This is a genomic window from Bradyrhizobium ottawaense, assembly GCF_900099825.1.
Lineage (GTDB): Bacteria > Pseudomonadota > Alphaproteobacteria > Rhizobiales > Xanthobacteraceae > Bradyrhizobium > Bradyrhizobium ottawaense_A.
On the sequence record NZ_LT629693.1, the window covers coordinates 2,846,814 to 2,904,484 of the forward strand.

Sequence of the window (57,671 nt, forward strand, 5' to 3'; positions counted from 1 at the left end):
ATTTTTTGAACGGAACCCCGTCGCTGGGCCGTTTGGGAGAGTGCTATGACCGAACGTATTCAGGAATTCCTGCGCAACCGCCGCAGCGAGGGCCAGGACACCGAGCCGTGCCTCGTGGTCGACCTCGAAGTCGTGCGCGACAACTACCAGACCTTCTCGAAGGCCCTGCCGGACAGCCGCGTGTTCTACGCGGTGAAGGCAAATCCGTCGCCCGAAGTGCTGTCGCTCCTGGCCTCGATGGGCTCGTGCTTCGACACCGCAACCGTGGCCGAAATCGAAATGGCGCTGGCTGCCGGTGCGACGGCGGACCGCATCTCCTATGGCAATACGATCAAGAAGGAGCGCGACATCGCGCGCGCCTTCGCGCTCGGCATTCGCCTGTTTGCGGTCGACTGCGCCGCCGAAGTCGAAAAGATCGCCCGGGCTGCCCCCGGCTCAAAAGTGTTCTGCCGCATTCTCTATGATTGCGCAGGCGCCGAATGGCCGCTGTCGCGCAAGTTCGGTTGCGATCCGGAGATGGCGGTCGATGTGCTCGACCTCGCCAAGCGTCTGGGCCTGGAACCGTGCGGGATCTCGTTCCACGTCGGCTCGCAGCAGCGCAAGGTGAAGGCGTGGGACCGTGCGCTGTCGATGGCCTCGACGGTGTTCCGTGACTGCGCGGAGCGCGGGATCAACCTGTCCATGGTCAACATGGGCGGCGGATTCCCGACCAAGTACCTCAAGGACGTTCCTCCGGTCGTGCAATACGGCCGGTCGATCTTCCGTGCGCTGCGCAAGCACTTCGGCAACCAGATCCCGGAAACCATCATCGAGCCGGGCCGCGGCATGGTCGGCAATGCCGGCATCATCGAGACCGAAGTCGTCCTGATCTCCAGGAAGAGCGACGAGGACGAGGTGCGCTGGGTGTATCTCGACATCGGCAAGTTCGGCGGTCTCGCCGAGACGATGGACGAGTCGATCCGTTACGCCATCCGCACCCCGCATGACGGCGCGGAGATGACGCCGTGCGTGCTCGCAGGTCCAACCTGCGATTCCGCCGACGTGCTGTACGAGAAGATGCCGTATCCGCTCCCGGTAACGCTCGAGATCGGCGACAAGCTGCTGATCGAAGGCACCGGGGCCTATACGTCGACCTACTCGTCGGTCGCGTTCAATGGCATCCCGCCGCTGCGGACCTACCACATCTGAGCGTTCTTACCTCTCCCGCTTGCGGGGGTCGAGACGAGCGAAGCTCGCTCTTAGGTCGGCGCGAAGCGCCGGGTGGGGGAAACTCTCTCCACACGAGCGGTCGGAATCGTGGTGACACCCCCACCCCAGCCCTCCCCCGCAAGCGGGAGAGGGAGCAAGAAAACGAGGAGCCGCTGCGCCGGCTCCCACCCCCGCTTTTGCGAATTTTCGAAACAACGCTCCGCGTCCTGACTGGCCGTTGGAGTGGAGACTGACGTGCCATGACTGCTTTGCGGAAGACCACCATCGCCCTCACCTCCGATGCCGCTCCGTTCGCGATCCGTGCGGAGCGTTCCTCGGACGTTGTTGCGCGCGAAGCGCTGCTGGATGCCTGCTTTGGCGACAATCGCCTTAATCGCACCTGCCAGCGCCTGCGTGACGAACGTGCGCCCGCCGAAGGCCTTGCCTTGTCGGCCACGGCGCGAGGCCGCCTGGTGGGCACCGTGCGGTTGTGGCACGTCAGCGTCGGCGGCAAGCCGGCGCTCATGCTCGGCCCGCTCGCGGTAGAGGCATCCTCCCGCAAGTTCGGTGCTGGGGCTGCGCTGATGGACCACGCGCTCGCGGCGGCGAAGGCGCGTGGCCATCGCGCGGTCATTCTGCTCGGCGACGCACCCTACTACATCAGGTTCGGCTTCTCGGGCGCCAAGACCGGAGAGCTCTTGCTGCCCGGTCCGTTCGAGCGCGACCGGCTGCTCGGCCTCGAACTCTCCGAAGGCGCGCTCGACGGCGCCTGGGGCATGATCACAGCGACCGGCGCGCCGGAGCTGAAATCCCGGACCGTTCGCGCCCGCAAGGCGCTGCAGCCGGTGCCGCACGCCGCCTGACGCGGGGTTGCGCGATCAGGGAAAAAACCCTTAAACCGCACCATCTCAGCTTTTTTTTGGATCATTCACCGGATCGAGGTCCCGATGCCCCGACACCTGATTTCCACCGGCTCGCCGCTTGAGAAGACCGTCGGCTACAGCCGCGCCGTGATCGACGGCGATTTCGCCTTCGTCGCCGGCACCACCGGCTACGACTACACCAGCATGACGATGCCGGCCGACGTCGCAAGCCAGTCACGGAATTGCTTCAAGACCATCGGGGCCGCCCTCAAGGAAGGCGGCTTCGCGATGGCCGACATCGTCCGCGCGACCTACTACGTCACCGACGCTGAGTATATCGATGCCCACTTCGCGGTCTGCGGCGAAGTGCTCGGCGACATCCGCCCCGCCGCGACGCTGCTGGTGGTCACCGCCCTCGCCAAACCCGAGATGAAGGTCGAGATCGAAGTGACCGCCAAGCGCCGCACCTGAAACCCGCCGGCCGCGGCTGCCGGCCTGTTACGCGACCGAATACCACATCGTCCCGCCGGTTGACTTTGCCGGCAACGCACCTAGGTTCAAGGCATCATGATGAGCCTGCATAGCAAACGATTGTTGCTGCGCGCCGGTCACCTTCTCGCAGGAAGGTAGCCCGGACGGAGAGCCTTGCCCCGTCCGGGTTCGATTGCCTGCGATTTAAACTCCCCGCAACGTCACATTTGTCCAGTATTGATCGCTTCATGCCGCCGGCATGGCGCGTCCGAATAACCGTGAAAAACCATGACCCATTTGCCTCGCACACAGCTTCCTCCCATCAAGATCCGACAGGCGGACCGCGAACGGCTCGGCCATCTCGCCGACGCTTCCGCCGAGACCTTTCCGGCCACGGCCGAATTCCTGGCCCGCGAAATCGAACGCGCGACGGTCGTTCCCGATACGGCGCCGCTGGTCGGAATCGTCGGAATGGAATCCGAAGTGACTTTCAGGGACGACGCGACCGGCTTGCAGAAGCAGGTCAGGCTGGTCTATCCGAACGCGGCTGACATCGACGCCGGCCGCGTCTCGGTTCTGACCCCGATCGGCGCCGCGCTGATCGGGCTGTCGGCCGGACAGGCCATCAGCTTCGAAACGCCGTCGGGCGAACAGAGATCGCTCACCGTCCTGGACGTTCGCGGACCCAATTGACCGCCTGACACCGATCGGCAACGATCACCCCAGCCACTGCAACCCAGCATTCCCTGAACGCGCGTTTTGCGCGTTCGCATTCTCTCCCGGAGTCCAATGCCAATGTCCGCTTCCCCCGCATCGCAGATCTACGCGAAGATTACCGGCCCCATTGTCATGATCGGGTTCGGCTCGATCGGCAAAGGCACATTGCCGATGATCGAGCGGCATCTCGATTACGACAAGTCGCGCATCACCGTGATCGATCCCAAGGACGAGGGCCGCAAGGCACATTGCGAGAAGCACAATGTAAGATTCATCCAGCAGGGCGTGACCAGGGACAATTATCGCGACTTGCTTGCCCCGCTGCTCACTGAAGGCGGCGGCCAGGGTTTTTGCGTCAATCTCTCGGTCGATACCGGCTCTACCGACATCATGGAACTCTGCAACGAACTCGGCGCTCTTTATATCGACACTGTCAACGAGCCCTGGCTCGGCTTCTATTTCGATTCTTCGAAGGGCCCGGAAGCACGCTCCAACTACGCGCTTCGCGAAGTGACGCTGGCCGCCAAGAAGGCGCGCCCCGCGGGCTCGACGACGGCCGTCTCCTGCTGTGGCGCCAATCCCGGCATGGTCTCCTTTTTCGTCAAGCAGGCGCTACTCAATGTCGCCGCTGATCTGAAGCTCAATGCCCCCAAGCCGAAGACCAAAGCCGAATGGGCGGACTTGATGCGGCAGGCTGGCGTCAAGGGCATCCACATCGCCGAACGCGACACCCAGCGCTCCAAGTCGCCGAAAGAGCCGGACGTATTCGTCAACACCTGGTCGGTGGAAGGTTTCCTGTCGGAAGGCGTGCAGCCGTCCGAACTCGGTTGGGGCACCCATGAAAAATGGATGCCCGAGAATGCGCATACCCACGAAGCTGGCTGCGGCGCCGCCATCTATCTCATGCAGCCCGGCGCCAACACGCGCGTGCGCACCTGGTGCCCGACCCGCGGCGCGCAGTATGGCTTCCTCGTCACCCACAACGAGTCGATCTCGATCTCCGACTACTTCACGGTGCGTGACGCATCGGGCACGGCGATCTATCGGCCGACCTGCCACTATGCCTATCATCCGGCTGACGATGCCGTGCTGTCGCTGCATGAAATGTTCGGCCGCGCAGCGAAGATGCAGGAAAAGCACCACATCCTCGATGAGAACGAAATCGTCGACGGCATCGACGAACTCGGCGTGCTGCTGTTCGGCCATGACAACAATGCCTACTGGTACGGCTCGCAGCTCTCCATCGAAGAGACCCGCAAACTCGCGCCCTATCAGAACGCCACCGGCCTGCAAGTGACCTCCGCCGTGCTCGGCGGCATGGTGTGGGCGCTGGAAAACCCGAACGAAGGCATCGTCGAAGCCGACGAGATGGATTTCGATCGTCTGCTGGAAATCCAGATGCCGTATCTCGGCCCGGTGAAGGGCTATTACACCGACTGGACGCCGCTCAAAGACCGGCCCGGCCTGTTCCCGGAAGACATCGACACCTCGGACCCCTGGCAGTTCCGCAACGTGCTGGTGCGCTGAGCAAGCGGCACCGTCCCGGCTCTGCACCACAGGGTGCAGAGCCCGAAACGGTAGAACTACTACCCATCCGGGTATGCAACCCGTCGTAACGTTCGCTTAATCCAATCGCGCGATCCTGAGGCGTAAATTTTCGCGAAGGCCCGGGCGATCGCCGCAGCTTTTTTCAGCGACGGTTCCCCAGGCGGAACCGCCCGCATGCGCTCCATCGTCTTCATTGTCCTGTCCGCGGCAGCACTGGCTTCATGCAAGCCCGAGAACAGCAGCGATTTCACGGGTTCGATCGACAGCTGCACGCGGCAGCTTTACAGCGCCTACAATCCCAAGGACATGAAGCAGTGCGTCGCGGTGTGCATCGCCTGCGAGCGCGGCGTGACCACGACCTGCTCGACCTCGTGCACGCTGAAGGGCGCGCACTGAAGAGGGGTTGTCATTCCGGGGCGCGTCGAAGACGCGAACCCGGAATCTCGAGATTCCGGGTCTGGTGCTAACGCACCATCCCGGAATGACGTTCGTCACTTCGCCAGATAATCGAAATCGACCGTCCCGAGGCCGAGCGTCAGGTCGGCCTTGAAATGCGTCGCTGAAACCACTTCGCGCACCGGCAGCCGGGCGACGTCGGCCAGCGCATGCGGAAACAGGCCGAGCGCGCCCGGCCCGGTCCACGCCTCCTTCAGCGTGATGTCCTCGAGATAATAGCGCACCAGTTCACAGATCCGCGGACTGCCGTCGACATGCGGGATGATCTTCAGCATGAAGTTCGGCGCCTTCATCGACTTCAGCACCGCGTCGTGGTCGATCTCGCGGTGCTTGTAGCCCATGGTGGCCGAGGCGCAGAGCACCGAGCCGTAATGCAGCGTGCCGACCAGCACGTCGCTCTCGACCGCGATCTTCGGCGACGCCAGTTTCTTCGGAAAGCCCCAGAGCTCGCGGCCGCCGGCAATCGGTGCTTCGTCGTCCAGATACATCGAATGGACGTAGCCACCGTCCTCGCCCTTGTAACGCACAGGGATCACCTGCCCGGTTTCGGTGTAGTCGCCGAAGCCGGTCGAGTCGGGCATGCGGATGAACTCGTACTTGACCAGCGGCTCGGCGATTTCGAGCGGTTCCGGCACCACGGCGGCCAGCGCCTCCGGATCGGTGCGATAGGTGATGATGAAATATTCGCGGTTGAAGAAGCGATAGGGCGCCGGCGGAAACGCCGGGTTGGTCAGCGGCATCGAATAAGCGTTTCGCCTGACGTCGTCGATCTTCATTGCTGCCTCGTTGGTCGCCTGCGCTGCGCGCGATGAGGCGATTATGGAGCAACTGATGGCGGCAGGCGAGGCTGTAAAACCGGCAGACGATCAAATCATCGCCAGCCATTCATGACGCTGTCACACCGGTCAGGCGACGCCGCCGAGATAGAGCCGCTTGACGATGTCGTTGGCCTTCAACTCGTCGACCGAACGGGCCGCCACCGCGATCTCGCCATGGACGATGATGTAGCCACGGTCGGCGATCCGGATGGCCTGATTGAAATTCTGCTCCGCCATCAGCACCGTCAGGCCGACCCGCGCCTTGAGTTCGCCGATCTTGGCGATGGTCTGCGACACCAGAAGCGGCGACAGCCCGACCGACGGTTCGTCGATCAGCAACAGCCGCGGCGACGACATCAGCGCGCGTGCGATCGCCAGCATCTGCTGCTGGCCGCCGGACATGGTGCCGGCGAGCTGGTTGGCGCGCTCCTTCAGCACCGGAAAGGTCTCGAAGGCGAGCGCGAGGTTGCGGTCGATGGCGCTGCGGGCGAGCTTGCGGAAGGCGCCGAGCATCAGATTTTCCGTGACCGTCAGTTTTGGAAACAGCCGCCGCCCCTCGGGCACCAGCGCCACGCCGAGATCGACGATCTCTTCGGTGGAGAGTTTGGTCAGGTCATGCGCCGCGCCGTCGATGGTCAGCGTAATAGTGCCGTGCTCCGGGCGAACCAGGCCCATGACGCACTTCATCAGCGTGCTCTTGCCGTTGCCGTTGGTGCCGAGCAGCGCCACGGTCTCGCCGGCCTCGACACCGAGCGTGACACCGCGCAGCGCCTTGACGGCGCCGTAGCCGGCATGGAGGCCGTCGATGGCGAGGCTAAGTGCCAAGGTAGGCCTCCTGCACCCGCTTGTTCGCCATCACCTCGTCCGGCGCGCCGAGGGCGATGATCCGGCCGGCATCGAGGCACATCATCCGCTTCGAAAACCGCATCACCGCCTGCATGATGTGCTCGATCATGATGATGGTGATGTCCTCGTCGCCGAGGCTGATCAGGAGGTCGAGCACCTCGTCGACCTCGGAATGGGACAGCCCGGCCATCGCTTCGTCGGAAATCAGGAGTTTCGGGCGCATCGCCATGGCGCGCGCCAACTCCATCTTGCGCAACTCCACCTGGCTCAGCGTATCGGTCGGCGCGCCGGCCTTGGCCGCCAGCCCCATCCGCGCGAGAATCGACATTGCGACTTCTTCCTCCGGCAACGCGGCGGCGGCAGCGCCGGGCACGGAAGCAAAGTCGAGGCCAACCATGAGATTTTCCAGCACCGTCATGCTCTTGAACGGCCGCGGAATCTGGAAAGAGCGGGCGATGCCGCGGCGCGCGCGCAAGTGCGGCGGCAGTTGCGTGATGTCCTCGCCGCAGAACATCACGCTCCCGGCATTTTGACGCAACGCGCCGGAAATGCAGTTGATCAGCGTGGTCTTGCCCGAGCCGTTGGGGCCGATCAGACCGAAGCGTTCGCCTTTTTTGATATCGACGCTGATATTGTCGAGCGCGGTGAAGCCGCCAAAGGTCTTGGTCAGGCCATCGATCTGCAGCAGGGGTGCGTCGACTGACGTAATATCTTGCGTCATGTCTTGCCTCCCGCGCGCAAGCGGTAGCGCGGCCGCAGTAGTCCGATGATGCCCTTGGGCGCCGCCACCACGAACACGACCAGCATGATGCCGAGCACCAGCACGTTGACTTCCGACGAGATGGTGACGGCCAGAAGCTGCTGGGTGGTGCCGAGCAGGATCGCCCCGAGCACCGGACCGATCCAGTGCGCGGTGCCCCCGATCAGCGCCATCGCCAGCACCGAGACCGAGTAGCTGAGATTGAAAGCCGAAGAAGGATCGGCATATTGCAGGTACATCGCCGCCGGCGCGCCGGCCGCGGAGATCAACGCGCCCGAGATCATGCAGGCGACCAATTTGAGCTTGAGGGTCGGCACGCCGGTGCATTCGGCGGCGAGTTCGTCGTCCCGCAGCGCCTGCAGGCCGCGGCCGATCCGGGAGTTCTGGATATAGCGCGCGATTGCCACCGCAATCACCACCAACACGCCCTGCACGAAGAACAGCATCTTCACGTAGCTGTCGAACGGCGCCATGACGGGCGGCCGCTGCAACTGGATGCCGGCCGCGCCGCCGACGAACCGCCAGTTCATGACTGACGTCTCGATGATGATCGCGAGCGCGATCGTCGCAATCGAAAAAAAGATGCCCCGCATGCGCAGGGTCAGCAGGCCGACCGCGAGCCCGAGCAGCATGCCGACAACCGCGGCCGCTGATATCTGCACCACAAGCGGCGCCCCCGACACCTTGAACAAGGCGACCGCGGTGTAGACCCCGACGCCGAAGAAGGCGTTGGTGCCGAAATTGACGTAACCGGCGTAGCCGCCGAGGATGCTCCAGGCGACCGACAACACGACGAACTGCAGGATCACATAGCCGGCAAAGAACGGATACTCGTTGCGGACGATCTGCGTCATCGCCATGACCGCGACGAGAAAGACGGCGATGCCGGCCCAGAAGGCGATACTGTTGCGTCGTGTACTCATCGGCCGAGCAGACCTTGCGGCCGGATAGCCAGCACCGCGAGCAGCATCGCGAACGAGATCGCCGGCGCCCAGGAGGCCCCGAACAGCGTGAGCACGATGGTCTCGGCGACGCCGAGGATAATGGCGGCAACCAGCGTGCCGGTCATGCTGCCGAGCCCGGCCATCACGACGACGCAGAACGTCCGCCCGATATAGGCGCGGTCGAGCGTCGGCTCGACCGGTGCCACGATAATCAGGAGCGCACCGGCCATCCCGAGCACTGCGGTCGCAATGCCGAAGGCAAATTGCTTGATCCGGACCGGGTTGGCGCCCATCAGCCGCAGCGCCTCCTCGTCCTGCGCCACGGCGCGGATCGCGCGGCCCATGAAGGTTTTCGACAGATACAGCGCCAGCGAGACCGTCAGCCCCAACGCGACGGCAAACGCGACCAGTTGCCGGATCGGGATCCGGAACTCACCGAACCGCCACGACTGTCCGATATAGCTCGCCGAGACCGATTGCTGGTCGACGCCGAACTGCAGGATGATCAGCACCTCGATGATGAAGGCGATGCCGAAGAAGAATGCGATGCCGCGGACGGCGGCATCGCTGCCGCGTTTCTCGAAGATTTCGTAATAGATGCGATAGGCGACCAGGCCGAACACGAAGAACAACGGCGTGATGATCAGCCCCGCAACCAGCGGGTCGATGTCATAGCGGTCGTTGAGCAGGAATACGCCGTAGGACGCCAGCACCAGAAATGCCGGATGCGCGACATGGGGCACGTCGAGCAGTCCGAACGAAACGGACAGCCCGACGCTGACGGCTGCATAGAAGCAGCCGAGCAGCACCCCCAGCACCACCGCACCGAGCAGCAGGTCCATTGAAAACACGCTAGAAATCCCCCTTGGAGCCTTATCGGTTCTGATGGCATCAGAACCGGGCTCCAATCCTTTGCTTGTAACCCGCTTTCTTCCGCTTCGCTCGAAAACGCGATGGGCTTTTCCCGGCCTGGAAAAAGCCTTGTGGTCCAAAAAGCCTTGCGGTCTATTTGCGCGCAGCCTCGAACGGGCTGACGAGCGTTCCGGTTTTCAGTCTATCGGGGAACAGGATCACCTGCTTGCCGGAAGACCGGAACTGTTCGACGTCCTTGTCCTTGACGCCGCGGAATTGCGCCTGCAGCGTCGCGGTTTCCTTGCGCTCGCCATCCACCGAAAACGCGATCGGCCCGACGATGGTCTTGTGCTCGTTTTCGCGCAGGTATTTTGCCAGCGCCTTCTGGTCGAGCGATTTGGTGGCATTGACCGCCGCCTCGATCATCTGGCCCTGGGCATAACCGAACGGTGCCAGGTAATAGCCGAGCGGATCGATCTTCGCATCCACCGCACGCTTGGTGTAGGTCTCGAAGAAGGTTTTGGTGCCGTCGAAATACATGCTCGGCTCCGGCAGCCAGGTATTGTAGTTGACGACGCCGTTGAGCAGCGATCCCAGATTGGCCATCACGGCTGCGAACTGCAGACCGACCATGCCGCCGCCGAAGATCTTGACGTCGTCGCCGATCCCGATCTCGTTGACGGCGCGCAGAATGCCGGCCGAATCCGGCGGATAGGACGCGACATAGACCATGTCGGGCTTGGCGGCCCTGAGCGAGCGGATGATCGAGGAGAATTCCACCGTGTTCGGCGGATAGTTCTGGTCGAAGACGACGGGAATGTTGCGCTGCTTGGCGACATCCCGCGCGGTCAGCGCGAGGTTCTGGGCGAACTCCTGGTCCGCCGAGAGCAACGCCAGGGTCTTGCCGCTGGCCTTCTGGCCGATATCGAGGAACGAGGATGCCCAACTGTCGGCCGGGCCCCATGGCGCATTGTTGAACCACATATCGTGGCCGACCTTGCTGTTCACCTGGAACGAGAAATTCCCCATCAGCAGCAGGCCGCGCTGCTTGACGAACGGCATAATCGGCGCGGTCGGCACCGTTGCATAAGGCGCGAACAGGATATCGACCTTGTCGACGTCGACCAGTTTGGCGTAGATCGCGGGCGTCTCGGACGCGCTGGACTTGTCGTCATAGACGATGAGTTCGACCTTGCGGCCGAGCAGGCCGCCTTTGGCATTGATGTCGTCGCGCCAGATCTCGGTACCGAGCTGTGAGGCCTTGCCGCCGCCCGCAAGGCCACCGGTCTGCGCCATCGACATGCCGATCTTGATCGGCGGCTGCTGCGCCGAGGCAATCGAGCCCTTGCCGAGCGCTGCGACAGCTACTGCGCCGCCGAGAAAGGTCCTGCGTTTCATTGATCTCCCCTTATTCCCATTGTCTGTTTCGTTGCACCGGATCTTGGTCCGGCTGTTGTGAGTAGGATCGTGTCAGGCCGTCGCCTTCTCGCCGCTGCGGGCCTGCTTCATGATCGCCGCCGGATCGGCGCCGACCCGCCCGCTGGTCTTGTCGGCCTCGCTTTCGCGCGAAAGCCGCATGTCGAAGCGGATGCTGGGCATGCCCTTGATCGGGCAGTCCGGATCGCCCTGCACGACATCGACCGCGAGATCGCCCGACGAGCCGAATACGACGTCATCGGCCAGATGCGGGTCGTCGCGCAGATAGAGTGCCGTGACCAGTTCGCGATAGCCCGGCGCGCCGACCAGGAAATGAATATGCGCCGGCCGCATGCCATGCCGCGCCTGCGCCTTGACCATGGCGCCGACCGGCCCGTCCATCGGTATGGAATAGCCGAGCGGCTTGACGGTGCGCAGCACGTAGACGCTGTCCGAATCTGTCGTGAATACGCCGCGATAGTCGACCGAGGTCGCGCTCGACTGGATGTCGTAGAGGCCGTCGGCGCCGGTCTGCCAGATCGAGACCGTGGCGTTGGCGACCGGCTTGCCGCCGGCATCGGTGACGTGGCCGTACAGCACGCATTCGCTGCCGGGCTTCGGATTTTGAGCGATCGAGCTCCCGGCCTTCAGCGTCGGCGTCGCCTCGCGGTAGAACGGGCCGAGCAGGCTGGTATGGGTGCCTTCCTCGATCGCGGTCTTGTCATGCAGGCCGTTGACCAGCGCCGACAGGCCGAGCGTATCGGAAAGCAGGATGAATTCCTGGCGTTCCGGCGAGCACATCTTGCCCGCCAAAGTCATGAATTCGATGCCCTTGATCCATTCGCCGGGGGTCAGATTGACCTCGCGGGCGAAGGCATGCAGGTGCTTCACCGCCGACGCCATGATCGCCTTCAGGCGCGGATCCGGCGTTGTCGCCATCTGGTCCAGAACGGCGTCCGTGATCGTTTCCGGCGTTAGCTCGCGCATACGCTCTCCCCTGACCTCCCGGCTGTTGGCCGGCTGTTATTACCGGCAAGCCTAACCGCTGTTTGGGGATCAACACAAGGCTTCGGGGGCTGCGGCGAGAGGCCCTTGGACCAATTGCTAAACACCGGCCGCCATCGCGTCGCGGCGAAGCGGCACGCGCGGAAAATCCGTGGCGCCATGCCCACAGATTTTGCACACCTGAAATCTTGCGCGCGGCGGGAAAGCCGGAAGCCGGATTATTTTTGCTGGATCGGCGGCGCGGTCTTCTCGGCGGGCGCCGGCGGCAGCACCGGCTGGGCGCCGGCCTTCTGCGCCTCGGCATCGGGCCGGGCCGGTTCCGGCGATACACCGGACGGACGGGTGCCTGTCGTCACCGGCTCGGATGGCGCCGACGGCTTGCTCTCCGCGCCCGGCGTCGATTGCAGCGGTGGCGTCGCCTGCGCCAGGTGTTGCCGGTCGGTGGCCCTGATCTGGTTCAGCGAAAGCGCCGATATCACCAGCCCTCCCGCGATCAGCGCGGCGGCGAACATCAGTCTTTCCCGGTACTCGCGCTTACGGTAATCGGCAGACATGTCGTTCGCCTCGCAAAATTGTTCGCGAGATCAACGGCCGCGGGAACGAATAGTTCCAATGCAGGAAGCCTAGTCTTTGGTACTGGATTCCCACGTGGCATGGTGCACGCCGGGCGTCCGCTGCAGGTCGGCGGCCACCAGATCGAGTTCTTTGGCCTGGACCGCGGTGCTGACGAGGGTAGCGACAATCTCCTGCAGATCGCCGCGCGGGAAGGCTTCGATCTCGGCTACCGGATATTGAGCCGCTTCAAGCCGCTCCACCACCTGATCGCGGAGTCCGGCCGACGCGCCGGCATCGACCAGCAGCTTGACGAAATAGGTCGCCTCCGACGCCTGTTCGTCGATCGGCGCGCGGTTGATGGCATTGACCAGCGGCCGCAGCAGGGTGTTGCCGGCGAGCACGAACACGGTCAGCGCGGCGGCCTGCGCCAGCATGTCGGCCCCGGCGCAGCTTCCGACCGCGGCAGAGGCCCATAATGTCGCAGCCGTATTGAGGCCGCGCACATTCGTTCCCTCTTTCATGATGACGCCGGCGCCGAGAAAACCGATGCCGGAGACCACATAGGCGATCACCCGTACCGCGCCGTCAGCGGCGGCCAGATGCATCGCGAGATCGACGAACGCCGCTGCGCCTACCGCGACCAGCACGTTGGTGCGCAGGCCTGCGCTCCGCAGCCGGTATTGCCGCTCCGCGCCGATCAGCGTGCCCAGCACGAACGCCGCGCTCAGGCTGATCAGCGTGTCGATGAAATCGGCGGTCTGGAAGGTTTCGAGAAAACGCATGTTGGCCTTCTAGGAGTCCTTAGTTTGACGCGTTTCTTAACGCGAACCGGAATCCACTTCGCTCGAAAACGCTATGCAGATGACGATCATGTCATAGCTCGACCATCCCCGCATCGCCGTCCTCGGTCGCGAAAGCGAGCTGGGTGCCCTTGGCGCCCCAGGCCAGCGCCGAAACCGCCTCGCCGCCGTTACGGCGTACCAGAATTTCCGCGCCGTCCTCAAGCCGCACCATCAGCACGGTGCCGTCGCTATAGCCGACCCCCATGACGTCCTGCTTCGGATGGCAGGCCACCACGGAGACCCGCGCCTGCAACGGCGCTAGCATCGCCGGCTCCTTGCCCATCGGGCCGTCCTTGCTGGCGAACGGCCAGACGATCACGCTATCGGCGCCTGACGTCGCCAGTCCCTTGCCGCCCGCACTCCACGACATCGAGCGGACGCGGCCGGGATAGCCCGACATCCGCATATGCCGGTTATCGGCGAGCCGCCAGCCGTGCAGCGCCGGCTCGTGCATCATGGTGACCAGGAACTTGTTGTCCGGGCTGAAGGTGACGCCGAGATGCGAGCCGGCCCATTCCAGAAATTCGGGCTTCGCCGCCATGTTGGGAAACCACAGCGTCACGCCGTTGTAATGGGCGATCGCGACACGCAGGCCCTTGGGCGCAAAGGCGAGACCGCCCACCGTGGTCGGCGCATCGAAGGATTTTTCTTCTCCCTTGCCGCTGCGAACGAAGGCGGTCTTGCCTGATGACCACGCCACCGCGCCGTCGGGATGCAATGCGACATTGTCGATCCAGCGCCGCTTGGCATCGGTCGCCAGCACGGTCACCACGCCTTTGGCGTCGAGTGCCACGACCTTGCCGTCATCGCCGCCGGTGACGATGCGTTCGCCGTCGGAGGCCGCGCACAGAATGGCGCCGCCGTGAATGGCGACGGACGAAATGTCGCCGGTGGCACCGACGAGCGCCGCGTTCTCCTCGGTGCCGACAAACACCGCGGTGTCGCCGAGAAAATGGATCGCGGTGACCGGCATGCCGATGGCAAGCGGCCGCACCTTGTCGGTGATCGAAGCGATGGAGGGGCTGTCGCCCGGATCGAACTGTTTCATCACGTGGTGATACAGCTTTCAAAGCCGTCGCGGATCATCTGCTCCGGCAATTCGCGACCGATAAAGACGACGCGGCTTTCGCGGGCCTCGCCGTCCTTCCATTTGCGCTGATGATCGCCTTCCAGCATCATGTGCACGCCCTGGAACACGTAGCGGTCGTCATCGTCGCTGAAGGCGAGGATGCCCTTCGAACGCAAAATCTTCTGGCCTTCGCTGGCGACGAGGTTCTGCAACCACGGCATGAATTTCGTGGCATCGAGCGGCTTGGCCGAGCGCAGCGACAGCGATTGCATGTCCTCGTCGTGGTAGTGCTTCAGCCCGCCATGGCTATGATCATGGTGGTGATCGTGGCCGTGGTGATGATCGTCGCCGGCGTCGAGGAATTCCGGCTCGATTTCGAGGATGCGATCCAGATCGAACGCGCCGCGCTCCAGCACATCAGCGATCGCGACCTGGCAGCGCTCGGTGCGATGCAGTTTGGCGTAGGGGTTGATGGCGCGGATCCGGGCCTCGACCTCGGCCAGTTCGGCCTTGGAGACCAGATCGGTCTTGTTCAGCACGATGACGTCGGCGAACGCGATCTGGTTCTTGGCTTCGGGCGCGTCCTTGAGGCGGTCGCTCAGCCATTTGGCGTCGGCCACCGTCACGACCGCATCGAGCCGGGCGTTCTTCTGCACGTCCTCGTCGACGAAGAAGGTCTGCGCCACCGGCGCCGGATCGGCCAGGCCCGTGGTCTCGACGATGATGGCGTCGAACTTGCCCTTGCGCTTCATCAGGCCGTCGAGGATGCGGACGAGGTCGCCGCGCACCGTGCAGCAGACGCAGCCGTTGTTCATCTCGAACACTTCTTCGTCGGCGCCGATGATCAGGTCGTTGTCGATGCCGATCTCGCCGAATTCGTTGACGATGACGGCGTATTTCTTGCCGTGGTTTTCCGACAGGATCCGGTTCAGCAGCGTGGTCTTGCCGGCGCCGAGATAGCCCGTCAGCACGGTCACTGGAATTTTTTGGGACGTCAAATCTGGCATAACAACTCCGAGGGAATCTCGCGCATCTACTCGGGCAGGGAGGCCCCTGCTCTATTGGCTGAGCGCGCTGGTCAGGGCCTTTATATTGTGCCTGACCATGTCAATGTAAGTGGGAGAATCGCCCTTTTCGCCGGTCAGACTGTCCGAATAGAGGGTGCCGCCGACCCTGGCGCCGGTCTCGGCCGCGATTTGGCGGATCAGCCTGGGGTCGCTGATATTTTCCAGGAAAACGGCCGGTATTTTCGATGCCCTGATCTGGGTGATAATCCCGGCAATATCGCGGGCGCTGGCCTCGGATTCGGTCGAGACGCCCAGGGGTGCCACGAACTCAACGCCATAGGCGGCGGCGAAATAGCCGAAGGCGCGGTGGGTCGAGATCACCTTGCGGCGGTTTTCCGGAATTTGCGCCACCGCCTGCCGCACCTCGCCGTCGAGCGCGTCGAGTTTTGCCAGATAGCCGTCCGCATTGGACTTGAAAACCTCGGCATCGGCGGGATCGGCCGCAACCAGCGCATCGCGGATATTGGCGACATAGATTTTTGCGTTGAGCGGCGATTGCCAGGCGTGCGGGTCGGCGTCCGAGCCGAGCTTGAGCGGCGCGATGCCTGCGGTCGCGGTGATGATCGTTGCCTTGTTGCCCGCGGACTGCGCCAGCCGCGGCAGCCAGCCTTCGAGACCAAGGCCGTTGACGAACACCAGTCTGGCGTCGGCGACCTTCTTGGCATCCGCCGGTGTCGGCACATAGACATGCGCATCGCCGTCGGGGCCGACCAGTGTCGTGACATTGACGCGCTCGCCGCCGACATTGCGGACGAGATCGCCGAGGATCGAGAAGCTGGCGACGACGTTGAGCCGGTCGGCGGCCCGCGCGGGAGCTGTGACCGCCATCAGGGCGAGAGCGATGAACCAGATGGAGCGTCGCATCGCCGTCACGCCTCGAGATGGCGGCCGGGAAACAACTGCCGGACCAGGCCGCTGACATTGCCGAACAGCACCGAAAACACATAGATCGCCGCCGCCACCAGAATGATCGCGGGGCCTGAAGGAATTTTGGTCTGGAACGACAGCACCAGCCCGGCATAACCGGAGACCATGGCGCTCGCGACCGCGATGCAGATCATGCCTGACATGTCGCGCGACCAGAACCGCGCGATGCCCGCGGGCAGGATCATCAGGCCGACGCCGAGCAGCGTGCCGAGCGCATGGAAACCGTTGACGAGGTTGATCACGACCAACGCCAGGAACGCCAGATGCGCGGGTGCGCCGGCGCGGCTGACGGTGCGCAGGAACACCGGATCGACGCATTCGATCACCAGCGGGCGATAGATCACCGCCAGCAGCAGCAGTGTGATGGTGGCATTGAAAGCGATCACCAGCAGCGTCTGGTTATCCATCGCCAGGATGTTGCCGAACAGCACGTGCAGCAGATCGATGTTGGTGCCCTTGATGGACACGATAGTGACGCCGAGCGCCAGCGACACCAGATAGAACGCCGCCAGCGAGGCGTCTTCCTTGATCTCGGTGTTGCGCGCGACCAGGCCGGCGAGGATCGCGACCGCAAACCCCGCGATCAGCCCGCCCGTCGTCATCGCGAACAGGTTGAGCCCCGAAATCAAAAAACCGATCGCCGCCCCCGGCAGGATCGCATGCGCCATCGCGTCGCCGACCAGGCTCATCCGCCGCAGCATCAGGAACACGCCGATCGGCGCGCCGCCGAGCGACAATGCGATCACGGCGGCCAGCGCGCGGCGCATGAATTCGAATTCGGTAAAGGGCGCGATCAGCGCATCGAAGATCATGGAATCAGGCCGCCCGCGACGGCAGGTCGTGCACAATGCAGGCCGCCGCCGTGTCGTCGAACGCCTCGCACATCCGCCGCGCCTCGGCGAGATTTTCCGCGGTCAACACCTGCGCGGTGGCGCCCCACGCCACCGGCCCGCGGGCCAATAACAGCGTCTCCGGAAAATTCGCGCGCACCAATTCCATGTCGTGCAGCGCCGCCAGCACGGTGCGTCCCTCGGCGTGCCAGCGCCGCACCAGCGCCAGCAGGTCGGCCGAGGTTTTGGCGTCGATGGCGTTGAAGGGCTCGTCCAGCACGATCAGCCGCGCGTCCTGCAGCAGCACGCGTGCAAACAGCATGCGCTGCATCTGTCCGCCGGACAGCGTGCCGATCGAGCGGTTCTCAAAACCGTTGAGGCCGACGGCAGCCAGTGCCCGCGCGATCTTGTCCCGCGCGAGTTTGCCCATGCCGCCGAAAAATCCGGTCGCGCGCCACAGCCCGGTGCCGACGAAGTCGAACACCGAGATCGGAAAGCTGCGGTCGATATCGGCGGTCTGCGGCAGATAGGCGATGTCGCGGATGTCGAGCCCGCCGAGATCGATCGATCCCGCCAGCGGCTTCAAGATGCCGGCGAGCCCGCGAAACAGCGTCGACTTGCCGGCGCCGTTGGGGCCGATTACGGCCAGCAGCGCGCCCTGCGCGACTTCGCCATCGAGGTGATGCACCGCCGGATGGCGGTCGTAGCCGAGCGTGACGTCGCGGAACTGGATTTGCGCCAGCATGCTCACCTCATCGCCAGCAGCACGACCGCCCACAGCCCGGCGCTGACCGCCAGCGCCGCTGCAAGCCGCGACAGCACCGTCATCCGCAGGATCGACCAGGGGGCCGATTGCGACGGATGCGGCGTCTCCGGGCCATGGCTATGGGCATGGCCGTGGCCGTGGCCGTGGGTGTGCCCGTGATGGTGTCCGTGGTCATGGGTGTGGTCGTGAGAATGCGTGTGGGCCATCTTAAGGATGTTATATTATAACATAACTCAAGTCTACCGACGCCGGCGCCTTACGGCTTCCCGAGCGCCATCGCCACCGCGGCGGCCAGGAACGGAAACGGCAGCGACACCGCGGCGCGGAACCAGACGAACTTCGCCGGCATGAACGGGATTTCCCACAGGATCAGCCGCTGGAAGGCGAACAGCGCCCAGGCGACGACATAGGCGATGACCTGGGGCGGACCGCCGCCGACCTTCAGGGCCACCGCGCCGATCGAAAAGCCGACCACCGGGCCGCCCGGGGTCGCGGCGCCCGCGATCACGGCGGTCAATATGCCGAGCCAGCCGCTATCCGGCCCGAGCCAGCCGGTGATGACCTCCTGGGGAATGACCGCGGCGATGTAGCCCGAACCGATCACACCGAGGCCGATCCGGGGCACGATGTTGATGAAATCCATTGTGCCTTCGCGCGCGGCCGACACCAGCACGGCGCGCCCGCGCCGCCAGACCAAGAAGGCAAGTGCGGCGACCGAGCCCCACAGCGTGAGATCGATGATCAGCGCCGCGGTCATGACGGCGGCTCCGCGCCTTTCGGATACATCCGTACAAAGACAAAACGTCCGAGCGCGCCGGCCAGCACCGGGATCGGCAGCGAGATCACGATCCGCCACAGCGTGAAGTCGACGCCGAGGATCGGCAGCTCCCAGGCCACTGCCCGGCCGTAGCCGATCAGCGTCCAGCTCACCACCATCGCAATGGTCGCGCCGAAATCGGCGCCGACCGTGAGCAGAGCGGCCGCCACCGGATAGGCGGTAAAGGGACCACCGGGCAAGATAGCGCCGAACGCGGTTCCGATCAGCAATCCCTTCAGGCCGGAATTCGGCCCGAGCGCGCGCGATACTTTCTCATGCGGCAAGACCTCGGCGATGAACGCGCCGAGCAGGCAGCCGGCCAATACGCGCGGCAGGATGCCGCCGAACAGCGCCAGATCATGGGTGAGAATTTCAAGCACGCCGTCGATGCCGTCGCGCCGCCAGACCAGCGTGGCCGAGACCGCGACCAGTACGCCGATCATGATCATCGACCAGCCGACCGGCTTGCGGGCGCGCCGGGGCGGCTGCTCGGCGTCTGCGGCTTCATCGGCCGGCGCCGGGTCTTTTACGGGAGAGTCTGACAAGGCAATGAGTCGGGCGGGTGATGAGAATTCACCCTGCTTAGTCCCGGCACCCTACCGAAGCAAACGGAAGCTGGGCTCCACCCATGCGCCGCTCAGGCATGGCCATGCGACGGCGTCACGGAGGCTTAACCAGCCGTTCAGGTGAGCGAGCGCACCAGCGCGAGGCCGCCGAACAGGCCCGCGATCGACAGCACGACCGATCCCAGCACGTAGAGTGCCGCAAGCCCGATTTCGCCGCGCTCGTAGAGCACCGCGGTGTCGAGCGAGAAGGCGGAAAACGTGGTGTAGCCGTCGAGAATGCCGGTCATCAGGAACCACCGCCACGGCTGCGAGGCCTCGCCCTTGAAGGCCAGATAGCCCGCGATCAGTCCCATCACGGTCGAGCCCGTGATGTTGATGATGAAGGTGCCCCACGGAAATCCGGTGCCGAGGCAGCGCGCGCAGGTGAGATTGATCAGATGCCTCAGCGTCGCGCCAAGACCGCCACCGAAAAGGACCAAAAGATAGCTCTTCGCAGCATTCCCAGGTCAGCGAATGTCGTCCGGCATTCAGCTTGTGCCGCAAGCGCGCGGTCGCGGCAAGACCGTGAAAGCGCGTAGCAAACGAAAGGGCGGCAGTTTGCACTGCCGCCCTTGGGAATCTTATCGCGCGTCATTCCGCGGCGATGCGTATCACACCTTGCCGAACAGTTCGTCGACATAGTCCCAGTTCACGAGTTGATCGACGAACGCCTTCAAGTAGTCGGGACGGCGGTTGCGGTAGTCGATGTAGTAGGAGTGCTCCCAGACGTCGCAGCCGAGGATCGGCGTGGCGCCATGGACCAGCGGGTTCTCGCCATTCGCGGTCTTGGAGATTTCGAGCTTGCCGTTCTTGACCTGCAGCCAGCACCAGCCGGAGCCGAACTGGCCGACGCCGGCAGCGGCGAAATCGGTCTTGAACTTTTCGAATCCGCCGAGGTCCTCGTTGATCTTCTTTTCCAGACGGCCGGGCAGCTTGCTGCCGCCGCCATGCGGCTTCATCCAGTGCCAGAAATGCAGATGGTTGTAGTTCTGGCCGGCATTGTTGAACACCGCCGCGTTCTTGCCGAACGAACTCTTGACGATCTCCTCGAGGGATTTGCCTTCGTATTCGGTCCCCTTGATCGCGTTGTTCAGGTTGGTCACGTAAGCCTGGTGATGCTTGTCGTGATGGAATTCCAGCGTTTCCTTGGACATATAGGGCGCAAGGGCGTCATGGGCATAGGGCAGATTGGGCAGCGTGAAGGTCATGGGGTGATGTCCGAACTGATGGGAGACGTGATCTAACGGGAACCCTTATAGAAGGTTCCATCGATCTTAAACACAAGCAATTTGGGAAAACCAAGCGCCGCCAGCGACATATCGCGCGGCCTGTATTGTCAAAGTCCGCGGCATCGAATTAAATCCAAAATTCTATTGGAATTGAATTATTTATGGAATTTGCCCGTGAGAGCCAGCACGATCTGTGCAAGTGCAGCGGTCTTGGTCGCTATCCTTGCAATCCCGGTTTCCGTTGAAGCCGCCGGCGCCACCATCCGCGGTCGCTTCAGCTATGACGGCATCGCCAACTGCCAGCAGCCGGCGATCAGGAATTTTGCGATCCACGCCGAAGGTACCGCCGTACTTTCCACCGATCGGAAAGCGAGCCTCGACATGACCACCAACACCGGCGGACGTTCGCGCCTGACGGCCACGCTGGGCGGCAAGCCTACCGAAGCGCCGGGCGGCTCAACCAGTCTTAATGTCATCGGCAGTCACACCCTGCGGGCGGTGCGGGATTATCCGAACAATGTTGCGATCGTGACGATGACCATTCGCGGATCGTCTTGCACCATGACCCTCGATAACCGGCTCAAGCCGGGCAAGAAGGTCTACACCTTCGTGAGCGGCTCAGGCAGCGTGTCATATTGCGCGCGCCCACAGATTACCCGAACCGAATGCGTCAGTTTCTGACGCCTCGGCAACCGATGTCGTAGATCTCCAATATTGTTGAACCCTGATACTTTAAGGATGATAGACATGAAAACCGGAACGGCCTTTGCGATCGCCACGGTTGCCGCCTTGATATTGCCGATGCTGCCCGCTTCCAGTGAAGCCGCGGGTCAATTGCGGGTCAAATTCAGCTTCGATGGCCTCGCGACCTGCCAGAATCCGCCGATCAGCAATTTTCCCATCCATGGCGAAGGCACCGGGGTGCTGTCGACCGATCGTACCGCGTCGCTGGACATGAACAGCACCGTCGAGGGAAGGGTGGAGTATCGCGCAAAACTCGGCGGCGCACCGATGGAAGCGCCCGCCGGCTCGGCGTCGCTCCGCGTGGTGGGACGCCAGTCGTTGCGCGCGGTCCGGGACTATCCGAACAATCAGATCATCATCACCATGAACGTTCGCGCCGGCGGCGCTTGTTCGATGACGATCGACCAGCGGCTGAAGCCCGGCAAGCGGGAATACACGTTTTATAACGGCTCCGGCGTTTCGATCTGCTCGCGTCCGCAAATCACGCGGACCTCTTGCGAGAGCTACTGATCGAACTGCCGCCGAAAACGCCGGCGCAAGCGCCAGCCGCTATTCGCAGAATGACGCGCCATTATACATGAAGCACTTGCCGCCGCGGCGCCCCGCCGTGGCCGGTGCCCGGCGCTCGCGTTGGGCGACGGCCGGTTTGCGTTCGGGGCGCTTCTCGCAACTGCCGCTCGATCCCAGCACATAACCGTCGTCGCAGGTAATCTTCACGCAGCTATCGCCATTGGCGCGGGTGCCGCGCTCGCATTCCAGCGGACACACCCGTCCGGGCCTGGCCTTGACCGCATCCAGCGCATCGATACTGGCAACCTTGACGTCGAATTTGGTGCCGGCCTTGTCGTTGAAGGACGAAAGCGCCCGGCGCGATGATGCATTCCATTCGCCATCGATCTCGCCGGTCTTGCAGCCGACCCGTTTCAATTCGGACTGCAGCAAGCGTGGAATATCCTGCGCGGGTCTGTCGGATTTCACCGTCTCCTTCGCCGGCTCAACCGCGGCGACCTTGGCCCCTTCAAGCTTCCTGGCTTCTTCCGCCGCGCGGTTCTGCTGCTCGACGGCCTTCAACTGCTCGGCCGCGGCGAGTTTTGCATCCTCCGCCAGCTTTTTCTTCTCGGCGGCGAGCCTGGTTTTTTCGGCCTCTTCGGCGGCTTTGGCTTGCGCCGCGACCCTGGCCTGCTCGGCGGCAACGACTTTGGCGTCCTCGACCTGCTTCTTCTTTTCGGCCGCGAGCCGCGCCTCCTCGGCAGCCTTCGACTGTGCGGCAGCCTTGGCCTGTTCGGCGGACTTGGCGCCTTCGGCGGCGAGCCTCGTCCGCTCTTCCGCGGCCTCGCGGGCTTTTTCGGTCGCGGCAATCCGCGCGGCCTCGGCGGCGAGCTTGTTGCGCTGCGCCTTGGCCAAATCGGTGTAGAAGCCGGACGGGTTGGCCAGAATGAACGAGTCCCACGCCTCTTTGGTGCCGACGCGTTCGGCCAGTTCATAGTCGCGGCGAAGGTCGGCGTTGGCATTGCCGGCAGCCGTCGCCGGCGCCACGGCGGGCGCGGGCACCAGCGCCACGTCGTTGCCGCCCAGCGAGCCGTAGACGAACGGCTCCTGCTTGTTGGCGGTGGCATTCATGACGTCATCCCGCACCAGGCGGAACGCCTTGCCGAGTTCCAGGCCCGGCTTGGCGAGATGTTTCAACAGCGCCGTCGTGAATGGGCTGTTCTTGCTGTCGCCATCGGAAGCCGTCGATCCGCCCTTGGCCGCGAACGCGATCAGGGTGTTGGGCTTCGACGGTTCGACACCTGCAAGGCCACGGCCGAGCGAACGCGACGCCACGGTCCGCTTCATGCTCTTGGCGAACGGATTGTCGCGGCAGGCGTCAAGAATGACGAGGCGCAATTGTTTGGCGGGTTCGATCGCCTGCAGGATCCGGTCGAGCGCGATCGCCTCGTCATAGGCGTCGGTATCGCGCTCGAGCGCGGCGTCCACCGGAATCAGGTAATTGGTTCCATCGACCTCGATGCCGTGACCCGCATAGTAGATCACGGCAATGTCGGCATCGCGCGCCTTCTCGGTGAAGTCGCGCAGCGCACGGCGCATCTCGGTATTCTTCAGGTCGCGCCGGGATTCCACGACGTCGAACGCGGCCTTCTTGAACATCTCGGTGATCGCCGCCGCATCATTGGCGGGATTGGCGAGGACGTTGACGTTTTGATAGTTGGAATTACCGACCACGAACGCAACGCGCTTGTCCGCCAGCGCCGGCTGGCCGGCCAGGCAAACGATTGAAGTCATGAATAAAAAGGCTGCGAGCCGACGCATCGACATTTCCGAGTCCCAATAGGGACAACCATAGCATTTGTCATTATGACAGCAAGGCACACGGCGCAGGTCTGTGATCCCGATCACAGCAGTGATCGCGACCGTCAACGCGCCAGCAGAGGGCTGAACCGGCATGAGCATCGAGATCGACGTCCTGAACGGAGACGCATCATGGCCCGTGGTTGAGCCGCTAATGCAAGCGGTCTGGCCGCGCGATGTGGTCGAGAAGTTGTCCTGGGGCCACGTCAAATGGGCCCACGCCGATCTACGGGTGCTGATCGACGCTCCCCAGGAATCGGCCAAAGCCGGATTGGCCTGCCATGTCGGCATCTACTTCCGCACCGTCACCTGGGACGGGCGCAAGGTCGATATCGGCGGCATCGGCGGCGTCTCGACCCGGCCGGATTGCCGGGGACGCGGTTACGCCACCCTTGCCCTCAACGCCGCGGTTCAGACCATGCGCGACCATGAAGCGGTCAGGTTCGGATTGCTGTTTTGCGAGCCGCACAATGAGGCGTTCTATCAGGCGCGCGGCTGGCATCGCTTCGAAGGCGAGGTCTATGCCGAGCAGCCGCAGGGACGGGTTCGCTTCGATGCGATGGCGCCGTTCGTGTTCGATTTCACCCGCAAGCCGCGCGACGGCGTCATCGACCTATGCGGCCTGCCGTGGTGACCCCTGCATTGGCGGCGGGTGGCTTGCGCCGGCCCGCTCGCATAATATGTCAGCCATAATCTATACGGTTCTGGCTGAAAGCATGTGACGCATGACGATTGACGCCCCGCTCGACGTGCGCCCCGCGGCCGTGCCGCCCGCCGCGGTCAACAGCCTGTTGATGGCGCCGATCCTGCCGACGCTGTTGCAGCTCGCGATCCCCAACACGATCGCGATGTTCGGCACGGCGCTGGTGGCGGTGGCCGAGACCTCCTATATCGGCCGGCTCGGCACCGAGCCGCTGGCCGGGATCGCGCTGGTGTTTCCGTTCGTGATGCTGACGCAGATGATGTCGGCCGGCGCGATGGGCGGCGGCGTTTCCTCCGCCATCAGCCGCGCGCTCGGCGCGGGAAACCGCGACCGTGCCGCGACGCTGGCGCTGCATGCTGCCATCATCGGCCTCTGCGCCGGACTGTTCTTCACGGTGATGATGCTGACCCTCGGCCGCCAGTTCTATTCGCTGCTCGGCGGACGCGGCGACGTGCTCGAGCAGGCCATGCAATATTCGCACGTGCTGTTCTCCGGCGCGGTCTCGATCTGGCTGGTCAACACGCTGGCCTCGGTGGTGCGCGGCACCGGCGACATGCGGGTGCCTTCGCTGACGCTGATCGCCACCGCCATCGTGCAGGTCGCGGTCGGCGGCGGATTTGGTCTCGGGCTGTTCGGCCTGCCGAAGCTCGGCATGGCGGGTGTCGCCACCGGCCAGCTCACCGCCTTCACGCTCGGCGCGATCTTCCTGGCGTGGTATCTCGCCAGCGGCCGCAGCCGGTTGAAGCTGAATTTTTCGACCTTCACGTTTCAGCGCGACATGTTCTTCGACATTCTCAAGGTCGGCGCGGTTTCCTGCCTGTCGCCCTTGCAGACCGTGCTGACCATTCTGATTTTCACCAAGATCCTCGCTTCCTTCGGCACCGAGACGCTGGCCGGCTACGGCATGGGCTCGCGGCTTGAATTCCTGCTGACGCCGATCGCCTTCGCATTCGGCGTCGCCTCGGTACCGATGGTCGGAATGGCGATGGGCGCCGGTCTGGTGGCGCGCGCGCGTCAGGTGGCCTGGACGGCAGGTGCGGCGTCCAGCCTGATCGTGGGCCTGATCGGCGTTGTCGTGGCGATTTGGCCGGCGCTCTGGGTCTCGCTGTTTACCAGCGATCCCGGCGTCACCACAGCTGCCAATTCCTATTTCGCGCTGGCAGGACCGGCATTCGCCTTCTTCGGAATGGGCGCCTGCCTTTATTTTTCATCGCAGGGCGCCGCCAAGGTCGGCGGTCCGGTGCTGGCCGGCACGGCCCGATTGCTGCTGGTCGGCCTCGGCGGCTGGTGGCTGGCGTCGTCGGGCGCACCGGCATGGACCTTGTTCGTGCTGGTGGGCGCGGCGATGGTCGTCTACGGCCTCGGCACCGCGCTCTCGATTCGCCTGACGCGGTGGGGCAAATAAAACCACAACCGCCGCGACCTAATACGGCGTTGCACAAATCTGATTTGTTGTTATGCAGGCCTGCGTTTTTCTCGGGGACTGATTCATGGCCTGCAGGTACGTTTTCACCATCGCGATTTTAGCGGCATTGCTCGCCGCGCCGTCCGCCCGCGCACAGGGCGCCGGCGAGCCGACCGGCACCTGGCTGACCCAGGCCGGCGATGCCCGGGTGCGGGTCAGCAAATGCGGCAGCGGAATTTGCGGGGTTATCGTCGGTCTGCGGGAGCCGAACGATCCCGCCACCGGCAAACCCCAGGTCGACGACAAGAATCCCAATCCGGCGCTTAAAAGGCGTCCGATGATCGGCCTTCCGCTGTTCAGCGGCATGAGCCCGACCGGCCCCGCAAAATGGTCGGGCCAGATCTACAACGCCGATGACGGCTCGACCTATGCGAGCAACGTCTCGCTAACGGGCCCGGACACGCTCCGGGTCGAAGGCTGCGTCGGCGCCCTGTGTGGTGGCGAGAACTGGACGCGCGTCGGGCGCTGAGCTGGACTGCGCGTCACATCCGAGACGACCAATGCCGCGCGACCCCCACCCTAACGCGAGATTGAGCACCGTCTCCTCAAGCCACCGTCGCTTTAAGCGCCGTCGCCGCCGACGCATAGCCGCCGCGGGCGCCGTCGATGAAGTGAACGTGGTCGCTGCGCATCACCGACGGCGTGAAGCAGGTCATCATCGCCGCATCCTGCCGGTGCAGGCCATAGCGCACGACCTTGTTCGAAGCGGCAGTCGCCAGACGCAGCGTTAGCGCTTGCTCGAGCTCCGGCGTGCAATCGAGAATCATCCGCAGACCGTCGTCGTATTTGCGGAAGTCGGAGTTCTCCACCACCTGCTGCACATAGGTCTTCGGCACGAAATTCCCGACCTTTATGCCAAAGCGCATCACCACGAAGGCCCACAGCGTCACTGCGAGCACGATCGCGCGCCGCATCAACAACGGCCCGCCGCGCGCTGCGCGGGCCTCGTACTCCAGGCCCGCCGGCGGCCAGTGCAGCGGCGGCCCGCCCGGCGGCACCGGCCGTCCCGCGTCGGGGCTCCGCTCGACGAGAGAGATGACATCCTCGATCACTTGACGGAAGGCACGCGGATCGGCGCCGGGAGCCGGCACCACCAGCACGGAAAGAATGAGCCCGCGGGTCGAGGGAATTTCCTCGAACCGGCATGAAAGCCCGGAAAGGTCGGGCTGCGTCCCCGGGTGCGCTTTCGGTACCGCAAATTCACCGCGCTTCATCGCCGCTTCCGCCCAGCCGAGACCGCCGCCCGAAAACATCGCATAGGACAGATTAGGCGACGGTCCAAAGCGGGCGACGCGAACATCGAGGCCCTGCGCGCGGATCGACGCGACCGGTACCAGTGCGACCCGCAACACCAGATTGAGGCTCTCTTCGACCCACACAGCAGTCGCCGCCAGCGCAGCGCGGGCGCGTTCGAGATCGTCGGGCGACACCGCAAAGCTGGCGCCGTCGCCGCCGAACACGAACGGAAATTCGCGGCCTTCGAGCGCATTGGTGACGGCGGCGATGACAGATGCGCCTGCCATGTTGACGGCCTTGTAACGCGCTTCCGCGATCGCCCTGGTCGATTCCACGATGTCGGCGACGCCGACGCTCCAGTCGTCGGGCAAGGCCGAATACAGCGACGGGTCCATCAGGCTGGTAAAGCCACGAAAGACCGGGATGCTGCCGTAAAAAATTTCGCTGCCGTCGGGCGTGGTCATCGCGATGTCGGGGGCTCCCCTTCTCGGACTATCTAGCAGATGCGCCCGATCATGGAAATTGGTTCAACTGACGCCGCGCCGGTGACGTTTCCATCCGCCAAATTCAACGGCGAAGCGCCACTTGCAGGTGGCATCGTTCGGTTGCAAGGTCGGCGAACCGCTCCGCAATCGACCCGGCCCCAATCGGCTGTGACATTGACGGCAAAAAAAGAGGAAGAGGAAATGAACAAGAACCTCAAACAAGCCGCCCGGCCATTGCTTCTCGCCGCCGCCATGGCAATGACCGCCGGGTCCGCTGCGGTCGCGCGCGATCAGGAAGCCCTGTCTTCCGCGGCGCGCCTTTCGAGCAGCAGTGTCGCAGGCCTGAAGGCGCCCGGAAAAATTCTGGTCGATGTCTGGGGTATTCCTCACATCTATGCGGCCAACGAGCGCGATCTTTTCTTCCTGCAGGGCTTCAATGCGGCCCGGGACCGGCTTTGGCAGATTGACCTGTGGCGCAAGCGCGGCCTCGGACTTCTCGCCAGGGATTTCGGTCCCGCTTACGTCGAGCAGGACCGGGCCCTTCGGCTATTCCTCTATCGCGGTGACATGACGACCGAATGGGGATCCTACGGGCCCAAAGCCAGGGACTATGCCGAGGCCTTTGTTGCGGGCGTCAATGCCTATGTGGCCGACGTGCGCAGCGGATCCCGGCCACGCCCGGTGGAGTTCAAGATCGCCGGAACGATGCCGGATCTGTGGACCGCGGATGACGTCGTTCGAATTCGCAGCCACGGACTGACGAGGAATGTTGCCTCCGAGGTAAGGCGCGCGCGGGTCGCCTGCGCTGCAGGGCTCGAAACCGACCGCCTGCGCGTCAAGCTGCAACCGCCATGGACGACAAAAATCCCTGACGGTCTCGACCCCTGCAGCATTCCGAAAGACGTGCTCGCCGCCTACCTCCTCGCCACGCGGCCAGTCGCATTCGCGCGCCCAGGCGAGAAGGCGGCATCGCTCGATCTCGATACGCTTCTCGCGCAAGCCGACGAACAGCGTGACACCATCGGCTCCAACAACTGGGTGGTCGCCCCGGCACGCTCGGCGACCGGACGTCCAATCCTCGCCAATGATCCGCATCGCGAACACAGCGTTCCGTCGCTGCGCTACATCGTCGGGCTGAATGCGCCGGGGCTGTCGGTGATCGGCGCCGGCGAACCTGCGCTGCCGGGAATATCGATCGGCCACAACGGGACGATCGCTTTCGGCCTGACGATCTTCAACGTCGATCAGGAGGATCTCTACGTCTACGAGCTGAACCCCGCCGATAAGAACCAGTACCGCTATCGTGACGGCTGGGAAACGATGCGCGTCGTTCACGAAACCGCGGAGGTCAAGGGCGAGGCGCCGAGGGACATCGAGCTGAAATTCACGCGGCACGGTCCCGTCGTGTTTGTCGATGCCGAGAACAAGCGGGCCTTCGCCATTCGCTCGGTCTGGTCCGAGCCGGGCACGTCGGCGTATTTCGGCTCGTCCGACTATATGACCGCCAAGGACTGGAATGGTTTTCTGGCGGCGATGCGACGCTGGGGCGCGCCGTCCGAAAACCAGGTCTATGCCGACGTGAAAGGCAATATCGGCTGGGTGGCCGCCGGCAAGACGCCGCGCCGCGTCAACTATGATGGGCTGCTGCCGGTACCGGGCGACGGCCGCTACGAGTGGCAGGGGTTTCTCGGACTGGATGAATTGCCGCGTGTCTATCGACCCGAGCAAGGCTGGTTCGCGACCGCAAACCAGATGAATTTGCCGGACGGCTATCCGGTCGCGGAACGCAAGGTTGGCTTCGAATGGTCGGACGAGGCGCGCTGGCAGCGCATTGTCGAGGTGCTCAAGGCCAACAGCAAGATGACGCTGGCGGACGCCATGGATTTGCAGAATGACGACACATCCATGCTGGCCCGGCGGCTCGTGGTCCTGTTGAAGCCGCTGAGCTCGGAGGACCCCAACGTCAAGAAGGGGCTGGAGTTGCTGAAGGCCTGGGACGCGCGCGACACCGCGGACAGTGCGGCGGCGGCCGTGTTCGAAGTCTGGATCGCCAACCATCTCGGGTCCACGCTGGTCAAGGCGATCGCGCCGAAGGTCGTCGACATCATTGCGCCCGACCCCGCCAGCATTTCGGCGATTGTCGCGGCGCTCGAAAGTTCCGGCGATCTGCTGGGGCCCGATCCCGCCGCCACGCGCGACCGCGTCCTCCGCGACAGTCTGGGCACCGCGATTGCCGAGGTGGCCGGCCGGCTTGGCCCGGATTCTTCCGGATGGGCCTGGGGCAAGCTGCACAAGGCACAATTCGATCACGCGCTGTCACCGCTCGCCGACACGGCGACGGTACCGCAGCTTAACGTCGGGCCGTTGGCGCTCGGAGGCGCGGCCAACGTGCCGCGCGCGGCGACCTATCGCCGTACGGATTATCAGCTGACGGCGGGCGCCTCGTTCCGCATGGTGCTCGACGTCGGTAACTGGGATGCGAGCCGCGCCATCAACACCCCCCGGGCAATCCGGCGATCCCTTCAACGGGCATTATCGCGACCTCGCCCCGCTGTGGGCGGCCGGCCAATATGTTCCGCTGCTCTACAGCCGCGCCGCCGTCGAAGCCGCGACGTCGGAAGCGATCACCCTGACGCCGCGATGAGCGTTCAGGGGCGCTCAGCCCTACGCCTTCACGATGCCCCGCAGCACCATCGCGTTGAGCCGGCTCGCAAATGCGGCCGGATCTTCCGGCAGCTCGCCGTCGAGGATTTGCGCCTGCTCCAGCAGCAGCAGCGACAGATCCGCGACCGCATCGCCTGACGTGGCGACCGCTGCGACCAGCGGGTGACGCATGTTGATCTCGAGCACCGGTTTGGTGATCGGCCCCTTGTTCTGCATCGCCAGCAGCCGCTCGAGCTGGCGATCGCGGCCGTCGCCGCCGGCCACCAGGCACGACGCGCTCGATGTCAGCCGCTGCGAGGCGCGCACTTCGGAGACGCGCTCGCCGAGCGCGTCCTTGATCAGCGCGACCGTCGTGGCCGCGTCGGCGCCGTCCGCGCCCTTGTCGTCGGCCTTGTCTTCCAAAAGCGGGATCAGGCTGAAATCGATGTCGCCCTGGCTCAGCGATTTCAGCGGCTTGCCGCCGAAGTCTGTTGGAGCCGAGGTCCAGAACGCATCGACCGGATCGGTCAGCAGCAGCACCTCGATGCCGCGCGCCGCAGCCGATTCCAGCTTCGGGTTCGACTTCAGCCGCTCGACGCTGTCGCCGGTGAGATAATAGATCTCGGTCTGGTTCGGCTTGATATCCTCGGCATATTGCTTGAGCGAGCGCTTCTCGCCCTTCGTGGTGGTGAAGCGTGACAGCGCCAGCACCTTGTCGCGCCGTTCGAAGTCCTCCCAGATACCTTCCTTGATGACCGCGCCGAACGCATCCCAGATTTTGGCGAACGCTTCCGGCTCTTTGTCGCCGAGCGCTTCCAGTTCGGAAACGACGCGGCTGGTGACGGCCTTGCGGATCTGCGCCAGTTGCGGATTGTTCTGCAGCATCTCGCGCGAGATATTGAGCGGCAGGTCCTCGCTGTCGATCACGCCGCGAATGAAGCGCAGATAGGCCGGCAGCAGATCGGCGTCATCGGCGATGAAGACGCGGCGGACGTAGAGCCTGACCTTGCCCTTGCGCGCCTGGTCGAACAGGTCGAACGGTTTTGCCGACGGCGCGAACAGCAGCACCGCATATGACTGCCGGCCCTCGGCGCGGTAGTGCAACGTCATCGCGGGCTCGTCGAACGCCCCGGCGATCTGCTGGTACGCCTGCTTGTAGTCCTCCGGCGTGAGTTCGGATTTCGGCCGCTGCCACAGCGCGCTGGCCGAATTGATCTGGCGCGGCTCGCCTTCTTCCGGCACCAGTTCGATCGGGAACTGGATGTTGTCGGAATAGGCGCGGACGATGCGCTCGATCTCATGGGTTTCGAGATATTTTTTGGCGTCCTCTTTCAGATGCAGGACGATCTCGGTGCCGCGGGGGATGCGCCCAGCGTCGTCCTCGCTACCCGGCGCAATTTCAAAGCCGCTGCCGCCCGACGACGACCAGACAAAAACCTGATCCGATCCGGCGCGCCGGCTGGTGACGACGATGCGCTCGGCGACCATGAAGGCCGCATAGAAGCCGACGCCGAACTGACCGATCAGGCCGGCGCCGTCCTTGGCCTCGGTCAGCCGCGACAGAAACGACTTGGTGCCGGAGCGCGCGATGGTGCCGAGGTTGTCGATCAGTTCCTGCCGGTCCATGCCGATACCGGTATCGACCACCGACAGGGTGCCGGCCTTCTTGTCCGGGACGATGCGGATGACGGGTGGCGCGCCATCGGTGATCAGTTCCGGCGCCGAGATCGCCTCGTAGCGCAGCTTGTCGCAGGCGTCCGACGCATTCGAGATCAGTTCGCGCAGGAAAATATCGGTCTCCGAATAGACCGAGTGCACCATCAGGTTCAAGAGTTCGGCGACCTCGGCCTGGAACGGCTGGGATTCGGGGGCAGCGGTGGCGGTCTCGGTCATATCGGGCTCGCAGCGCAAACGAAGGGAATGGAAAGCCCTGATATAGCAATGCCATCTGGGGTGGCAAGATTTACGCTACCCAGCCGAAGCCAGAAGCCCCCTCACCTTTCGACAAAGGCGCGCTGCAACTGGTCGAAAATCGGCTTGAACAGATAGCTGAACATGGTCCGGCTGCCGGTCTGCATGAACACTTCCGCAGGCATGCCCGAGACCAGTTGCAGGCCAGCCAGCCGGTGGCGTTCCTCGTCCGGCAGCATGATCCGAACCGTGAAATAGGGCGCGTTGGTCTGCTGGTCGTGGCTGATATCGGGCGATACGAAGGCGACCTGTCCGGCGATCTGCGGCGTGGTGCGCTGGTTGAACGCGGAAAAGCGGACATAGGCCTGCTGACCGGTCCGGACCTGATCGATATCGTTCGGCTGCAGCCGCGCCTCGATCTGCAGATCGTCTGAGTCCGGCACGATCTCCATAATGGCGTCGCCGGCGCGGATAACCCCGCCCAGGGTGTGGGCGGCCAGTTGGTGGATGACGCCCGAGGTCGGCGCGCGAAGTTCGATGCGCTCGAGCACGTCCCTGGCGGCGACGCCCCGTTCCGAGAGTTCGGCTTCCTTGCCCTGCGCCTCGCCCAGCTCCTTGACGACATCGGTGCGGAAATCCTGGTCAAGCTTGACGATCTGCAACTGCGCCTCGCCGATCTTCGCCTTGGTCTCGGCGATCGATGAGGTCAATTGCCCGCGCTCGCCTTCGATTCGCGCGCTCTCCCGCTGCAGTGTGGTGAGCCGCGTCAGCGGCACCAGATGCTTGTCGTAGAGCTCCTGCACGCCGGAGAGTTCGCCGGTAATCAGTTCGATCTGCCGGGCCTTGGAGGCGACCTGCGCCTCAAGGCCGCCAATCTCCTCGCCCAGCTGCGATACCCGGCTCTGCAACAGGTCCTTCTGGCTGTCGCGCGCGGTCGCCCGCGCCCGAAACAGCGAAGCCTCCGAGGCGAGCAGCGTCTTGACGTTGCTGTCGTCCAGCCGCCCCGACAGCTCCGCTGGCACGGCCGGCCGCGGCAGGCCGTCGCGCTCGGCGGTCAGCCGCGCCACGCGCGCCCGCGCTTCGTCGAGCTGCTTGCTCACCACCTGAAGGCTGGCCTTCGCCTGGGTCGCGTTCAGCCGCAGCAGCAAATCACCTGACCTGACACGCATGCCGTTATGGACCGGAATCTCCTCGACCACGCCGCCGGTCGGGTGCTGAATGGTCTTGACGTTGGACTGCACCACCAGATTGCCGGGCACCACGACAGCGCCGGCCAGCGGCATCAGCGTCATCCAGCCGCCGGCCAGAATGCCGATCACCAGCAGCGCCCGCAGCCCGGTGCGCAATTCGATCTCGAACGCCCGGCCGGCCCGCTGCACGATCCCTTCGCCCGGAACATCCTCGGCCGCGCCGTCGCGGTTGATCAGGAACGCCGCACCTGCAACCAGGCCACGGCGGCATTTCTCAAGTGCGCGCGTGGAGCGACTTTCGGTCGCCGCCTTGTCGGTTGCGCTCGAAGGCGCGAGGCTTGGGGCCTCGACATGCAGCGGCGGCCGTTCGTGGCTGGCTGCTGATACCATCGCCGGCTTCGGCATGGCGAGCAGCGACGGATCGTCCGGCGCGATGATCGGTCCCCGCACCCGCGGCGGGTTCGCGGCCGCGGGCTCACGCGCCGCCGGGCTGGGACTTTCCATCGGCGGTTCACGGCGGACGTGGCTCTGGCTTGCACGGCTCGGGCTTCCGTGGCTCCGGCTTTCATCGCTTCGGTTTTCATGGCTCGGGTTTCCATCACTATGGAATCCGAGCGGTGCAAGACATGCATCGAGTACGCGGCTGATTTTGCCTTTTGGCGGTTTCGGCCGGGCGGCGCGCGGCGGCCGCACGGCCGGACGCGGGTCTTCGCGTGCCGGACGTCGCGATGGCTGCCGGGGCACCTCATCAAGATTTTCGCGCTCGAATGCCTGGCGCAGCCGCTGCAGTTCCAGGATCAGCGCGGTCCCTTGCGGCCCGACGCCTGCATCATCCGGTCCGCCGACCCGGCGCCGCGTCGTTGCTTCCTGTTCCCGTGGATAATCAGCGATATTCATGACGCAACACTCTCGGCCAGCACCGCGCGACGGTCCGCTTTCGCCGATGACGGGGACTCCACCCGCCTTGCCGCCGCAGCCTGGCCCGTTGCGCTGCGGACCCGCGCAAAGACTTCATCGCTGGGACCGAACGCGATCGCCTTGCCTTCGTAGAGCACCATCGTCATGTCCAGCACGGACAGCGCGCTCGGACGATGCGAGATCACGATGACGATGCTTCGGTTCTGGCGCAGCAGCCCGATCGCACGGGTCAGGGCATTTTCGCCGTCGGCATCAAGGTTGGCGTTGGGCTCGTCGAGCACGATCAGGAAAGGATCGCCAAAAACGGCGCGCGCCAGCCCGATCCTTTGCCGCTGTCCCGCCGACAGCGACATGCCGCCCTCACCTATTCGTGTCGCGTAACCCTCCGGCAGGCGCAGGATGAGGTCGTGTACGCCTGCGATCCGCGCGGCCTTCAAAATGTCTTCGGAGGTCGCCTCGTCGTCGAAGCGGCAGATGTTTTCGGCCACGGTGCCGTCAAACAGCGCCACGTCTTGCGGAAGATAGCCGATATGACGGCCGAGATCCGCGTTACGCCATTGATCCAGCGTGGCGCCGTCGAGCCGCACCACGCCGTGCTGCGCCGGCCAGATTCCGACCAGCGCCTTCGAGAGCGAGGTCTTGCCTGAGGCACTGGCGCCTAGCAGCGCCAATCCCGCGCCGGCCTTCAGCGAGAACGAGACGTTCGACACGATGGCCGTGGCGGAGCCCGGCGCCGTCACCGCGAGGTTCTGTACCGACAATTCGCGGCTGGGACGCGGCAGCAGGACCGGTGGCGCGACAGGCGGCGCAGTCGCCCTGCAGATATCGCGCAGGCGCGTGAGCCCCTGCCGCGCGGCAACCAGTTGCTTCCAGCTTCCGAGCGCGATCTCGACCGGCGCCAGCGCGCGGCCCATCATGATCGACGACGCAATCATGATGCCGCCCGATGCCCGGTCAGCCACTACCAGATAGGCGCCGATGCCGAGCATTCCCGATTGCAGGATGAAGCGCAGCACTTTCGCGCTCGCGCCGAGATTGGCGTAGACGTCGGTGGCGCGGATGTTCTCCCGCAGATAACGCTCATTGGCCAGCGACCAGCGCAGGGTCAATCGATCCGTCATGCCGAGCGCACGAATGATTTCGGCATTACGCTGGGTGGTATCCGCCAGCACCTGCCGCTGCGCGCTCATGTCCATCGCCGCCCGCGCCGCGCCGCGCGAAATCCGCTCGGTCAGCAATGTCATGGCAATGATACCAGCGGTGCCGAGCAGCGCGGTGATTCCGATGGCCGGATGAAACAGAAACAATGCGATCAGGAATACCGGGATCCACGGCATATCGAGGAACGCGGTCGGTCCCATGCTCGACATGAAACCGCGCACCTGGTCGAGGTCGCGCAACGGCTGCTGCATCAGTACCGGCTTGACGCCGCGAAGCGGCAGGGTAGCGAGCGCAGTGTGGATCGATCCCTGCAAGGCGCCGTCGAACAGCGTGGCGATCCGGCACAGCATCCGCGTCCGCATCGCATCGAAATATCCCTGCACCAGATAGGCGAACAGCACCATCAGGGACAGGCCGAGCAGGGTCGCGATGTTGCGGCTCGGAATCACGCGGTCATAGACCTGCAGCATATAGAGCGAGCCCGACAACATCAGGATGTTGATGACGCCGCTGAAGACGGCGACGCCGATCATGCGCCGCGCGCTCTCGCGCAACGCCTGCGCCACGGGATCGTCGGCGCCCAGCGTCGATAGCAGGCTCGAGATGACACGGGACGGCGCAGCTGCCTGCGGATGGCTTTGAGCAATACTCATTGAATTACGTCTCCCCTCGGAATTACGTCTCCCCTCGCTCGACAATCAATTCTCCTTGACGGGCGATACGGACCATTCTTCGGCGAAAATGCGACGATGGCCGGCAATTGCGGGGCGCATCGGAATAAAACGAATGCGGGCGCGCCTCTCTTAACGGGCTGGGTGCGTCGCATCGCTGCGCACAATTCCGACACCGCAAATTCTCATTTCAGACTTCCGTGGCAAACGTCGACAATACCTGCATTTTTTCCCGCAGGTGCGCACAACATCCAACTTCAAGGCAATTCGACGTCACGGATTCGACCGTCTATCACCTTGCTTCCGCGGCGCATTGGCCGCGGAGTCGGCCGAATGACGCCACGAAGGTAAACAATCCTTCATCTCGCGCATCACCGCAGCCGCTCTGCGGATGATCGCGCCCACACGTCGACGAACTTGACTGAACGACAGGGGACGAAAATGGCACTGACAGCAACCGATCTATTCAACGACGCAACGACCCGCGAGATTGGCGGCGTCGGCCCGGATCAGGTCAACTTGATCGTCTCGGACCTTATCGGCGTGCAGCAGATGTTGAGCGCGGCCGATCCGCAGATCAACACCCTCACCGATCTGCACACCCATATCATCATCAATCAGCTCAACGAAGAAATTGCGTCCGTCGAGAACGCGAACTCTCCGACGACGGGCACGCTGACAATAGGAACGGACCTCGGACAATATGTCGGGCGTTCGATCAATGATATCCATCGGGACATTATCGACATCGCTCAAGGCGACGCGGGGGTTCAGGCGCTGTTCAACCCGACGCCTCTGCCGGCCGTGAACACCCCTGCTGCACCGTTCCACGACACTGCAGCCCAAACGGCTTTCCTTACTCAATTTATCCAGGACAGCAACCATCTTGGGCAGGCGGCGACCACGATCGAGAACAATGGCTTCAAGGGTGACGTCGCCGGACTGGTCCAGCAAATACAGACTTTCGAGACCAATGCGAACGCCTTCGACCAGTCCCAGGGTGGTCTGTATTCGGCGCGCTTCTGGAACGAATTGCGGGCGGATGGCACGGCGGGCACGGCGGCGAACGCGGTGATCGAGGGACTGCAGACGCAGAATGCCGGCGAAGTCAATGCCGCGGTACAGCAGCTGGCTGCGAACGCTTCGGACGTGGCGGGCAACAACCTGATGATGAATGGCGGCAGCTATGCGGACGTGGTGGCCGCGGCGCAGGCCACCGCCGTAACTCCGAATACCGCGGCGGCCGCTGCCGGAACACCCGCTGCCGCTCCAGCAGCACCCGCTACCGCGCCAGCCGCCGGTCTGACGGCAACGGATCTATTCAACGATGCGACGACCCGCGAGATTGGCGGTGTCGGCCCGGATCAGGTCAACTTGATCGTCTCGGACCTCATCGGCGTGCAGCAGAAGTTGAGCGCGGCCGATCCGCAGATCAACAACCTCACCGATCTGCACACCCATATCATCATCAATCAGCTCAACGAAGAGATTGCGTCCGTCGAGAACGCGAACTCTCCGACGACGGGCACGCTGACAATAGGAACGGACCTCGGACAATATGTCGGGCGTTCGATCAATGATATCCATCGGGACATTATCGACATCGCTCAAGGCGACGCGGGGGTTCAGGCGCTGTTCAACCCGACGCCTCTGCCGGCCGTGAACACCCCTGCTGCACCGTTCCACGACACTGCAGCCCAAACGGCTTTCCTTACTCAATTTATCCAGGACAGCAACCATCTTGGGCAGGCGGCGACCACGATCGAGAACAATGGCTTCAAGGGTGACGTCGCCGGACTGGTCCAGCAAATACAGACTTTCGAGACCAATGCGAACGCCTTCGACCAGTCCCAGGGTGGTCTGTATTCGGCGCGCTTCTGGAACGAATTGCGGGCGGATGGCACGGCGGGCACGGCGGCGAACGCGGTGATCGAGGGACTGCAGACGCAGAATGCCGGCGAAGTCAATGCCGCGGTACAGCAGCTGGCTGCGAACGCTTCGGACGTGGCGGGCAACAACCTGATGATGAATGGCGGCAGCTATGCGGACGTGGTGGCCGCGGCGCAGGCCACCGCCGTGACACCAGGGGATGGCGGCGCTGGTACCGGGGGTGGCGGCGGTGGCGGCGGCACGGGTGGTGGCGGCGGCACGGGTGGCGGCGGCGGCACGGGTGGCGGCGGCGGCACGGGTGGCGGCGGCGGCACGGGTGGCGGCGGCCAGCTCGTTGCCGGCGATCTCTATTTCGGAAATATGTTCAACGACGCGACCAGAATTCTTGAAGGCGGGTTGTGGCACAACAACATCCCGGTAGGAAACCAGGGTCACGGCACCGACGGCAGATACGTCGCGGATCTCACGGCGGTTCAGACCGGCCTGACCGCCGACGTCGCTGCCGGCGATTTCGCCGGCGCCCAGCTCACCCATGTCAACACGGTGCTGGCCGACATAACGACCGCTCTTGCCGCAGCGCCAGGCGCCGTCAACAATGACGCCGGCGCTGAAGCCGCGTTGCGCACGGCTCATCTGGACATCATCAACACCATCGAGAACGATCCGGTGCTCCAGGCATTGAGCATCAAGGACGGCAATCCGGGATTCAACTTCGCGCCTGCAGAGCTGGCCACGCCGTTGAACGCCAACACGCCGCACGCGACGTTCGCCGAGCTCGGCGCCATCTTCGACGACGCCCAGTCCAAATCCCTCGGCGGCATCAACGCCAACAATTTACCGGCGATTCAGGCCGACCTGCAGACGGTGCATGATGGGCTTCTGACGCTGATGCAGGATCATCCGCAGATGTTTGGCGGCGCGACCGGGATACACGCCTCCACCATCGTCGATCAGATCAATCTCCAGCTCACCAACTTCGACCATCAATACGGGTTCAATCCCGATGCGGCGAAGGCGACCAACGATAATCTTCTCGACATCACCGATATCGTTACCGGCGACGCCAACCTTGCCAACATGGCGTCCGGCAACGGCGTCCACGGATGGACGCCTGCTCCGTTCACCGACGTCGCGCCGACGCCCTATCAGGACAATGCCGCCCAGACCAATTTCTGGGCCGACTTCATCGCCTCCGGCAACTCGCTTGGCGCCCAGGCCGAGCATTTGGTCGCCACCGGCAGTGCACAGGCGATCAGCGCCTTTATCCAGACGCTACAAGGTTTTGAGAAAAACGTCTCGAACTTCGACGCGGCCCAGGGCGGCATCTTCGAGGCGCGGTTCGACAACGAATTGCTCGGCAAGGACTCCACCGTGGGTGCCGACGTAGCCGCAATGATCCAGGGCCTACAGACCGGCAATGCGGCAATGGTCACGGCGGCAGCCGAAGGGTTTCACGCCAACGCAGCTGACGTTAGTGGCAACAACGTTCCGCTCAACGGCGGCACCTTCAACGCCGACGGCCTTACCGTGGCCGATGCGCTCAGCACGGCGACGCCTCCCCTGCCGCCCGCGCCGGTCACACCTCTGACGCCGGCTGCACCAGCTGTCGCGGCTCCGGCGCCCTCGACCGCACCGCAGGTAGCTGCGGTGGCAACCGCCGGTGCGGCAGCGCCGGGGGACACGACAGACCACCAGCATTCAGCGATGCCCGATATGGCGCAGCATTTTCATCATTTGTGGGGGTAGCGGCGCGCGGCGCGACTTCCAGCGTTCCCTTGGGCGTTCAGGGGACGCTGGAGGCCGGCGCAACGGATGGATCGAACCAAGAGTAATTCGCGTGCTGCCGGGAGCGAATGCTGCGGCACCGCAAAAGGATTCTTCGCCAGCACGGGCGGAGCCACGATTTGGGGATAACGATTTGTGCGACAACAACAACGACCGTGGGCGGGTCGACGCCATTTGCCGCAACCTCATCGGCGACGGGGCGCCGGCGTGAGGCCGCGCAGGACCGATTACGGTACGATCATCCTGCACTGGTTGTTCGTCGCGGCATTCGCCGTGGCGCTGTTCAGCGGCTTGCGCATCGCGACGGAAGCGCCCGACCGAACCTGGATCAATCTGTTCGACGTCTTGTTGCCGCGCAACAGCGTGTGGACGGCGCACATGCAGGCCGCCGTGGTGCTGGTCGCGTTGACGCTCGCCTACATCGTCTATGTGATCAAGGCCGGCCTCGGCCGACGCATCCAGCTCGACAGGGTTCGCCTGCGCGGCCTGTTCGGCCGCGGGCAATCGAGACTGAGCGCCGTCAACGCCTGTCTTTACTGGATATTCTTCGTGACCATGCTGGCGCTGCTCGTCAGCGGCGGCCTGCTCTATTTCGGACTTTACTCCGGCTATGACGTCGCCATGCTGCATTGGGTGGGGACCTGGGTGATCCTCGCCTTCGCCGTGCTGCATGTGGTCACGCACTACAAGAGCGGCGGTGCGTCGCAGCTCCTGCGCATCTTCCGTCCTGCGCCGCTGCCGGCGCCGCCGCCGCGGCTCGATGCCGTCGAACTGCTGAACCTGCTGATGGAGCAGCAAGCCGCGCATCCGATTCAACCGCGCGGTGATTTCGGCGCCGACCGAGCGACAGAAGCCGACCCTGCCCCGCGAGAAAACGCCCGCAAGGCAAGATCGAAAAGCCCGACACTGCAGGCCAATGCGTTCGTCGTCGCCGCCGCCGTGGCGATAACAGGTGCTTCGATGATCATGGCCGCCGATCGAATGTCCGTGGATCATCTGCAGATTCACCGGATCACGCCTGCAGAGGCCCCGACGCTGGACGGCGACACCTCGGACCGGGCGTGGCGGTCGGTCAAACCGTTCGCGCTGATCACAGGCGAAGGCGGCAATTTCGACGGCAAGGGCGAAAGCCGGATCGAGATTCGCGCGGTGCAGGACGGCACCTGGGCGTATTTCCTGTTCACATGGGAAGACCCGACGCGCTCGCTGAAACATCTCCCGCTGGTCAAGGAAGCCGATGGATGGCACCTGCTCCGCACCGGCTACGACATCGGCGACGAGCATGATTACAACGAGGACAAATTCTCGGTGCTGCTGACCACGTCCGATGGCACACTGGCGGGAGACCGCACCTTCCACGCCGGACCGCATCCGATTCCGAACGCGCCGGCCACCATGACGGGCCGCGGGCTTCACTTCACGGAATCCGGCTATGTCGACGTCTGGCAGTGGAAGGCGACCAGCGGCGGCCCGACCGGCTGGATGGACGACGCCCATATCGGACCGCCGGTGGATCCGACGCCGATGCAGGCGGCCAACATCATTCCCTACAGAGGCGGCTTCGCCCCGGACCCCGGCACGGTCAACTACCGGGACAATTTCACGGTCGTTGCCGACACGGCGGACGGCACCACGCGCAGCCGCCTGATCGCGCCGCTTCGCCTGCCCAGGGATGTCGCGGCGATGGCGGCAGCGATGGGAAATATCGACCTCGACCCCAATCACGGCGAGAGCGAAGGCGCACGCTGGTTCATGACCGAAGCGGAAACCGTTCCCTATTCCGCAGATGCCGACGCCCAGCTTCCGATCGGCACGGTGATCCCCGGCGTCATCGTGGACGGCGAGTTCTCCGGCGACCGCGCCGACATCCGATGCGCGGCGCGCTGGGCTTCCGGCCATTGGGCGCTCGAAGTCGCGCGCCGGCTCGATACCGGCAGCGAATATGACGTACCGATCCGAAGCGGCGTCTTCATGCGGGTCGCGGCCTTCGATCACAGCCAGATCCGGCATACGCGCCACGTCCGGCCAATCCGTATTGAGGTGGAATGATGCGAAAGATCTGCAAGGTAACGGTCAACGACGAGCCTTATCTGGCGAACTGCGGCGAACTGCTACTGGACTGGGCCTTGATGAACGGCGTCGATCTTCCGCACGACTGCCGCGCCGGCGTCTGCGGCAGTTGCCGCGTGCGCCTGGTCGGCGGCGCGGTGTTCGGCGGCCACACGCCGGGCGACGAGATGATCCACGCCTGCCAGGCGCGGATCGCCTCCGACCTCGCGATCGCGACTGAGGCCACACCCGATCCCGTCGCACTGGCGGCGGACGTGGCAGGGATCGTCCGATTAGCGCCTGACGTGATGGGCGTGGATGTGGAATTGCCGAAACCGCTCGACTACCTCCCCGGCCAATATTGCAAGCTGCAGTTTCGCGGCCTGCCGGCGAGATCCTATAGCCCGACCTATCCGCTGGAAGGCCGTTCGGACGATCGCTTGCTGCACTTTCACGTCCGTGTCCTGTCCGACGGGATGGTGTCCCCGGCGCTAGGCCGCACCATCCGCGCCGGGCACCGCGTCAAGCTGACGGGCCCTTACGGAAGCGCGTTTTTCCGGGAAGGTCACCCCGGCCGTATTGTCCTCGTTGCCAGCGGCACCGGTTTCGCCCCGATGTGGTCGGTGGCGGTCGCGGCGATCATGGAACGGCCGCAACGCGAACTGGTCTTCATCGTGGCGGCGCGGAACATCCGGTCGCTTTACATGCACGCCGCGCTGTGCCGGCTGGCACTGTTTCCGAACGTCACCATCATTCCCCTGGTGTCGGAGCCGCAAAGCGTTTCGCACGCCGTGCGCAGCGGCAGACCGACCGAGCATTTGCCACAACTATCACCCGACGACGTCGTCTACACCGCGGGCGCGCCTGCGATGACCGACAGCGTGGCGCGGATAGCGCAAGCCGCGCGCGCCCGCTGTTACACCGATCCCTTTGTTGCGGACGCCAGCCTTTCCGGCCAGACCAGCCTGATGACGCGCTTCGCCGGCTGGCTCAACCAGCCACGCGCCAAGCCGCTCACGCCGATCACGCCGCAGCGCCAGCACGGAACGGCGCCGGGAACTCGGCACGCATCGGCTGTCGGGGCGCGCTAACGCCCAGCCGCTGTCATTCCGCCGCGGCCAGCAGCCTCTTGCATCTCGTTCCCGCGATCACCGACAACACCGCCTGTCGCGCGGAGGCGTCCAGCTTTGGGTATTCATCAAGCGTGCCGGTCTGCGGGGCGAAAGAAGGCCAACTAGCTAAAGATGAAATCTTCGTCCCGATTCTTCGGCATGCCGACCCGGATCACATCGAAATGGACCGACAGATCGGGCCAATGGCAGGCCAATGCGGAATTCAGCCGGGTGACAATGGCCGGATGCCTGATCAGCGGATGCATGTCGGGAGCCAGCAGTACGGCTGAAATGCCGGTACAATTCATGATATCGGTCCGAGACACCGCACAGTTCCGCTTCGGCAGCCGGTCTTCAAATCCAAAGCGCCCCTTGAGAGCGTCACGCATCAAACTTGAATAGAACAGCAATTCTGAAATGGCGCCGACCTTGCGATTTCCCTGCTTCTTCAATTCGACAAGTACGAGTTCTTTCTTTCGAATTCCGATCAGGTCGATGGCGCTCTTGCCGCCCGTGAAGATCCGGTTTTCGTCGGCGACGCGTCCCACAAACAGACCTACCGGCCATTGCCGCATGACCTTGTCCAGCGCCAACGCCTCGCGAAAGGCGTCCGATACTTCCAGCGCCTTTTCAAGATCGGCCTCCGAATGGCGGCCCGACGGGCTGAAAAGCGCGTCAAGATGCGCCCCCCGTTCGATCACGAGTTTACCCCGATGGTTCAAGGGCTGGTTCAGGAAGAGGTCCGGTCTATCGCCCAGCGCACGAGCCGTCCCGGCGAGCTGGCGATCAACGGTGATGTGTTCCGGGAAGAGTTCGGCGAAGCGCATCAACCGATAAAGAAACCTTTCGAAGTGTTGCTCCTGGGGGCCTTCGGCCGGCTTCTCCAACCCCTGCTTCAGCGCGATAGCGACACTCTTCACGTCGCAGTGACACAGGAGCGCCAGAGCCCATGCTTCAAATGCCGCCGCATCGGTCTGCATGTTGCCGTACAGACCCTTGTTCGTGAGCGTGATCGTAACCTGATCCCGGCTCCCGCAAATTTCCATCTCGCTGTGCCGCGGAAATTGGCACTTGCCGAGATCACGGCTGTCTTTCCTTCGAAGTTCTGCCTGCCAGTATTCATTGTCGAGCATATAAAAACCCCTGTCATCCCAAACAACGCTTTCGCCCCCTGCCCGAACATCGCCGCAGTTGCCCGAGCTAGACGTTGATCCATTTCCCGTCGTCAACGAGTACGACATTGTCGAAAAGATCCGGAAACCGTTCCCGCTGAAACGTGTGAATCGGAATGAGCCGTTTCGGTACGATCGCCGAAGCCAGCCGCTTCAGGTCGCCGGGGCTTGCGTGTCCGGAGGTGTGGATCGTCTCGAACGGGATACCGCGGCTGTCGCAGTCCGCCTTGAGCGCCTCGCCTGAGCCGCCTGCGCCCAGATAGCCGTCCCACTGGGACCAGAACACCCTGGCGCCCTGCAAGGCCTTAGCCCGATCAAGATCACGCATCATCCAGCCGCGAAACAGCATGACCGATCGCGAGGCTTGTTGCGCCAGTTGCTCCGGCCACAGTCTGAAGCCGCGATAGCTGTCGACGAGAGGCGCGATGTTCTTCTTCAGCAACTGCACGCGCTGGCTCTGGGGAATATAGACGGCCAGATTCGACCAGCCGGGAGCGGGCTTTGGAATGCTGTCGTGTCCGGTGGCTTTCAGGACCTCCGCCGCATAGGCATCGACGATCAGAGTCCGGCCGGCCTGCTTTGCCGCACGATACACGGTCACCACTCGATCGATATTTTGGGCGGAGCAAGCGACGAGGGCCATCCCCTCCGTTGACCTGAAGCGATCGATGAAGCGCTCTTCCAGCGCTTGCTCCGTCAGAAATGCTTGATCGTCCGCCAGGCGCCCGAGGCTGGAGCCCTCCATCAACATCGTATCGACGTTGCGAGGCGGCGTATTGACGAGCGCTTCGAACAGCTTGCCCTTGCGACCGTGCGCGCGCAGATCGCCGGAATAGAACAGGCGCTTGCCGTTTGCCTCGACCTCCACGGCATAGGCATCGAATCCGGAGTGATCGACCAGATGCGGCAGGATCGCGAAAGGGCCAAGCTGGATTCGTTTTCCGTGCTCCAGATATTGCGCCGCATTCAGCGCGATCGCGTCAGGCACAAAGTCGGCCGCCGCCCGCATGATACTTTCGGTCGCCTTCCCCATAACGACAGGAATCTGGCGGCTGACCTTCGGGACAAGCCCCCAATGGTCCCGGTGTCCGTGCGACAGAACAATCGCGAGCAGGCTCGGCTTGCCTTCCGCAAGCCCATCGACGTCGGGAAGCGGCGTGGATGCGAGATCGGTGGCATTGAGCGGCAGCCCCAGGTCGAGCAAAATGCGCTGGCCGGAGCTTTCCAGTTCGACACATGTGCCGCCAATTTCTCGTGTTCCCCGATGAATTCGTAGCTGCACCCAATGTCCTTTTAGATCGCGCCGGAAGCCGAACACGGTATTGCGGTGATACCATCCAGACAAGTCGCGAGCTCGGCCGGCGCCGATTCGACAACATGATTTTGGCGACGTGGCTTACCGATGCGCTACCTTGCTGGATTCAAACGAGGCCCGGAGAAATTTACACGTTATGGAATATTTCGAAAAAATATTTATCTGGTACCGGACCTCCTGGCCGTGTCATCTGCCGCACCGCGCAATGGATTTGCTTCATGAATGGCTCGATCGTCTTTGCAATTGGCGATATTCACGGGTGTTTTGACAAACTGAAAACGCTGTTGGCGGTCTGCGATCTGGTCGGCGACGGACGAGACGCTCGCTTTGTGCTGATCGGGGACTATATCGATCGGGGCCCCGACTCCAGAAAGGTCATAGACTTTTTAATCCGGAAGCAGGTTCCCGAACCGGATCGCTTCATCTGCCTTCGGGGCAACCACGAGGACATGCTGATCGCAAGCGCCCACAGCGATCGCACCGACCGGGATCTCATGAATTGGTGGGCAAATGGCGGCGAACAGACTCTCGATAGCTACGGTGTCAATGATCCGAGCGCCCTTCCTGCCGATCACCTCGCCTGGATCAAGGCACTGCCGGTGCAATTCAGCGATTTGAACAGGCTGTACGTACACGCAGGCATTCGACCGGGACTGCCGCTCGCGGAGCAATCCGAGAGAGATCTGCTTTGCATACGTGAGCCGTTTCTTTCGTCTGACGCCAGCCATGGTTCGTTCGTCGTGCACGGCCATACTCCCACAAAGTCGAGACTTCCGGACCTGCGTCCGAACCGGCTCAACCTGGATACCGGCGCCTGCTTCGGCGGCCCGCTGACAGCGGCGATGTTCACGGCTGATAGACTGCTGCCCGCCCTGTTTGTGAACAGTGATGGAAATGTCTGGCGCCCCGCATCCGTGCCCAGCACGATCTAACCGATCAAACCCAGGCCGGACTCCCGGCGAGGTTGAAGAAGAGGCTCACGCCTGATCGGAAATCGTCGCGAGGTATCGCCGGACCGACATCTCGAAGGCAGCCTTCGCATCGCTGCCGATGTTTCTTCCCCACCACGCGCCATAGATGCGATCGAACGTGAGCGGCGCGACCGCGTGCGCAATTCGCTGCACCGCCGCCGCGTTGAGGGGAATGTAGTTCGGGTAGCTATACATGAAGCTCAGGGAGCGGCGATCCATCGCCACCATCGCGACATCGCCGGTGAGCAGCGCGCCCTGCCCTGCCGCGCCCGCGCGCCAATGAAGGATGGTGCCGCCGGCAAAATGGCCGCCGGTCCGCACCAGCAGGATGTCGTCCGACAGCCGGTGGCTATCGCCACTCCACGGCACGATGGCGGGATGCGACCGCGTGACAAAGCCGCGATCGTCGCCATGCAGATAAACCGGCACGCCGCCGAACGCCTCGCTCCAGTCGGCGACCGCGCCATAATAATGCGGGTGCGAAATCGCAATCGCCTTCAGGCCACCCAGCGAGCGGACATACTCCACGGCTTCCGGCGTGACGAGCGGCACGCAATCCCACATCACGCAGCCGTCGGCCTCGGGCACCAGCAGCGCACGTTGCCCGATCGCAAAGCCCGGCTCGACGCCGATACCGGGAATGCCGAGATCGTCGCGCCACACCAGCCGGTGACTTTTCGCGAATTGTTCGCGCGAGAGCCATGTCTGGCCCTTCCAGTTCACATATTGCCGCTCGTCCTCGCAGACCAAACACGCCGCCGGCGGCACGTCGCTGTCGGGAAACTGGGCACCACATTGTTCGCAGGTCCAGAACGGCATCGGCGTCACTCCCACCGGAGCGAACAGTTAGCGCAAAACGAAAAGGCCCGCCAAGGGCGGGCGGTTTTGCTGATGTCGTCATCAGTTTGGTTGCGGGGAGGCGCAACCACCGATACCGACATTCGCTGGTGGCGGCCATTTGTGGAGCGTTTGTTCCGAGCCAAACAGCAATCCTGGTCCACAATGAGCCAATTTACCCGCCAACACAATTGGCCGATCGGGCTCGCCAAGGTCCGGGGCGCCGTTGTGGTGCTTCTCCACAGCACCGCGCCGCAAAGTCCGCTGTCGTTCGAGCGAGCTGGATACAATCGGACCTATCCGCTCATACCCAGCGCGCTCGGGCAGGCCTACCTGGCCTTCTGCCCTGCGGAGGAACGACGGCGTTTGATCCGGGAGTTGCTTCCTGAAGCGGAGCTCGCCGTTTTGGGTATGCGCGACGCCCGAGCGCTCGAGGCGCATCTCGCCGTGGTTCGGCGCCGTGGCTACGCCGTGACATTGTCGCCCCGCCCCTTCAAGGTGCTTGGGCTCGCGGTTCCCGTGCGGCAGGGCCGCCAGGTGATCGCGTGTCTCGTGATGCGTTTTCCTCGATCGGTCATGACGCACGAACAGGCGGCCGATCGTTACCTTGGACCACTCAACACAACTGCGCGTACCATTGTTGCAGCGCTCGCAGCGCAGGACAGCGCAAGTTGATCGCTGCGATAATCGATGTGACGGCTGTTAGCGCCTGGCCAACGTCAGTGTTTTTCCGGATGTCCGCTCAGTCCGGAACACGCTGCACTCGACGAACGGCTCATGTAAACTCGCGGCCGCTCCTTGATTCAGGCATCGCGCAAGACGGTTTTCGACGCCGCATTGCTGCTGAAGCGTCCTGCTGTCTTTGAGATTCTCCGCCCTGACGGCATGTGAGTTTGGTTGCAGGGGATTTGAACCTGCGAGCTAAGTTACTGATGTTGTTGCGGTTGCCTCCCACCGGCCTGGAACAGGTCGGAGCGGCCAGAGCGATGGCAAGCAGCTGCCCCAAGCGACGACGCAGGTCGTTTGGGCAGCTAGGATTGTCTACTGTATTCTGCTTTGCAACCACGATATTTCATTATTACTGGCAAATATCGCACATTGCGCGTGACGATATTGTATATAGTATACAATCTAGTGGTATGCCCTCATCAACGCCAGGAGGAAACTGCTTGAACGCTTTAGACCTGCCCTGTCCTGACGACAGCCGGGGCAGCCTTTGCTTCGCGCCACTCTGGCGCGCCGTGCAGTGGCTGCAGTCCGGACAAACCAGCGCGGCCGAACTGGTGGACGCTTGCGAACACGCCTACCTCGCCGCGAACGCGACCGTTAACGCGATGGTGGTGGCAGATTTCGAGGGCGCTCACCGGGCCGCCGCCGAAAGTGACCAGCGTCGGCGCGCCAACGCCGCGCTCGGCGCGCTGGATGGCATTCCCTTCAGCATCAAGGAATCCTTCGACGTGCAGGGATGGCCCACTACCTGCGGCAGCCCCGCCCACGCCACTCATTGCGCGAGCCAGGATGCGCTTGTGGTCGAGCGCCTGCGGGCGCAAGGCGCTGTGCTGCTCGGCAAAACCAACGTGCCCCTCGGCCTGCGCGACTGGCAGACCTACAACGCCCTCTATGGCACGACCCGCAATCCGCGCGACCCGAGCCGGACGCCAGGCGGATCGTCGGGAGGTAGCGCGGCGGCCGTGTGTGCTGGTATGAGCTTTTTCGACATCGGCTCGGACATCGGTTCGTCGCTGCGCAATCCGGCACATTATTGCGGTGTGTTCTCGCACAAGAGCAGTCTCGGCATCGTGCCGTTGACGGGCCACGGAACTGCGGCCCCTGGGTTTGCCACCCAAGACATCAACGTTGCCGGACCGGTGGCCCGCAGTGCGCACGACCTCGAATGCGTGCTGCAGACAATTGCTGGACCCGAGGCGGACGAGGCGCTGGCCTACCACCTGACATTACCGCGCTGCGCGCATACGGCATTGAGCACGTTCCGCGTTGCCGTTCTTCCCAGCCACCCCTTTGCCGAAGTCGACGCGGAAGTGAGCGAGACCATTGAAGCGCTCGGACGGTGGCTGGAGAGCCAGAATGCGAAGGTTAGCTGGCAGGCGCGCCCCGACATCGATGCGATCGAGTTGTGGCACATCTATATTCTGCTGCTCCGAGCAACCACATCCATCTACACGGACGACGCGGCTTTTGCCGCTCTGCTCGACCGGGCGGAACCTAATTCCACCGACCACAGCTATGCGGCCCTGCAATTCGTCGGCGCCGGCATGCACCACCGGCGCTGGCTGCACCTGCAGGCGGCGCGCAGGCGCTTCGCTCAGGCATGGCAGCGGTTCTTTTGCGACTACGATGTGCTGCTGTGCCCGGCTGCCGCCACGACCGCGTTCCCGCTCAACGAAGCGGGTGAGCCGTGGCAGCGCGTGCTGTCCGTCAACGGCAACCCGCAGCCGATGACGACCCAGCTATTCTGGGCCGGGTATTCTGGCTTGTGCGGTCTGCCGTCGACCATAGCGCCCATCGGCCCCGGGCACAGCGGACTGCCGGTCGGCGTGCAGATCGTCGCTCCGCGCTTCGGCGATCTGACGTCGCTGCGTTTTGCCCAGCTGTTGGAGAGTCACGGTCACGCATTCGAGCCGCCGCTGGCAGTTACGCCGGCGGCGCAAGGTGTTCACGGCCAGTGAAGGCCACGTACAACGGTAAGAAGGGGGCGATAATGCTGGATTGGTTTAAAGAGTTGTCACGCATGGAACGCAAGGGCTTCTATGGCGCGTTCCTCGGACACGCGGTCGACATCTTCGACTTCATGATCTATTCGTTCTTGATCCCCACGCTGCTTCTGCAGTGGGGCATGAGCAAATCGGCGGCGGGCGCCATCGTCACGTGGACGCTGGTATCGTCCCTCGTGGGCGCGATCGGTGCGGGGCTGCTGGCGGACCGCTACGGTCGCGTGCGCGTGCTGCGCTGGACGATCGTCGTGTTTGCGGTAGCTTGTTTCCTGTGCGGCATGGCCAATTCGCCCGAGCAGCTCATGATCTTCCGCACCATCCAGGGGCTTGGCTTCGGCGGTGAATCGTCGCTGTGCATGGTGCTGGTGACGGAGATGATCCGCAATCCGGCGCACCGAGGCAAATATTCCGGTTTTACCGCAAGCAGCTTTTCGTTTGGCTGGGGCGCCGCAGCGATCGCCTATGCGATCACCTTCAACCTGTTCGCGCCGGGCATTGCTTGGCGGGTTTGCTTCTTCCTCGGCATCCTGCCGGCGCTGGTAGTGGTGTATTTGCGTCGTAATCTGGAAGAACCCGAGCTTTTTCTCAGGAGCCGCGCGCGGCAGAACGGAGCGTCGCCGGCGCAGAGCTTCATGCGCGTGTTCCGCAAACCGCTGATGAGAAAGACGGTGCTGTGCAGCCTGTTGTCCGGCGGCATGCTCGGAGCGTATTACGCGATCGCCACCTGGCTGCCGACCTTCCTGAAGACCGAGCGCGGCTTGTCCGTCTTCGGCACCAGTTCGTATCTCACCGTGACCATCCTCGGCTCGTTTGTCGGCTACGTGGCCGGCGCCTACGCCACGGACCGCTGGGGCCGCCGCCTGACCTATATTGTCTTCGCGGCAGGCGCCTTCGCGATGGCGCTGACGTATATGGTGATCCCCATCTCCAATACGTCGATGCTGTTCCTCGGCTTTCCGCTCGGAGTAATGATGCAAGGCGTGTTCTCCGGCATCGGCGCGACTATCTCGGAGTCGTATCCGAACGACGTTCGCGCGACCGGCTATGGCGTGTCCTACAACGTGGGCCGTGTCATCGGTTCGCTCTTCCCGCTGTCGGTGGGATGGCTGAGCAGCAATGGCACCTCTCTGCCGCTGGCGATCGCTCTGGTGGCCGGCGTTGGTTATGCCATGGTGATCCTCTCGGCCGCACTGCTGCCGGAAACCACCGGCATCGAACTGGACGAGACAACTGGTGAGGGCGTAACCGTCCACGACGACGGGCGCCAGCAGGCACCCGCGGGCCGGCTTGCGTGATCACGGGGACTGCGTGGTTTCGTCTGAATAGGCCGGAACGGGTGGGGACTCGTCGTCGCCTGAAACGGCAGGCGACCCACTCGCCAAACAAAAATGGCCCGCGCGAGGCGGGCCATTTTCTCATCGGGACCAGTGTGTCCGAATTTGGTTGCGGGGATAGGATTTGAACCTATGACCTTCAGGTTATGAGCCTGACGAGCTACCGGGCTGCTCCACCCCGCGTTAAACCGTTGCGATGCCGTCTCAAAAGCTGATCCGAAGCGAAAGCGGCCAACGCTTTGGGCGTCGATCGTCCCGACCGGAGGCTTCCTGAGAAGGCAACCCGGGCAAAGCCATCGGGTGCGAGCGGTATGTATCAACGTGCACCCGCTTTGGAAAGGCCAAAAGCTACCGTTTTTGAGGTTTTTGTGACGCCGGAAACGCGGCAAAACCATCCCATGGAACCGGCCTTGCCATAAACGCCGCAAAAGCGGAGTTTCCGGACAAATACCGGCGGGTAAACCGCCTGGGAGCCGCTCCGGGTCTGGTCCTTCGGACCACCCGGAATGACGAACAAGAACAATTGGGGGAAATGCGCGTGACGGATACATACGATTTCGTGGTGGTGGGCGGCGGCTCCGGCGGCTGTACGGTGGCGGGACGGCTTTCGGAGGATCCGCAGACCTCGGTGGCGTTGCTGGATGCCGGCGGCAGGAACGACAATTGGGTGGTGACGACGCCGTTCGCGCTGGTGCTGATGGTCGCCGGCAACGTCAACAACTGGGCCTTCAACACCGTGCCGCAAAAGGGCCTCAACGGCCGCATCGGCTATCAGCCGCGCGGCAAGGGGCTCGGCGGTTCGTCGGCGATCAACGCGATGGTCTATATCCGCGGCCACCGTGCCGACTACGACCGATGGGCCTCGCTCGGCAACACCGGCTGGTCCTTCAACGACGTGCTGCCCTATTTCAAGCGTTCGGAAAACAACGCCGATTTCGGCGGCGAGTATCACGGCAAGGACGGCCCGCTCTCGGTCAATAAATTGCGCACCGACAATCCGGTGCAGCAGATCTTCCTGCAGGCGGCGCAGGAAGGACAGTTTCGCCTGCGCGAGGATTTCAATGCCGACGAACACGAAGGGCTTGGCATCTACCAGGTGACGCAGAAGAACGGCGAGCGCTGCAGCGCCGCGCGCGCCTATATCCACCCCCACATGGAGAACCGCGCCAACCTGCGGGTCGATACCGGCGCGCACGCGACCCGCATCCTGTTCGAAGGCAAGCGTGCCGTCGGCGTAGAGTACCGCCAGGGCAAGGAGCTGAAGCAGATCCGCGCGCGGCGCGAGGTGATTGTCGCTTCCGGCGCGTTCCAGACGCCGCAACTGCTGCAGTTGTCCGGCGTCGGCGATGGCGCAGCGCTTGGCAAGCACGGCATTGCGAGCGTGCATCATCTGCCGGGCGTTGGCGCCAACCTGCAGGACCATCCGGATTTCGTGTTCGGCTACATGTCCGACAATCCGAACTTCAACGGCCTCTCGCTCAAGGGCATCCCGCGGCTGTTGCGCGCGATCGGCCAGTACCGGCGCGAACGCCGCGGGCCGATGACGTCGAATTTTGCCGAATGCGGCGGCTTTCTGAAGACCCGGCCCGACCTCGATATCCCCGATATCCAGCTCCATTTCGGCATGGCGATGGCGGATGATCACGGCCGCAAGCGCCACCGCGGCACCGGCTTCACCTGCCACGTCTGCCTGCTGCGGCCGAAGAGCCGCGGCACGGTTTCGCTCGGCAGCGTCGATCCGTTCGCAGCCCCCCTGATCGATCCGAACTTCTTCGGCGACGAGGCGGATCTGGAAACCATGGTCGCGGGCTTCAAGACCACCCGGCGGCTGATGGAGACGCCGGCACTGAAAGCCCTGCAGAAAAAGGAAATGTACACCGAAGGCGTGCACACCGACGACGAGATCCGAAGCCTGCTGCGCCAGCGCGTCGATACCGTCTATCACCCGGTCGGCACCTGCAAGATGGGCGTCAACGATCCCATGGCCGTGGTCGATCCCAAGCTCAGGGTATACGGCCTCGAGGGCCTGCGCGTGGTCGACGCGTCAGTGATGCCGACGTTGATCGGCGGCAACACCAACGCCCCGACCATCATGATCGGCGAAAAGGCCGCCGACATGATCAAGGCCGAGATGCGGGCAAGCTAAGTTGCTTTCTCGCTATGGCCGGGCAAGAGCGCGAAGCGCGTCTTCGTGCCCGATGTCCCGGCCATTGCTTTTTTACAGACGATTTTAGCGATCGCGAACCCGGTTCCTTGACACGTCAGTCGTATTGGAACCGGCGGAGCGTTCGCCATGAACAATTTCGATGCCATTGTCTGTGTCGGCCTGGTGTTCGCCGTGGTCACCGGTTTCAATACCGGACTGGTGCGCAGCGCGGTCACGATCCTGGCGTATGTGGTGGCAGCGCCGATCGCGATGTGGGCGATGTCCGCGCTGTCGCCGCCCGCGAGCGGCAATCTTGCCTCGGCCATGGCTCAGAACGGGTTGGTGTTCTTCGGCATTTTTCTGTTCGCCGGCATGGCGCTCGGAAAGCTGGCGCGGGTGGCAGTCGACGAGGCCACCGGATCGCAAGCCGGCATCGTGGACCGGCTCTGCGGCGCCGTACTGGGCGCGGTGCGCGTCGGCCTGATTGCGGTTACCGTCGTTCTGGTCGTCGACCAGCTGCTGCCGCCACGACTTCAGCCGCCCTGGCTGACCGGCTCGCAACTGCGGCCATGGCTCTCCGCGGCCGGGCAAAAAGGCGTCAAATCGCTGCCGCCGGATGTCGCCGCCACCCTCGATCGGCTGAAGCGAAACCAGCAGATATAATAGACTTACTGATATGCGTTTCGACCGGCGTGCAGCCACTTATCATGCCTGCCTGACTTGGCTACAGTGGCCCCATCGGAACTTTCAAAAAATCACCTGACATAACGGGAGTGAAACTGTGGATCTTGGGATCAAAGGCCGCCGCGCCATCGTGTGCGCATCCAGCAAGGGACTCGGGCGCGCCTGCGCGATGGCGCTGGCCAACGAGGGCGTGCATGTGACGCTGACGGCGCGCGGCGCCGAAACGCTGAAAAAGACCGCCGATGAAATCCGCAAAGCCCATCCCGGCGTCACGGTGACCGAGGTCGCCGGCGACATCACCACGCCTGAGGGGCGCGATGCCGCGCTGAAAGCCTGTCCCGATCCGGACATCCTGATCAACAATGCCGGCGGCCCGCCGCCCGGCGACTTCCGCAACTGGACTCGCGACGACTGGATCAAGGCGATCGACGCCAACATGCTGACCCCGATCGAGCTGATCAAGGCGACGGTGGACGGCATGATGGCCCGCAAGTTCGGCCGCATCGTCAACATCACCTCGGCCGCGGTGAAGGCGCCGATCGAGATACTGGGTCTTTCCAACGGCGCCCGCGCCGGCCTCACCGGCTTCGTCGCCGGCATCTCGCGCAAGACCGTCATCAACAACGTCACCATCAACGGCCTGCTGCCCGGCCCGTTCGACACCGACCGCCTGCGCGGCACGGCGAAGGGCGAATCGGAAAAGCGCGGTCTTCCCGTCGAGCAGGTGCTGGCGGAACGCGCCAAGCTCAATCCGGCCGGACGTTTCGGCACGCCCGAAGAATTCGGCGATGCCTGCGCGTTCCTGTGCAGCGCCAAGTCCGGCTTCATCACCGGCCAGAACATCCTGCTCGACGGCGGCGCATTCCCGGGCACGCTCTAGTGCCGCCGGAGGGCCGTTAGATGAAGGCAGTCTGGTACGAACGAACGGGCCCCGCGCTCGAGGTTTTGACCTATGGCGAGATGCCGACGCCGGTGGCCGGCCCGGGCGAAGTCCGGGTGCGGCTGGAGGCGTCCGGCGTCAACCCCGCCGATGTCGGCCGCCGCGGCGGCAGCTATCGCACGCTGGAATATCCGCGTGTGATTCCGAACAGCGATGGCGCCGGGATTGTCGATCAGGTCGGCGACGGCGTCACGCGATTGCAGGCCGGCCAGCGGGTCTGGCTGTTCAACGGCCAGCGCAACGGCCGCGCCTTCGGCACCGCGGCCGAATACATCACGCTATCAGAACATCTGGTGACGCCGCTGCCGGACAACCTGTCGTTCGCAGCCGGCGCCACGCTCGGCATTCCCGGCATGACGGCGTGGTGCTGCCTCTATTGCGACGGACCGATCGCGGGACAGACCGTGCTCGTCACCGGCGGCGCCGGTGCTGTCGGACATTATGCCGTGCAGCTCGCCAAGTGGGGCGGCGCCAAGGTGATCGCGACCGTCAGTTCGGCGATGAAGGCGGAACAGGCGCGGCTCGCCGGCGCCGATCTCGCCATCAATTACCGCAACGAGGACGTCATCGCGAAAGTGCTGGCCTTTACCGGGCAGCGCGGCGTCGACCGCGTGGTCGATGTCGATTTCGGCGGCAACATCGAGATCACCTTGAAACTGATGGCCATGAATTCGACCATCGCGGTCTACGCCACCAACGGCAACCGGACGCCGCTCGTCCCGATGCGCGACCTGATGGAAAAATGCATCGCCCTGCGTGCGCTGGTGCTGTTCGCGCTGCCACCGCCGCTGTTGGCGGCAGGACAGGCTGACATCACGAAATGGCTCACGGCCGGCACCCGTCTTCACAACGTCGCCGGTCAGTTCGCGCTGTCGGACACCGCGCAGGCGCACCTGGCCGTGGAAAAAGGCGACAAGCTCGGCACCGTCATCGTCGACTGCGCGCGGTGAGCCGCAGCGAGAACGCCAGAATAAAACAGGGAAATGCCGGATGCACTGGAATGTGGGCAAGGTCAAAATCACCAAGATCGTCGAAATGGAAACCGTCGGCAGCACCCGCTTCATCCTGCCGCTGGCGACCAACCAGGAGATGCAGAAACTTCCCTGGCTGATCCCCCATTTCGCCACCGAGGAAGGCCGGCTGAAAATGTCGATCCACTCGCTCCTGGTGGAGACGCCGTCGCGCCGGATCATCGTCGACACCGGCCTCGGCAACGACAAGCAGGGCCGCAACGTGCCGACCTGGAACAACCGCCAGGATCCGTTCCTCGACACCCTGACCGCGGCAGGTTTTGCGCCCGACAGCATCGACACGGTGCTTTGCACCCATCTGCATGTCGACCATGTCGGCTGGAACACAAGGCTGGTCGACGGCAAATGGGTGCCGACTTTCCCTGGGGCGCGCTATGTGTTCGGCAAGACCGAATATGAGCACTGGCGCGACCATAGCCACGAAGAGCCGGACAAATTGGCCGTCTTCAACGATTCCGTGAAACCCATCGCCGATGCCGGCCGGGCCGATCTGGTCGCCTCCGACGCCAGGCTTGCGGACGAGATCACCCTGATCCCGACCCCCGGCCACAGCCCCGGCCATATCAGCATCCACGTCACGTCGGACGGCCACGAAGCCCTGCTCACCGGCGACGTTGCCCATCATCCCTGCCAGATGGCCCATCTCGACTGGTCGTCAACGGCGGATTCCGACCCCAAACAATCCGCGGAGACGCGGCGCGAGCTGTTCTCGCGCTTTGCCGACACGCCGACGCTGGTGATCGGCGGCCACTTCAATGCCGGCCATATCAAGCGCGAGGGGGCTGCCTTCAAGTTCGTCGCCTTGGGGTGATGCCGCTCCGCTTCCCCTCATGGTGAGGAGCGCGTCTTCGCGCGTCTCGGGACGGCGCTACGCGTCGCCCTGCGAACCATGAGGCCCGCGGCCCATCCTTCGAGACGGCAGCGTTGCGGCCTCCTCAGGATGAGGGTGTGCAATGCAGCGGCGCTTTACATCGGCAGTTGAATTTCCCCCCGCGCTGTTCCAAAAGCATTCCAAGTCGAGAAGTCCACAAGAAAACCCGCCAGGGAGTGAAGAAAATGAAGCTTGTTCGTTACGGCGCCAAGGGTGCGGAAAAGCCGGGCCTGATCGATAAATCCGGCCAATTGCGCGATCTCTCCGCCCATGTGAAGGACCTCGACGGCGAGGCCTATGCGCCGGCCTCGCTGGCCAAGCTCGCCGGCCTCGATGCGTCCAAGCTGCCCGCCGTCGACGGCAAGCCGCGCTTCGGCGCCCCGGTCACCGGCATCTCGAAATTCGTCGCGATCGGCCTGAACTATGTCGATCACGCCAAGGAAACCGGCTCGCCGATCCCGACCGAGCCGATCTTCTTCATCAAGGCCAACACCGCGCTCTCCGGCCCCAATGATGCGGTCGAAAAACCCCGCGGCTCGACCAAGCTCGACTGGGAAGTCGAGATCGCGGCCATCATCGGCACCCGCGCCAAGTATGTCAGCGAAGCCGATGCCCTCAATCACGTCGCCGGCTATTGCGTCTGCAACGACGTCTCGGAACGCAACTTCCAGATCGAGCGCCTCGGTCAGTGGACCAAGGGCAAGTCGCACGACACGTTCGGTCCGGTCGGTCCGT

The 57,671-nt window shown here is 63.7% G+C and carries 51 protein-coding genes, 1 tRNA gene and 1 pseudogene (1 of these 53 only partly in view); 25 read left to right on the forward strand and 28 right to left on the reverse strand.

Features of this window, described 5'->3' with window-relative positions; translation table 11 throughout:
* Positions 1-45 precede the first annotated feature (45 nt).
* The 6 genes from BLR13_RS13270 (at position 46) to BLR13_RS13295 (ending at position 5,183) form a co-directional block, all read left to right on the forward strand.
* Positions 46-1,188: a type III PLP-dependent enzyme gene (locus BLR13_RS13270; protein ID WP_074823408.1), complete on the forward strand. Its 1,143-nt coding sequence runs from the start codon at positions 46-48 to the stop codon at positions 1,186-1,188.
* A 260-nt stretch (positions 1,189-1,448) separates the two neighbouring features.
* On the forward strand, positions 1,449-2,051 hold the full coding sequence (locus BLR13_RS13275; protein ID WP_074823405.1) for a GNAT family N-acetyltransferase: 603 nt from the start codon (positions 1,449-1,451) through the stop codon (positions 2,049-2,051).
* Between the two features lie 84 nt (positions 2,052-2,135).
* Positions 2,136-2,522, forward strand: a complete 387-nt coding sequence (locus BLR13_RS13280) for a RidA family protein (RefSeq protein WP_074823402.1) — start codon at positions 2,136-2,138, stop codon at positions 2,520-2,522.
* Between the two features lie 288 nt (positions 2,523-2,810).
* Entirely contained in the window at positions 2,811-3,215 is a 405-nt protein-coding gene (gene rnk / locus BLR13_RS13285; protein ID WP_074823399.1) for a nucleoside diphosphate kinase regulator, read from the forward strand.
* 102 nt (positions 3,216-3,317) lie between these two features.
* Positions 3,318-4,766 (forward strand): homospermidine synthase, encoded by a 1,449-nt coding sequence (locus tag BLR13_RS13290; RefSeq protein WP_074823396.1) that lies wholly within the window; start codon positions 3,318-3,320, stop codon positions 4,764-4,766.
* A gap of 195 nt (positions 4,767-4,961) precedes the next feature.
* A complete protein-coding gene (locus tag BLR13_RS13295; protein ID WP_074823393.1) occupies positions 4,962-5,183 on the forward strand; it encodes a hypothetical protein in 222 nt (73 codons plus the stop codon).
* Positions 5,184-5,278: 95 nt separating this feature from the next.
* On the opposite strand, the gene BLR13_RS13300 is transcribed toward BLR13_RS13295, so the two are convergent.
* The 19 genes from BLR13_RS13300 to BLR13_RS13390 form a co-directional block, all read right to left on the reverse strand.
* Positions 5,279-6,019 carry an acetoacetate decarboxylase gene (locus tag BLR13_RS13300; RefSeq protein ID WP_074823390.1) on the reverse strand — a complete coding sequence of 247 codons (741 nt, stop codon included), beginning with the start codon at positions 6,017-6,019 and terminating at the stop codon, positions 5,279-5,281.
* 129 nt (positions 6,020-6,148) lie between these two features.
* Positions 6,149-6,886: an ABC transporter ATP-binding protein gene (locus BLR13_RS13305; RefSeq protein WP_074823387.1), complete on the reverse strand. Its 738-nt coding sequence runs from the start codon at positions 6,884-6,886 to the stop codon at positions 6,149-6,151.
* Complete coding sequence (locus BLR13_RS13310; RefSeq protein WP_074823384.1) at positions 6,876-7,628, reverse strand: ABC transporter ATP-binding protein; 753 nt, start codon at positions 7,626-7,628, stop codon at positions 6,876-6,878. Before BLR13_RS13310 ends, BLR13_RS13305 begins: the two co-directional genes overlap by 11 nt.
* Positions 7,625-8,590 carry a branched-chain amino acid ABC transporter permease gene (locus BLR13_RS13315; protein ID WP_074823382.1) on the reverse strand — a complete coding sequence of 322 codons (966 nt, stop codon included), beginning with the start codon at positions 8,588-8,590 and terminating at the stop codon, positions 7,625-7,627. Before BLR13_RS13315 ends, BLR13_RS13310 begins: the two co-directional genes overlap by 4 nt.
* Complete coding sequence (locus BLR13_RS13320; protein WP_244525247.1) at positions 8,587-9,453, reverse strand: branched-chain amino acid ABC transporter permease; 867 nt, start codon at positions 9,451-9,453, stop codon at positions 8,587-8,589. Before BLR13_RS13320 ends, BLR13_RS13315 begins: the two co-directional genes overlap by 4 nt.
* 163 nt (positions 9,454-9,616) lie before the next feature.
* Entirely contained in the window at positions 9,617-10,861 is a 1,245-nt protein-coding gene (locus tag BLR13_RS13325; RefSeq protein WP_074823378.1) for an amino acid ABC transporter substrate-binding protein, read from the reverse strand.
* 72 nt (positions 10,862-10,933) lie between these two features.
* Positions 10,934-11,866 carry a dioxygenase gene (locus BLR13_RS13330; protein WP_074823374.1) on the reverse strand — a complete coding sequence of 311 codons (933 nt, stop codon included), beginning with the start codon at positions 11,864-11,866 and terminating at the stop codon, positions 10,934-10,936.
* Positions 11,867-12,102: 236 nt separating this feature from the next.
* Positions 12,103-12,438 carry a hypothetical protein gene (locus BLR13_RS13335; RefSeq protein WP_074823371.1) on the reverse strand — a complete coding sequence of 112 codons (336 nt, stop codon included), beginning with the start codon at positions 12,436-12,438 and terminating at the stop codon, positions 12,103-12,105.
* 69 nt (positions 12,439-12,507) lie between these two features.
* Complete coding sequence (locus BLR13_RS13340) at positions 12,508-13,221, reverse strand: MgtC/SapB family protein (protein ID WP_074823368.1); 714 nt, start codon at positions 13,219-13,221, stop codon at positions 12,508-12,510.
* A 91-nt stretch (positions 13,222-13,312) separates the two neighbouring features.
* Complete coding sequence (locus BLR13_RS13345; protein WP_074823367.1) at positions 13,313-14,329, reverse strand: WD40 repeat domain-containing protein; 1,017 nt, start codon at positions 14,327-14,329, stop codon at positions 13,313-13,315.
* Positions 14,329-15,357, reverse strand: coding sequence for a CobW family GTP-binding protein (locus BLR13_RS13350; RefSeq protein WP_074823365.1), 1,029 nt, complete (start codon positions 15,355-15,357; stop codon positions 14,329-14,331). The genes BLR13_RS13345 and BLR13_RS13350 overlap by 1 nt, the downstream gene beginning before the upstream one ends.
* A 51-nt stretch (positions 15,358-15,408) precedes the next feature.
* Positions 15,409-16,281, reverse strand: a complete 873-nt coding sequence (locus BLR13_RS13355) for a metal ABC transporter substrate-binding protein (RefSeq protein ID WP_074823360.1) — start codon at positions 16,279-16,281, stop codon at positions 15,409-15,411.
* Positions 16,282-16,286: 5 nt separating this feature from the next.
* A complete protein-coding gene (locus tag BLR13_RS13360) occupies positions 16,287-17,156 on the reverse strand; it encodes a metal ABC transporter permease (RefSeq protein WP_074823357.1) in 870 nt (289 codons plus the stop codon).
* 4 nt (positions 17,157-17,160) lie between these two features.
* Entirely contained in the window at positions 17,161-17,919 is a 759-nt protein-coding gene (locus tag BLR13_RS13365; RefSeq protein WP_074823353.1) for a metal ABC transporter ATP-binding protein, read from the reverse strand.
* Between the two features lie 2 nt (positions 17,920-17,921).
* Positions 17,922-18,146, reverse strand: coding sequence for a hypothetical protein (locus tag BLR13_RS13370; RefSeq protein WP_074823349.1), 225 nt, complete (start codon positions 18,144-18,146; stop codon positions 17,922-17,924).
* A gap of 50 nt (positions 18,147-18,196) precedes the next feature.
* Entirely contained in the window at positions 18,197-18,697 is a 501-nt protein-coding gene (locus BLR13_RS13375; RefSeq protein WP_074823346.1) for a hypothetical protein, read from the reverse strand.
* Positions 18,694-19,302, reverse strand: coding sequence for a permease (locus BLR13_RS13380; RefSeq protein ID WP_074823343.1), 609 nt, complete (start codon positions 19,300-19,302; stop codon positions 18,694-18,696). Before BLR13_RS13380 ends, BLR13_RS13375 begins: the two co-directional genes overlap by 4 nt.
* A gap of 137 nt (positions 19,303-19,439) precedes the next feature.
* Positions 19,440-19,802: a fluoride efflux transporter CrcB gene (gene crcB, locus BLR13_RS13385; protein ID WP_074823340.1), complete on the reverse strand. Its 363-nt coding sequence runs from the start codon at positions 19,800-19,802 to the stop codon at positions 19,440-19,442.
* A gap of 171 nt (positions 19,803-19,973) precedes the next feature.
* Positions 19,974-20,570 (reverse strand): superoxide dismutase, encoded by a 597-nt coding sequence (locus BLR13_RS13390; RefSeq protein ID WP_074823337.1) that lies wholly within the window; start codon positions 20,568-20,570, stop codon positions 19,974-19,976.
* A gap of 195 nt (positions 20,571-20,765) precedes the next feature.
* On the opposite strand from BLR13_RS13390, the gene BLR13_RS13395 reads away from it, so the two are divergent.
* Together BLR13_RS13395 and BLR13_RS13400 are read left to right on the forward strand one after the other, a co-directional pair.
* Positions 20,766-21,272 carry a hypothetical protein gene (locus BLR13_RS13395; protein WP_143039742.1) on the forward strand — a complete coding sequence of 169 codons (507 nt, stop codon included), beginning with the start codon at positions 20,766-20,768 and terminating at the stop codon, positions 21,270-21,272.
* A gap of 66 nt (positions 21,273-21,338) precedes the next feature.
* Positions 21,339-21,845, forward strand: a complete 507-nt coding sequence (locus tag BLR13_RS13400; RefSeq protein ID WP_074823331.1) for a hypothetical protein — start codon at positions 21,339-21,341, stop codon at positions 21,843-21,845.
* A 39-nt stretch (positions 21,846-21,884) separates the two neighbouring features.
* Here the strand turns inward: BLR13_RS13400 and BLR13_RS13405 are convergent, their stop codons facing one another.
* Positions 21,885-23,618 carry a caspase family protein gene (locus tag BLR13_RS13405; protein WP_244525171.1) on the reverse strand — a complete coding sequence of 578 codons (1,734 nt, stop codon included), beginning with the start codon at positions 23,616-23,618 and terminating at the stop codon, positions 21,885-21,887.
* 160 nt (positions 23,619-23,778) lie between these two features.
* Here BLR13_RS13405 and BLR13_RS13410 point away from each other — a divergent pair, with 160 nt between their 5' ends.
* From BLR13_RS13410 to BLR13_RS13420, 3 genes are all read left to right on the forward strand, one after another.
* Entirely contained in the window at positions 23,779-24,318 is a 540-nt protein-coding gene (locus BLR13_RS13410; RefSeq protein WP_074823323.1) for a GNAT family N-acetyltransferase, read from the forward strand.
* Between the two features lie 91 nt (positions 24,319-24,409).
* Positions 24,410-25,792, forward strand: a complete 1,383-nt coding sequence (locus tag BLR13_RS13415; RefSeq protein ID WP_074823320.1) for an MATE family efflux transporter — start codon at positions 24,410-24,412, stop codon at positions 25,790-25,792.
* A gap of 85 nt (positions 25,793-25,877) precedes the next feature.
* On the forward strand, positions 25,878-26,321 hold the full coding sequence (locus tag BLR13_RS13420) for a DUF2147 domain-containing protein (protein WP_074823318.1): 444 nt from the start codon (positions 25,878-25,880) through the stop codon (positions 26,319-26,321).
* Between the two features lie 76 nt (positions 26,322-26,397).
* On the opposite strand, the gene BLR13_RS13425 is transcribed toward BLR13_RS13420, so the two are convergent.
* Positions 26,398-27,552 (reverse strand): DUF3095 domain-containing protein, encoded by a 1,155-nt coding sequence (locus tag BLR13_RS13425; RefSeq protein WP_074823315.1) that lies wholly within the window; start codon positions 27,550-27,552, stop codon positions 26,398-26,400.
* 279 nt (positions 27,553-27,831) lie between these two features.
* Between BLR13_RS13425 and BLR13_RS13430 the strand changes: the two are divergent.
* Positions 27,832-30,217 (forward strand): annotated as a pseudogene (locus BLR13_RS13430) (penicillin acylase family protein).
* Between the two features lie 20 nt (positions 30,218-30,237).
* Here BLR13_RS13430 and htpG read toward each other — a convergent pair.
* The 3 genes from htpG to BLR13_RS13445 all read right to left on the reverse strand — a co-directional run bounded on the left by htpG (position 30,238) and on the right by BLR13_RS13445 (position 36,049).
* The gene (gene htpG / locus BLR13_RS13435; RefSeq protein ID WP_074831568.1) at positions 30,238-32,109 is read right to left on the reverse strand and encodes a molecular chaperone HtpG; all 1,872 of its coding nucleotides are present in this window, start codon (positions 32,107-32,109) and stop codon (positions 30,238-30,240) included.
* 101 nt (positions 32,110-32,210) lie between these two features.
* Positions 32,211-33,821 (reverse strand): HlyD family type I secretion periplasmic adaptor subunit, encoded by a 1,611-nt coding sequence (locus tag BLR13_RS13440; RefSeq protein ID WP_244525172.1) that lies wholly within the window; start codon positions 33,819-33,821, stop codon positions 32,211-32,213.
* Positions 33,822-34,210: 389 nt separating this feature from the next.
* On the reverse strand, positions 34,211-36,049 hold the full coding sequence (locus tag BLR13_RS13445) for a type I secretion system permease/ATPase (RefSeq protein ID WP_283806912.1): 1,839 nt from the start codon (positions 36,047-36,049) through the stop codon (positions 34,211-34,213).
* Positions 36,050-36,508: 459 nt separating this feature from the next.
* On the opposite strand from BLR13_RS13445, the gene BLR13_RS40120 reads away from it, so the two are divergent.
* From BLR13_RS40120 to BLR13_RS13460, 3 genes are all read left to right on the forward strand, one after another.
* The gene (locus BLR13_RS40120; protein ID WP_154070832.1) at positions 36,509-39,703 is read left to right on the forward strand and encodes a hypothetical protein; all 3,195 of its coding nucleotides are present in this window, start codon (positions 36,509-36,511) and stop codon (positions 39,701-39,703) included.
* 246 nt (positions 39,704-39,949) lie between these two features.
* On the forward strand, positions 39,950-41,791 hold the full coding sequence (locus tag BLR13_RS13455; protein WP_074823312.1) for an ethylbenzene dehydrogenase-related protein: 1,842 nt from the start codon (positions 39,950-39,952) through the stop codon (positions 41,789-41,791).
* A complete protein-coding gene (locus tag BLR13_RS13460) occupies positions 41,788-42,882 on the forward strand; it encodes a 2Fe-2S iron-sulfur cluster-binding protein (protein WP_244525173.1) in 1,095 nt (364 codons plus the stop codon). The genes BLR13_RS13455 and BLR13_RS13460 overlap by 4 nt, the downstream gene beginning before the upstream one ends.
* 143 nt (positions 42,883-43,025) lie before the next feature.
* On the opposite strand, the gene BLR13_RS13465 is transcribed toward BLR13_RS13460, so the two are convergent.
* Both BLR13_RS13465 and BLR13_RS13470 read right to left on the reverse strand, forming a co-directional pair.
* A complete protein-coding gene (locus BLR13_RS13465; RefSeq protein ID WP_074823309.1) occupies positions 43,026-44,036 on the reverse strand; it encodes a hypothetical protein in 1,011 nt (336 codons plus the stop codon).
* A gap of 67 nt (positions 44,037-44,103) precedes the next feature.
* Positions 44,104-45,393 carry an MBL fold metallo-hydrolase gene (locus BLR13_RS13470; RefSeq protein ID WP_244525174.1) on the reverse strand — a complete coding sequence of 430 codons (1,290 nt, stop codon included), beginning with the start codon at positions 45,391-45,393 and terminating at the stop codon, positions 44,104-44,106.
* A 59-nt stretch (positions 45,394-45,452) separates the two neighbouring features.
* Between BLR13_RS13470 and BLR13_RS13475 the strand changes: the two genes are divergently transcribed.
* Positions 45,453-46,322 (forward strand): metallophosphoesterase family protein, encoded by an 870-nt coding sequence (locus tag BLR13_RS13475; RefSeq protein ID WP_349532616.1) that lies wholly within the window; start codon positions 45,453-45,455, stop codon positions 46,320-46,322.
* Between the two features lie 45 nt (positions 46,323-46,367).
* Here the strand turns inward: BLR13_RS13475 and BLR13_RS13480 are convergent, their stop codons facing one another.
* Complete coding sequence (locus BLR13_RS13480; protein ID WP_074831561.1) at positions 46,368-47,180, reverse strand: MBL fold metallo-hydrolase; 813 nt, start codon at positions 47,178-47,180, stop codon at positions 46,368-46,370.
* 72 nt (positions 47,181-47,252) lie between these two features.
* Here BLR13_RS13480 and BLR13_RS13485 point away from each other — a divergent pair, with 72 nt between their 5' ends.
* From BLR13_RS13485 to BLR13_RS13495, 3 genes are all read left to right on the forward strand, one after another.
* Positions 47,253-47,873 carry an IclR family transcriptional regulator domain-containing protein gene (locus BLR13_RS13485; protein ID WP_079586354.1) on the forward strand — a complete coding sequence of 207 codons (621 nt, stop codon included), beginning with the start codon at positions 47,253-47,255 and terminating at the stop codon, positions 47,871-47,873.
* Positions 47,874-48,367: 494 nt separating this feature from the next.
* Positions 48,368-49,885, forward strand: coding sequence for an amidase (locus BLR13_RS13490; protein WP_074823297.1), 1,518 nt, complete (start codon positions 48,368-48,370; stop codon positions 49,883-49,885).
* A 32-nt stretch (positions 49,886-49,917) separates the two neighbouring features.
* Entirely contained in the window at positions 49,918-51,225 is a 1,308-nt protein-coding gene (locus BLR13_RS13495) for an MFS transporter (RefSeq protein ID WP_074823295.1), read from the forward strand.
* A 145-nt stretch (positions 51,226-51,370) separates the two neighbouring features.
* Here BLR13_RS13495 and BLR13_RS13500 read toward each other — a convergent pair.
* Positions 51,371-51,447, reverse strand: a tRNA-Met gene (locus tag BLR13_RS13500).
* Between the two features lie 355 nt (positions 51,448-51,802).
* Here BLR13_RS13500 and BLR13_RS13505 point away from each other — a divergent pair.
* The 6 genes from BLR13_RS13505 to BLR13_RS13530 all read left to right on the forward strand — a co-directional run.
* Positions 51,803-53,410 (forward strand): GMC family oxidoreductase, encoded by a 1,608-nt coding sequence (locus tag BLR13_RS13505; RefSeq protein ID WP_171944964.1) that lies wholly within the window; start codon positions 51,803-51,805, stop codon positions 53,408-53,410.
* Between the two features lie 147 nt (positions 53,411-53,557).
* A complete protein-coding gene (locus BLR13_RS13510; protein ID WP_074823288.1) occupies positions 53,558-54,073 on the forward strand; it encodes a CvpA family protein in 516 nt (171 codons plus the stop codon).
* Between the two features lie 118 nt (positions 54,074-54,191).
* Complete coding sequence (locus BLR13_RS13515; protein WP_074823285.1) at positions 54,192-54,974, forward strand: SDR family oxidoreductase; 783 nt, start codon at positions 54,192-54,194, stop codon at positions 54,972-54,974.
* A gap of 20 nt (positions 54,975-54,994) precedes the next feature.
* Positions 54,995-55,984, forward strand: a complete 990-nt coding sequence (locus BLR13_RS13520; protein WP_074823283.1) for an NADPH:quinone reductase — start codon at positions 54,995-54,997, stop codon at positions 55,982-55,984.
* Between the two features lie 40 nt (positions 55,985-56,024).
* Positions 56,025-56,876, forward strand: coding sequence for an MBL fold metallo-hydrolase (locus BLR13_RS13525; RefSeq protein WP_074823280.1), 852 nt, complete (start codon positions 56,025-56,027; stop codon positions 56,874-56,876).
* 245 nt (positions 56,877-57,121) lie between these two features.
* Positions 57,122-57,671 carry the 5' portion of a fumarylacetoacetate hydrolase family protein gene (locus tag BLR13_RS13530; RefSeq protein WP_074823278.1) on the forward strand. The gene runs 293 nt beyond the window's last position, so 550 of the gene's 843 nt are visible here — the first part of the coding sequence; it begins with the start codon at positions 57,122-57,124; its stop codon lies off the right edge, out of view.

Bases quoted from the DNA above. Each gene is read 5' to 3' on its own strand.
- BLR13_RS13375 (WP_074823346.1), bottom strand. From the start codon at position 18,697: ATGACCGCGGCGCTGATCATCGATCTCACGCTGTGGGGCTCGGTCGCC.
- BLR13_RS13420 (WP_074823318.1), top strand. From the start codon at position 25,878: ATGGCCTGCAGGTACGTTTTCACCATCGCGATTTTAGCGGCATTGCTC.
- BLR13_RS13405 (WP_244525171.1), bottom strand. From the start codon at position 23,618: ATGACTTCAATCGTTTGCCTGGCCGGCCAGCCGGCGCTGGCGGACAAG.
- BLR13_RS13390 (WP_074823337.1), bottom strand. From the start codon at position 20,570: ATGACCTTCACGCTGCCCAATCTGCCCTATGCCCATGACGCCCTTGCG.
- BLR13_RS13320 (WP_244525247.1), bottom strand. From the start codon at position 9,453: ATGGACCTGCTGCTCGGTGCGGTGGTGCTGGGGGTGCTGCTCGGCTGC.
- BLR13_RS13370 (WP_074823349.1), bottom strand. From the start codon at position 18,146: ATGGCCCACACGCATTCTCACGACCACACCCATGACCACGGACACCAT.
- BLR13_RS13345 (WP_074823367.1), bottom strand. From the start codon at position 14,329: ATGAAACAGTTCGATCCGGGCGACAGCCCCTCCATCGCTTCGATCACC.
- BLR13_RS13310 (WP_074823384.1), bottom strand. From the start codon at position 7,628: ATGACGCAAGATATTACGTCAGTCGACGCACCCCTGCTGCAGATCGAT.
- BLR13_RS13445 (WP_283806912.1), bottom strand. From the start codon at position 36,049: ATGAGTATTGCTCAAAGCCATCCGCAGGCAGCTGCGCCGTCCCGTGTC.
- htpG (WP_074831568.1), bottom strand. From the start codon at position 32,109: ATGACCGAGACCGCCACCGCTGCCCCCGAATCCCAGCCGTTCCAGGCC.
- BLR13_RS13355 (WP_074823360.1), bottom strand. From the start codon at position 16,281: ATGCGACGCTCCATCTGGTTCATCGCTCTCGCCCTGATGGCGGTCACA.
- BLR13_RS13520 (WP_074823283.1), top strand. From the start codon at position 54,995: ATGAAGGCAGTCTGGTACGAACGAACGGGCCCCGCGCTCGAGGTTTTG.
- BLR13_RS13475 (WP_349532616.1), top strand. From the start codon at position 45,453: ATGATTTTGGCGACGTGGCTTACCGATGCGCTACCTTGCTGGATTCAA.
- BLR13_RS13415 (WP_074823320.1), top strand. From the start codon at position 24,410: ATGACGATTGACGCCCCGCTCGACGTGCGCCCCGCGGCCGTGCCGCCC.
- BLR13_RS13485 (WP_079586354.1), top strand. From the start codon at position 47,253: ATGTCGTCATCAGTTTGGTTGCGGGGAGGCGCAACCACCGATACCGAC.
- BLR13_RS13510 (WP_074823288.1), top strand. From the start codon at position 53,558: ATGAACAATTTCGATGCCATTGTCTGTGTCGGCCTGGTGTTCGCCGTG.
- BLR13_RS13495 (WP_074823295.1), top strand. From the start codon at position 49,918: ATGCTGGATTGGTTTAAAGAGTTGTCACGCATGGAACGCAAGGGCTTC.
- BLR13_RS13350 (WP_074823365.1), bottom strand. From the start codon at position 15,357: ATGCCAGATTTGACGTCCCAAAAAATTCCAGTGACCGTGCTGACGGGC.
- BLR13_RS13330 (WP_074823374.1), bottom strand. From the start codon at position 11,866: ATGCGCGAGCTAACGCCGGAAACGATCACGGACGCCGTTCTGGACCAG.
- BLR13_RS13295 (WP_074823393.1), top strand. From the start codon at position 4,962: ATGCGCTCCATCGTCTTCATTGTCCTGTCCGCGGCAGCACTGGCTTCA.
- BLR13_RS13335 (WP_074823371.1), bottom strand. From the start codon at position 12,438: ATGTCTGCCGATTACCGTAAGCGCGAGTACCGGGAAAGACTGATGTTC.
- BLR13_RS13425 (WP_074823315.1), bottom strand. From the start codon at position 27,552: ATGACCACGCCCGACGGCAGCGAAATTTTTTACGGCAGCATCCCGGTC.
- BLR13_RS13275 (WP_074823405.1), top strand. From the start codon at position 1,449: ATGACTGCTTTGCGGAAGACCACCATCGCCCTCACCTCCGATGCCGCT.
- BLR13_RS13280 (WP_074823402.1), top strand. From the start codon at position 2,136: ATGCCCCGACACCTGATTTCCACCGGCTCGCCGCTTGAGAAGACCGTC.
- BLR13_RS13440 (WP_244525172.1), bottom strand. From the start codon at position 33,821: ATGGAAAGTCCCAGCCCGGCGGCGCGTGAGCCCGCGGCCGCGAACCCG.
- BLR13_RS13365 (WP_074823353.1), bottom strand. From the start codon at position 17,919: ATGCTGGCGCAAATCCAGTTCCGCGACGTCACGCTCGGCTACGACCGC.
- rnk (WP_074823399.1), top strand. From the start codon at position 2,811: ATGACCCATTTGCCTCGCACACAGCTTCCTCCCATCAAGATCCGACAG.
- BLR13_RS13525 (WP_074823280.1), top strand. From the start codon at position 56,025: ATGCACTGGAATGTGGGCAAGGTCAAAATCACCAAGATCGTCGAAATG.
- BLR13_RS13410 (WP_074823323.1), top strand. From the start codon at position 23,779: ATGAGCATCGAGATCGACGTCCTGAACGGAGACGCATCATGGCCCGTG.
- BLR13_RS13340 (WP_074823368.1), bottom strand. From the start codon at position 13,221: ATGCGTTTTCTCGAAACCTTCCAGACCGCCGATTTCATCGACACGCTG.
- BLR13_RS13325 (WP_074823378.1), bottom strand. From the start codon at position 10,861: ATGAAACGCAGGACCTTTCTCGGCGGCGCAGTAGCTGTCGCAGCGCTC.
- BLR13_RS13465 (WP_074823309.1), bottom strand. From the start codon at position 44,036: ATGCTCGACAATGAATACTGGCAGGCAGAACTTCGAAGGAAAGACAGC.
- BLR13_RS40120 (WP_154070832.1), top strand. From the start codon at position 36,509: ATGGCACTGACAGCAACCGATCTATTCAACGACGCAACGACCCGCGAG.
- BLR13_RS13300 (WP_074823390.1), bottom strand. From the start codon at position 6,019: ATGAAGATCGACGACGTCAGGCGAAACGCTTATTCGATGCCGCTGACC.
- BLR13_RS13400 (WP_074823331.1), top strand. From the start codon at position 21,339: ATGAAAACCGGAACGGCCTTTGCGATCGCCACGGTTGCCGCCTTGATA.
- BLR13_RS13270 (WP_074823408.1), top strand. From the start codon at position 46: ATGACCGAACGTATTCAGGAATTCCTGCGCAACCGCCGCAGCGAGGGC.
- BLR13_RS13460 (WP_244525173.1), top strand. From the start codon at position 41,788: ATGATGCGAAAGATCTGCAAGGTAACGGTCAACGACGAGCCTTATCTG.
- BLR13_RS13290 (WP_074823396.1), top strand. From the start codon at position 3,318: ATGTCCGCTTCCCCCGCATCGCAGATCTACGCGAAGATTACCGGCCCC.
- BLR13_RS13360 (WP_074823357.1), bottom strand. From the start codon at position 17,156: ATGATCTTCGATGCGCTGATCGCGCCCTTTACCGAATTCGAATTCATG.
- BLR13_RS13480 (WP_074831561.1), bottom strand. From the start codon at position 47,180: ATGCCGTTCTGGACCTGCGAACAATGTGGTGCCCAGTTTCCCGACAGC.
- BLR13_RS13315 (WP_074823382.1), bottom strand. From the start codon at position 8,590: ATGAGTACACGACGCAACAGTATCGCCTTCTGGGCCGGCATCGCCGTC.